This is a genomic window from Paenibacillus sp., from assembly GCF_048976745.1.
Taxonomy (GTDB): Bacteria; Bacillota; Bacilli; order Paenibacillales; family Paenibacillaceae; genus Paenibacillus.
Map to the genome: position 1 here is coordinate 1 of NZ_JBHGUU010000007.1, position 57,671 is coordinate 57,671.

General features: G+C 45.2%; 51 protein-coding genes, 1 rRNA gene and 1 pseudogene (1 of these 53 running past the window's edge). 12 read left to right on the plus strand and 41 right to left on the minus strand.

Annotation, left to right across the window (positions count from 1 at the left end; translation table 11 throughout):
• From ACE3K2_RS14120 to ACE3K2_RS14170, 11 genes are all read right to left on the minus strand, one after another.
• Positions 1 to 75, minus strand: a 16S ribosomal RNA gene (locus ACE3K2_RS14120); the annotation flags it as partial.
• A gap of 607 nt (positions 76 to 682) precedes the next feature.
• Complete coding sequence (locus ACE3K2_RS14125; RefSeq protein WP_421891251.1) at positions 683 to 1,858, minus strand: YhgE/Pip domain-containing protein; 1,176 nt, start codon at positions 1,856 to 1,858, stop codon at positions 683 to 685.
• An 80-nt stretch (positions 1,859 to 1,938) separates the two neighbouring features.
• Positions 1,939 to 2,370, minus strand: a complete 432-nt coding sequence (locus ACE3K2_RS14130; RefSeq protein ID WP_421891253.1) for a MarR family winged helix-turn-helix transcriptional regulator — start codon at positions 2,368 to 2,370, stop codon at positions 1,939 to 1,941.
• 166 nt (positions 2,371 to 2,536) lie between these two features.
• Positions 2,537 to 2,704 carry a DUF3934 family protein gene (locus tag ACE3K2_RS14135; protein ID WP_074093608.1) on the minus strand — a complete coding sequence of 56 codons (168 nt, stop codon included), beginning with the start codon at positions 2,702 to 2,704 and terminating at the stop codon, positions 2,537 to 2,539.
• 137 nt (positions 2,705 to 2,841) lie between these two features.
• The gene (locus ACE3K2_RS14140) at positions 2,842 to 4,062 is read right to left on the minus strand and encodes an MFS transporter (RefSeq protein WP_421891257.1); all 1,221 of its coding nucleotides are present in this window, start codon (positions 4,060 to 4,062) and stop codon (positions 2,842 to 2,844) included.
• A 32-nt stretch (positions 4,063 to 4,094) separates the two neighbouring features.
• Positions 4,095 to 4,694, minus strand: a complete 600-nt coding sequence (locus tag ACE3K2_RS14145; protein WP_421891558.1) for a TetR family transcriptional regulator C-terminal domain-containing protein — start codon at positions 4,692 to 4,694, stop codon at positions 4,095 to 4,097.
• Between the two features lie 125 nt (positions 4,695 to 4,819).
• The gene (locus ACE3K2_RS14150; protein ID WP_421891260.1) at positions 4,820 to 5,968 is read right to left on the minus strand and encodes a S1C family serine protease; all 1,149 of its coding nucleotides are present in this window, start codon (positions 5,966 to 5,968) and stop codon (positions 4,820 to 4,822) included.
• Positions 5,969 to 5,982: 14 nt separating this feature from the next.
• On the minus strand, positions 5,983 to 7,227 hold the full coding sequence (locus ACE3K2_RS14155; RefSeq protein WP_421891263.1) for an FxLYD domain-containing protein: 1,245 nt from the start codon (positions 7,225 to 7,227) through the stop codon (positions 5,983 to 5,985).
• Positions 7,228 to 7,440: 213 nt separating this feature from the next.
• Entirely contained in the window at positions 7,441 to 7,620 is a 180-nt protein-coding gene (locus tag ACE3K2_RS14160; protein WP_310342688.1) for a hypothetical protein, read from the minus strand.
• Between the two features lie 36 nt (positions 7,621 to 7,656).
• Complete coding sequence (locus ACE3K2_RS14165) at positions 7,657 to 7,833, minus strand: hypothetical protein (RefSeq protein WP_421891266.1); 177 nt, start codon at positions 7,831 to 7,833, stop codon at positions 7,657 to 7,659.
• A 152-nt stretch (positions 7,834 to 7,985) separates the two neighbouring features.
• Complete coding sequence (locus ACE3K2_RS14170; RefSeq protein WP_421891268.1) at positions 7,986 to 8,402, minus strand: VOC family protein; 417 nt, start codon at positions 8,400 to 8,402, stop codon at positions 7,986 to 7,988.
• 279 nt (positions 8,403 to 8,681) lie between these two features.
• On the opposite strand from ACE3K2_RS14170, the gene ACE3K2_RS14175 reads away from it, so the two are divergent.
• The gene (locus tag ACE3K2_RS14175; protein ID WP_421891271.1) at positions 8,682 to 9,452 is read left to right on the plus strand and encodes a class I SAM-dependent methyltransferase; all 771 of its coding nucleotides are present in this window, start codon (positions 8,682 to 8,684) and stop codon (positions 9,450 to 9,452) included.
• A 72-nt stretch (positions 9,453 to 9,524) separates the two neighbouring features.
• Here ACE3K2_RS14175 and ACE3K2_RS14180 read toward each other — a convergent pair whose 3' ends face one another.
• The 3 genes from ACE3K2_RS14180 to ACE3K2_RS14190 all read right to left on the minus strand — a co-directional run bounded on the left by ACE3K2_RS14180 (position 9,525) and on the right by ACE3K2_RS14190 (position 13,178).
• Positions 9,525 to 10,151, minus strand: a complete 627-nt coding sequence (locus ACE3K2_RS14180; protein ID WP_421891273.1) for an HXXEE domain-containing protein — start codon at positions 10,149 to 10,151, stop codon at positions 9,525 to 9,527.
• 24 nt (positions 10,152 to 10,175) lie between these two features.
• Complete coding sequence (locus ACE3K2_RS14185) at positions 10,176 to 10,757, minus strand: TetR/AcrR family transcriptional regulator (protein ID WP_421891275.1); 582 nt, start codon at positions 10,755 to 10,757, stop codon at positions 10,176 to 10,178.
• Positions 10,758 to 11,087: 330 nt separating this feature from the next.
• On the minus strand, positions 11,088 to 13,178 hold the full coding sequence (locus ACE3K2_RS14190) for a penicillin-binding transpeptidase domain-containing protein (RefSeq protein WP_421891279.1): 2,091 nt from the start codon (positions 13,176 to 13,178) through the stop codon (positions 11,088 to 11,090).
• A 176-nt stretch (positions 13,179 to 13,354) separates the two neighbouring features.
• Between ACE3K2_RS14190 and ACE3K2_RS14195 the strand changes: the two genes are divergently transcribed.
• Positions 13,355 to 13,759: a CBS domain-containing protein gene (locus tag ACE3K2_RS14195; RefSeq protein WP_047840578.1), complete on the plus strand. Its 405-nt coding sequence runs from the start codon at positions 13,355 to 13,357 to the stop codon at positions 13,757 to 13,759.
• Positions 13,760 to 13,859: 100 nt separating this feature from the next.
• On the opposite strand, the gene ACE3K2_RS14200 is transcribed toward ACE3K2_RS14195, so the two are convergent.
• The 4 genes from ACE3K2_RS14200 to ACE3K2_RS14215 are packed head-to-tail and all read right to left on the minus strand — an operon-like array spanning position 13,860 to position 15,753.
• Complete coding sequence (locus ACE3K2_RS14200; protein ID WP_421891282.1) at positions 13,860 to 14,300, minus strand: hypothetical protein; 441 nt, start codon at positions 14,298 to 14,300, stop codon at positions 13,860 to 13,862.
• A complete protein-coding gene (locus ACE3K2_RS14205) occupies positions 14,297 to 14,746 on the minus strand; it encodes a hypothetical protein (protein ID WP_421891284.1) in 450 nt (149 codons plus the stop codon). The genes ACE3K2_RS14200 and ACE3K2_RS14205 overlap by 4 nt, the downstream gene beginning before the upstream one ends.
• Before the next feature lie 25 nt (positions 14,747 to 14,771).
• The gene (locus ACE3K2_RS14210; RefSeq protein ID WP_421891287.1) at positions 14,772 to 15,230 is read right to left on the minus strand and encodes a GyrI-like domain-containing protein; all 459 of its coding nucleotides are present in this window, start codon (positions 15,228 to 15,230) and stop codon (positions 14,772 to 14,774) included.
• Positions 15,231 to 15,237: 7 nt separating this feature from the next.
• Positions 15,238 to 15,753 (minus strand): hypothetical protein, encoded by a 516-nt coding sequence (locus ACE3K2_RS14215; RefSeq protein WP_421891291.1) that lies wholly within the window; start codon positions 15,751 to 15,753, stop codon positions 15,238 to 15,240.
• A gap of 190 nt (positions 15,754 to 15,943) precedes the next feature.
• On the opposite strand from ACE3K2_RS14215, the gene ACE3K2_RS14220 reads away from it, so the two are divergent.
• Entirely contained in the window at positions 15,944 to 16,546 is a 603-nt protein-coding gene (locus tag ACE3K2_RS14220) for a hypothetical protein (protein ID WP_421891294.1), read from the plus strand.
• 203 nt (positions 16,547 to 16,749) lie between these two features.
• On the opposite strand, the gene ACE3K2_RS14225 is transcribed toward ACE3K2_RS14220, so the two are convergent.
• The 4 genes from ACE3K2_RS14225 to ACE3K2_RS14240 form a co-directional block, all read right to left on the minus strand.
• The gene (locus tag ACE3K2_RS14225; protein WP_421891297.1) at positions 16,750 to 17,739 is read right to left on the minus strand and encodes a phosphotransferase enzyme family protein; all 990 of its coding nucleotides are present in this window, start codon (positions 17,737 to 17,739) and stop codon (positions 16,750 to 16,752) included.
• A gap of 403 nt (positions 17,740 to 18,142) precedes the next feature.
• On the minus strand, positions 18,143 to 18,691 hold the full coding sequence (locus ACE3K2_RS14230) for a hypothetical protein (RefSeq protein WP_421891300.1): 549 nt from the start codon (positions 18,689 to 18,691) through the stop codon (positions 18,143 to 18,145).
• Positions 18,692 to 18,695: 4 nt separating this feature from the next.
• Entirely contained in the window at positions 18,696 to 20,279 is a 1,584-nt protein-coding gene (locus tag ACE3K2_RS14235; protein WP_421891303.1) for an ArnT family glycosyltransferase, read from the minus strand.
• Between the two features lie 199 nt (positions 20,280 to 20,478).
• On the minus strand, positions 20,479 to 20,688 hold the full coding sequence (locus tag ACE3K2_RS14240; protein ID WP_339304021.1) for a helix-turn-helix transcriptional regulator: 210 nt from the start codon (positions 20,686 to 20,688) through the stop codon (positions 20,479 to 20,481).
• 143 nt (positions 20,689 to 20,831) lie between these two features.
• Here ACE3K2_RS14240 and ACE3K2_RS14245 point away from each other — a divergent pair, with 143 nt between their 5' ends.
• Together ACE3K2_RS14245 and ACE3K2_RS14250 are read left to right on the plus strand one after the other, a co-directional pair.
• The gene (locus ACE3K2_RS14245) at positions 20,832 to 21,119 is read left to right on the plus strand and encodes a DUF6809 family protein (protein ID WP_339304023.1); all 288 of its coding nucleotides are present in this window, start codon (positions 20,832 to 20,834) and stop codon (positions 21,117 to 21,119) included.
• Between the two features lie 96 nt (positions 21,120 to 21,215).
• Entirely contained in the window at positions 21,216 to 21,296 is an 81-nt protein-coding gene (locus ACE3K2_RS14250) for a putative holin-like toxin (protein ID WP_373888078.1), read from the plus strand.
• 184 nt (positions 21,297 to 21,480) lie between these two features.
• Here ACE3K2_RS14250 and ACE3K2_RS14255 read toward each other — a convergent pair.
• From ACE3K2_RS14255 to ACE3K2_RS14265, 3 genes and pseudogenes are all read right to left on the minus strand, one after another.
• Positions 21,481 to 21,624, minus strand: a pseudogene (locus tag ACE3K2_RS14255) (cysteine hydrolase); the annotation flags it as partial.
• 19 nt (positions 21,625 to 21,643) lie between these two features.
• The gene (locus ACE3K2_RS14260; RefSeq protein ID WP_421891306.1) at positions 21,644 to 22,030 is read right to left on the minus strand and encodes an iron chaperone; all 387 of its coding nucleotides are present in this window, start codon (positions 22,028 to 22,030) and stop codon (positions 21,644 to 21,646) included.
• Positions 22,031 to 22,168: 138 nt separating this feature from the next.
• Positions 22,169 to 22,831, minus strand: a complete 663-nt coding sequence (locus ACE3K2_RS14265) for a M48 family metallopeptidase (protein ID WP_421891309.1) — start codon at positions 22,829 to 22,831, stop codon at positions 22,169 to 22,171.
• A 153-nt stretch (positions 22,832 to 22,984) separates the two neighbouring features.
• Between ACE3K2_RS14265 and ACE3K2_RS14270 the strand changes: the two genes are divergently transcribed.
• Positions 22,985 to 23,752 carry a GNAT family N-acetyltransferase gene (locus ACE3K2_RS14270; protein WP_421891312.1) on the plus strand — a complete coding sequence of 256 codons (768 nt, stop codon included), beginning with the start codon at positions 22,985 to 22,987 and terminating at the stop codon, positions 23,750 to 23,752.
• A gap of 113 nt (positions 23,753 to 23,865) precedes the next feature.
• On the opposite strand, the gene ACE3K2_RS14275 is transcribed toward ACE3K2_RS14270, so the two are convergent.
• Together ACE3K2_RS14275 and ACE3K2_RS14280 are read right to left on the minus strand one after the other, a co-directional pair.
• Positions 23,866 to 26,244 carry a GH36-type glycosyl hydrolase domain-containing protein gene (locus ACE3K2_RS14275; RefSeq protein WP_421891314.1) on the minus strand — a complete coding sequence of 793 codons (2,379 nt, stop codon included), beginning with the start codon at positions 26,242 to 26,244 and terminating at the stop codon, positions 23,866 to 23,868.
• 129 nt (positions 26,245 to 26,373) lie between these two features.
• The gene (locus ACE3K2_RS14280; protein WP_421891317.1) at positions 26,374 to 26,793 is read right to left on the minus strand and encodes an ester cyclase; all 420 of its coding nucleotides are present in this window, start codon (positions 26,791 to 26,793) and stop codon (positions 26,374 to 26,376) included.
• Between the two features lie 303 nt (positions 26,794 to 27,096).
• On the opposite strand from ACE3K2_RS14280, the gene ACE3K2_RS14285 reads away from it, so the two are divergent.
• Entirely contained in the window at positions 27,097 to 29,577 is a 2,481-nt protein-coding gene (locus ACE3K2_RS14285; protein ID WP_421891320.1) for a transglutaminase domain-containing protein, read from the plus strand.
• Between the two features lie 104 nt (positions 29,578 to 29,681).
• Here the strand turns inward: ACE3K2_RS14285 and ACE3K2_RS14290 are convergent, their stop codons facing one another.
• The 3 genes from ACE3K2_RS14290 to ACE3K2_RS14300 form a co-directional block, all read right to left on the minus strand.
• Complete coding sequence (locus tag ACE3K2_RS14290; protein WP_421891323.1) at positions 29,682 to 30,584, minus strand: SDR family oxidoreductase; 903 nt, start codon at positions 30,582 to 30,584, stop codon at positions 29,682 to 29,684.
• Positions 30,585 to 31,040: 456 nt separating this feature from the next.
• Entirely contained in the window at positions 31,041 to 32,420 is a 1,380-nt protein-coding gene (locus ACE3K2_RS14295; protein ID WP_421891326.1) for an amino acid permease, read from the minus strand.
• Between the two features lie 226 nt (positions 32,421 to 32,646).
• Entirely contained in the window at positions 32,647 to 36,063 is a 3,417-nt protein-coding gene (locus ACE3K2_RS14300; protein WP_421891329.1) for an S-layer homology domain-containing protein, read from the minus strand.
• A 394-nt stretch (positions 36,064 to 36,457) separates the two neighbouring features.
• Here ACE3K2_RS14300 and ACE3K2_RS14305 point away from each other — a divergent pair, with 394 nt between their 5' ends.
• Together ACE3K2_RS14305 and ACE3K2_RS14310 are read left to right on the plus strand one after the other, a co-directional pair.
• Positions 36,458 to 36,823, plus strand: coding sequence for a DUF6713 family protein (locus ACE3K2_RS14305; protein ID WP_421891332.1), 366 nt, complete (start codon positions 36,458 to 36,460; stop codon positions 36,821 to 36,823).
• A 72-nt stretch (positions 36,824 to 36,895) separates the two neighbouring features.
• Positions 36,896 to 37,885 (plus strand): DUF4003 family protein, encoded by a 990-nt coding sequence (locus ACE3K2_RS14310; RefSeq protein ID WP_421891335.1) that lies wholly within the window; start codon positions 36,896 to 36,898, stop codon positions 37,883 to 37,885.
• Between the two features lie 113 nt (positions 37,886 to 37,998).
• Here the strand turns inward: ACE3K2_RS14310 and ACE3K2_RS14315 are convergent, their stop codons facing one another.
• From ACE3K2_RS14315 to ACE3K2_RS14325, 3 genes are all read right to left on the minus strand, one after another.
• The gene (locus ACE3K2_RS14315) at positions 37,999 to 38,988 is read right to left on the minus strand and encodes a phosphotransferase (protein WP_421891338.1); all 990 of its coding nucleotides are present in this window, start codon (positions 38,986 to 38,988) and stop codon (positions 37,999 to 38,001) included.
• 169 nt (positions 38,989 to 39,157) lie between these two features.
• Positions 39,158 to 40,933: a SulP family inorganic anion transporter gene (locus ACE3K2_RS14320; RefSeq protein WP_421891341.1), complete on the minus strand. Its 1,776-nt coding sequence runs from the start codon at positions 40,931 to 40,933 to the stop codon at positions 39,158 to 39,160.
• A gap of 166 nt (positions 40,934 to 41,099) precedes the next feature.
• Entirely contained in the window at positions 41,100 to 41,429 is a 330-nt protein-coding gene (locus ACE3K2_RS14325) for an ArsR/SmtB family transcription factor (RefSeq protein ID WP_421891344.1), read from the minus strand.
• A 194-nt stretch (positions 41,430 to 41,623) separates the two neighbouring features.
• Between ACE3K2_RS14325 and ACE3K2_RS14330 the strand changes: the two genes are divergently transcribed.
• Positions 41,624 to 42,568 (plus strand): alpha/beta hydrolase fold domain-containing protein, encoded by a 945-nt coding sequence (locus ACE3K2_RS14330; RefSeq protein ID WP_421891347.1) that lies wholly within the window; start codon positions 41,624 to 41,626, stop codon positions 42,566 to 42,568.
• Between the two features lie 114 nt (positions 42,569 to 42,682).
• On the opposite strand, the gene ACE3K2_RS14335 is transcribed toward ACE3K2_RS14330, so the two are convergent.
• From ACE3K2_RS14335 to ACE3K2_RS14370, 8 genes are all read right to left on the minus strand, one after another.
• The gene (locus ACE3K2_RS14335) at positions 42,683 to 44,263 is read right to left on the minus strand and encodes a glycoside hydrolase family 43 protein (RefSeq protein ID WP_421891350.1); all 1,581 of its coding nucleotides are present in this window, start codon (positions 44,261 to 44,263) and stop codon (positions 42,683 to 42,685) included.
• A complete protein-coding gene (locus tag ACE3K2_RS14340; RefSeq protein WP_421891353.1) occupies positions 44,260 to 45,159 on the minus strand; it encodes a carbohydrate ABC transporter permease in 900 nt (299 codons plus the stop codon). The genes ACE3K2_RS14335 and ACE3K2_RS14340 overlap by 4 nt, the downstream gene beginning before the upstream one ends.
• A 15-nt stretch (positions 45,160 to 45,174) precedes the next feature.
• Positions 45,175 to 46,149 carry an ABC transporter permease gene (locus ACE3K2_RS14345; protein ID WP_347399839.1) on the minus strand — a complete coding sequence of 325 codons (975 nt, stop codon included), beginning with the start codon at positions 46,147 to 46,149 and terminating at the stop codon, positions 45,175 to 45,177.
• 365 nt (positions 46,150 to 46,514) lie between these two features.
• Positions 46,515 to 48,188 (minus strand): extracellular solute-binding protein, encoded by a 1,674-nt coding sequence (locus ACE3K2_RS14350; protein ID WP_206537064.1) that lies wholly within the window; start codon positions 48,186 to 48,188, stop codon positions 46,515 to 46,517.
• A gap of 159 nt (positions 48,189 to 48,347) precedes the next feature.
• Complete coding sequence (locus tag ACE3K2_RS14355; RefSeq protein ID WP_421891357.1) at positions 48,348 to 49,940, minus strand: response regulator transcription factor; 1,593 nt, start codon at positions 49,938 to 49,940, stop codon at positions 48,348 to 48,350.
• Positions 49,941 to 49,951: 11 nt separating this feature from the next.
• A complete protein-coding gene (locus ACE3K2_RS14360; RefSeq protein WP_421891360.1) occupies positions 49,952 to 51,754 on the minus strand; it encodes a cache domain-containing sensor histidine kinase in 1,803 nt (600 codons plus the stop codon).
• Positions 51,755 to 52,465: 711 nt separating this feature from the next.
• Positions 52,466 to 54,652, minus strand: coding sequence for a 1,3-beta-galactosyl-N-acetylhexosamine phosphorylase (gnpA, locus tag ACE3K2_RS14365; protein WP_421891363.1), 2,187 nt, complete (start codon positions 54,650 to 54,652; stop codon positions 52,466 to 52,468).
• A gap of 13 nt (positions 54,653 to 54,665) precedes the next feature.
• Positions 54,666 to 55,685, minus strand: a complete 1,020-nt coding sequence (locus ACE3K2_RS14370) for a glycoside hydrolase family 88/105 protein (protein ID WP_421891366.1) — start codon at positions 55,683 to 55,685, stop codon at positions 54,666 to 54,668.
• 171 nt (positions 55,686 to 55,856) lie between these two features.
• On the opposite strand from ACE3K2_RS14370, the gene ACE3K2_RS14375 reads away from it, so the two are divergent.
• A complete protein-coding gene (locus ACE3K2_RS14375) occupies positions 55,857 to 56,798 on the plus strand; it encodes a helix-turn-helix domain-containing protein (RefSeq protein WP_421891368.1) in 942 nt (313 codons plus the stop codon).
• Positions 56,799 to 56,943: 145 nt separating this feature from the next.
• On the plus strand, positions 56,944 to 57,671 hold the beginning of the coding sequence (locus ACE3K2_RS14380) for an ATP-binding protein (protein ID WP_421891371.1). The gene runs 2,425 nt beyond the window's last position; the window shows 728 of its 3,153 coding nt (coding positions 1-728); the start codon lies at positions 56,944 to 56,946; its stop codon lies off the right edge, out of view.

Here is a 57,671-nt window from a genome sequence, read left to right on the forward strand (position 1 = left end):
TCAACTCCGCTCGACTTGCATGTATTAGGCATGCCGCCAGCGTTCGTCCTGAGCCAGGATCAAACTCTCCAATAAAGTATTGAAAAGAGCGATAAGCTCATTTTGAATCTGACGAGATTAAAAATCTCATTTGTGCTCCAGCCGATTCAAGCCAAGGCTTGTTTCGAACTTTTGCGTTCATTCTGCAAGCAGAATGTTTACTCACTCGTTGTTCAGTTTTCAAAGATCAAACTTGTTTCGCCACCGAATGTCATTCTCTTCAGCAACTCTTATATAATATCATGTCCGAACCAACTTTGCAAGTTCTTTTTTAAGTTTCTTTCGAAGCTTATTTTTGATTTGCTTGCCTCACCAGTATTCAACTGTGTTTTCTTGGCCGGACTAATAATATATCACGCATAGATATTAATTACAATACTTAATTTAATAAAATTCATTTACTACAAATCAACTCCCCTCACTGCGTTGCTCTCATCTATGGTTTTTATTTTAACTTCATTAATATGCTCAATTATGCTTATACCTCATATCAACGTCTTTCAAGATTACCGAGGTGCACTGCGAGTCACTACGAGTATAAGTAGGAGTACTATAGAAGATAAACAAAAAAAGTGATGCACGCATATCACTATACGTGAACCACTTTCTTCGGTGTTATTACATTATATATAGAAGGAAACTCTTAATGTTGTGCCTGTGCTGATGCTGGAGGCGTTATCGTCATTTGTCCATTACCTGCTTTTTGCATGCCAACTCGTAGCACCGTAATCCCCCACGTAATAATCGAGATCAACAGAAGATGAACCATGTATCCCCCCACTGCTTCTCCACTATAGATCAAACGCATAAATCCCTGTACCCCATTGGAAGCGGGCAGAAAGTTACCGATATAACGGTAGAATGGCGCCAGCATCTCGGCTGGAATGATATTTCCTGCTGTCATCAACTGGAGTGGAACCATCGCTACATTAAATAGAGGGCCTGCATTGCCAAACAGGGCAAAACTCATTTGTGTAAAACAGATACACGCCAAACTCACCAGCACATGATACAGATACAACGTGCCGAAGGAGCTCGCCACATCCGTGAACAGAAGAGCAACTGTATCCACAATTAGAGGAACAATCACTGCTATACACAGTAACAACATTTGCCGTCCCCAGAAGATTTCCCATTTGGAATGGGTACGCTTCATCATATTCGACGTAATATTGAACTGAATGTTCATGGTCATTGAAGCAATGTAGGTGATAAAACCCAAAATCATCGGCAGCATTGATGTAGCAAAATCACTTACACTGTTTGTTTTATTAATCTCAGCCTTCACAGGCCCTTCATTCATCTTTGCCATTGCTTGTCCAATAGCTGCACTCAGCTCATCATTGTTAGTACCATTCTGGTTAAGTTTCACTTGAACCTTGGACTCCAAAATCCCTTCACCCATCTGTGTAGTCATTCCAGTCGCCGCGTGTTCCACAATGGATTTGGCTACATCAGCATTCCCCTGATTAATATAGAAGGACAAACTCGCCTCGGTACCTGCTTCAATCTGGTCAGTGAATCCTTCAGGAATAACAATAACCATCGCATAGTTACCTGCATTCATCTGCTGATCAGCTTCCTCGGCAGAATCCAGTACATTGACATGAAAAGGCGCGAGCTTTTCAATCTGCTTCTGCACCTCTGTCCCCTGTGTCCCGTCTTCGTTCACCAGAGCAACTTGAAGTTGATCCACTCTCTCCGTGGCTTGATGATAACCCGTCATCCAGATCACAACAAATAACAGTGGAACAATCAATGCAAAAACTAACCCTATTTTTGTCTGTGGCACCTTAAGAAAATCTTTGAAGCTTTTCATTCTTTCACGACTCCCATTAGTTAAAATTAAAATAAATGCACTACATATATATGCACATGCATATATATGACCAAAAAAATTTATTTCATCTTTTCATAGATCCGATTCATTACATTCATGAATGCTTCAAGCTCTTCAGGGGAACATTCGGCGAGTGCCTCTTGCTCTTGCTGTTTTGCCTTAGGTGTCAGAACGTTATTCATGTCCAGTCCTTCCGCCGTTAAACAAAGCAAAACCGCTCTGCGATCCTGTGGATCTTCTTCTCTTGTCACCAGACCCTTGCGAATCAACTTGTCTATAATTTTGCCTACCGTTGTCTGGTCCCGAACTGTTAATTCAGCCAGCTTTTTCTGTGATATAGGGCTTCCAGCCTTGCTCAATTCATTCAGAACTGCAAATTGTTCCGGCGTAATATCCTGTTCGCTCAGATTTCTGGTTGTTGTTTTTTTGTATGCCAGATAAGTCCGTGACAGAATCAGTCCAAGTGGATTTTCATCCATATTAACGGGCATGCTGATGCTCCTTTCTCTATATAGTAGCACTACCATCTAATTTGCGTAAGCACTATTTTATTATCAGATCTACACTACTGTCAATTTATTTTTTTTATCTTTTCAAACAAAAAGAGACCCACCCGATAGTCAGGCAGCTCTCTCCTCTGGCATCGTCAAGCCATACTTACTCGGGCTTGCCACTTGAAGTTTCGGTATCGTCCTTCTTCTTTGTACCTTTACTTTTATAAGGCTTCGGGGCACTTTTCGCCCGGTTAGCAGCGGCTTGCCAACGGTTCCAGCCTTTTTTTCCCGTACCACGGCCGGTGCCGCCTTTTCCCTTTGCATTGCTCATGTTATCACTCCAATAATCCTGTATATGCTTAAAAATGACCGTCCTCGGTAACTTATTATGCAACCCAGCCCATCTAATTCACTTCCAGCATTTCTTATTATACCAAAAATCAATGCTCTTACGTCTTTTCCGAACAATTACATTTCAGTCTTCGGTTGTTTCACCGCTTTGGTCCCTCTGAGTACCCGTAGGGATAACAGGAAACAGATTGCCAGAACGGCAGCTGCCGAAACGTAAGGATAGTTAATATTCACATCGAACAGTGCTCCAGCCACAATTGGACCTGCAATATTCCCCAAACTGGTATACGCCGAGTTCAATCCGGCCACAAAGCCCTGTTGTTCTTCTGCCAGTTTGGACATCTGTGTACTGATCGCCGGACGTAAAATATCCATCCCCAGAAAGACGATAAACGTTACGACAAGAATGAGCCAGTACGTGTGCACAAACAAGGTCAGCAGTACAAATACGGCCACAAATAACAGACAGACTGAAATGACCATCTTTTCACCAAACCGATTGAGCAACCAACCGATCAGGGATACTTGCACAACCGCACCCGCGATGGAACCAAATGTAATGATAAATGCAATGTCTTTGGTCGTGAAGCCAAACTTGTGATCCACAAACAGTGAAAATACCGTCTCATAGTTCGCCAGACCAAATGCCATAACAAACACGATAATCAAGCTGAAAAAGTACGGTTCACGGTACGAATTCAGTAATTGGGATACCATACCCGGAGCTTTGACCTTCTCTGTACCTGCCACAGGTTTACTCTGCTCACCTGTGCTTCGCGTGGATTCCGGCAAAATAATCAATGTAATGATGGATGCCAGCAAACCGGCAACCCCAGCGGCGTAGAACGGAATTCGAATGCCAAAGTCGGCAATGTATCCACCAATTCCCGGACCGATGATAAACCCGGTTGTAATCGCTGCATTAATCAATCCCATACCTTTGCCGCGTTCTTCCTCTGTTGTAATATCTGCGGTGTAAGCCATAACCGCCGGGAAGATCATCGCCGCACCAATACCACCAAGCATCCGGGCTGCGAAGAGCAAGGCTGGCGCATTGACCGCACCAAACATAAACTCCGATACGGCAAAGATCAGCATACCGCCAACGATAATTTTTTTACGTCCCCACGTATCCGACCATCGACCCGCAAGCGGGGAGAACAGAAACTGGGTGAAGGAAAATGCCGCTACCAGCAATCCAACCGTAAATCCGGTGATATGCAGGAGATCCATATACGCAGGCATGATCGGCACAACCAGACCAATACCCGTAAAAACAAGAAAAATATTAAACATTAACAGCAGCAATGCGCCCCTGTTCCGTGTTAGTAATGCCATGATTCCATCCTCCGTAGTTGTCAAAATGTTGCTTAAGCTTTATCTTTTGCAATCCCATGTAAGAATACACTGGCAGCCTGGCGGTATAATGCGAGAGCCTGATCAGGCTCCATCCCCCGCGACATCTGGCTGAGACCAATAATGGTGCTTTCCAATATCAGTGCGAGATGCTCTACGTTACCCTCTTTGAACTCTCCGCTCAGTATGCCTTCTTCCACCAGTTGTTTGTTAAATTGGATGTGACGTTCAAACATCACAGAGATACGTTCCTCAATATCATTTTCTTTCTTCTCCCCAGTGAAGAACTCATCTGCCGCCTTCGTTAGCGGGTGATTCATATCATCCAGTACCAATTGCTCTGCCAAGCCATAAATCTTCTCCGTAGAGGTGCGGTAGAGATGTTCTTTGGCCGCCCAGCTCGCTTCCCACTCCCGGTCCCACTCATCGATTAGATAGAGGAATAGACCTTCCTTACTTTTAAAATGGTAATAGATATTACCTTTACTGCTGCCTGTCGCAGCTACAATATCTTCAATTGACGTTGCTTTATAGCCTTTTTGTACAAAAAGGGCTTTGGAAGCATCCGCAAGTTTCTTCTTGGTCTGCTCGGTTTGAAGTTGCTTTTTATTCATATTCATTCCATTTCACTCCGTCCCATGCATACTGAACATTCGTTCTGTATTTTAACAGATGCATCGAATATAAGCAATCTAAAAGGAGAGTGGTACATCAGCCCACTCTCCTTTGATGATATATTTTATGTTATTTTCTTACCTTTACCATGCAGTATTTTCAATTGACCATTCTCAGAAGCAACCTGATATGTAACCTTATACTTCGTCGTTACATATTCGCCATCCCTGCGTTCATCGGCTGTAATCACTGCAGTCACTTCCATTCCATCATTGCCCTTGTCTACAGAAGAGACCTCTCCAATCGTCACATAACTCGTATTAAGGTAACCCTCACGAAATTTGGCATAACTTGTGCCGCTCTGCCATTCACTGCCGAGCAAAGCATAAGCTGTAACATAGTCACCTAGATTCAAACTGTTGTAAAACTCGGTCACCACCCCTTCTGCTTTTGTAGAAGCAGAGGTCGATCCCGATCCATTACCACCAGCCGTCTGAACCGCCGTTGTGCTGGATGGTTTCTTGGACCAGGCTTGCACTTGCTTCAGTACGGTAGTGATAGGAATACTGAACCCAATCCCGCCCTCCTGCTCCACAACGGCTGAGTTAATACCAAGTACTTCGCCCGTCTCTGCGTTGATTAGTGGTCCGCCACTGTTGCCATGGGTAATTGGCGCCGAGATCTGATACAGATTGCTGTAAATGTAAGGCGGAATCTCGAAACTGCGTCCAACACCGCTGATAATGCCTGTAGTTACCGTGTTTTCCAACCCCAGCGGGCTCCCCAGAGCCAGAATTTCATCTCCAGTCTCGGCTTTAGATTTGGCGATTGCCAGCGGTTTCACCTTTTTCAGATCAGGTACTCGGACGACGGCAATATCTGTTTCTTCCCCGATTCCGATTACGGTTCCTTTATATTCCTCATGATTCAGGGTACGTATCGTCACTTCCTTCGATCCTTCTACCACATGAGCATTGGTTACAACATCTCCCAGATCATTATAGAGAAAACCGGAGCCTAGTCCGCTGCTGCTCTCGATCGTAACCACTTTCTTCTGACTCTCTTCAATAATCTGTTTACGTGTTTTCTTCACGACGGTCTTGGAGGAGGGGGTGGATGCAGCGTTTTCTGTTTCCTTTGCATTAAAAACAGCCAATCTCGGCTCAGCCTGCAACTGATCTGCTGTATAACTGTGAATCCAGAACACGCCTCCTGCTCCGATTCCTATAATGATTGCACTCGATATAATGCTGCTCCATATTCGTTTGCTCATTCCAACCTGTCCTCCTATTCCAGATACCACGTTGCATTCACAACAGATACTTCTGCTTCTTCGTATACACCATAGTAATACGTCTCAAAAAATCCTTCTTCACCCACTTCAAGCCAGCTTGGATACACATCCACATAGGTTTGACCCAGATAAGTGCCGTCTGTACCATATATATCAACCATGACGGTGACGGAAGAGATCGGCCGGGTCGCATTGTTTATGATTGAACCGCTAATATACAGGTCACCATACATATCCAACGTTGCTTCGACATTCACAATGCTCACTGCCGACGTTCGATTCTTCAGATCTTCTTCTGCTGCCTGTTGTTCTGCAAGTTGAATCCGTTCGGCTTCCGCTTTCTCGAAATTCTTCTTCTCCCTTAGCACCCGATCACGATACGCTGTCAGTTTGTCATCCTCCGGCGCATAAGACAGCCCTTGATCGACCGTTTGCAATGCCGCTGTAAAATCCTTTGTCTTGACTTGCTGCTCAGCCTGCTTGTAGCTAATCCCTGCCAGCTTATCAACAATTTGCTTCTCTACTGCTTCGGCTTCCTTGCCCTTCAAGTTCGATATCGTATCCAGCTTCTCAGCCAGTGCCTCTACTGTCGTCAAACTATCGATTTCTTTTTTCACCTTCAGTACAGCCAGGGTAACCTTTCTATTACTTAATGTGGCACGCACTTTGGTGAAAACGGGCTCTTCTCGCTCTTTCAGTACTTTCGCTACTGCCTGAATGGATTTGTCTCCTTCTGAGAGTTTTCCGGTTTTCAGACTTGTGGCAGCCTCATTCAACTGATTCATCAGATTGAACGCTTTCGCCGTAATTTGCCGATCCTGTATAAGTGCATCATAGTTCGGCCGTTTCGTTAGCGCGCTGTCCAGCAGTTGAAGAGCCTCTTTATATTTCCCCGCTAGTGCAGCTTGTTCCGCCTGTTGATGCAGAGATTTCACCTCCGCATTAATACCCATCTCCTGCTTGTAGTAGAACGTTAGCAACGCCCCCATCATGGCTGCCAGTAGCAGTGGAACGATCCAACTAAATACGCGGCCTTGACCGGTGTTGCCCTGTCTGGGTGCAGGCTGTTGCTGCCGAGATAATAATTCGGCTGTTTCCCCAGTTCTTTTTTCCAAACCCACAGCTGTTTCCGCCCAGATCTGTTCCTCTGTGGAGCTTGCATCTTTCAGTTTGGTGTTACACTTTCTGCACGTACTATCCCCAGGACTACTTTTGGTCCCACATATGTGACAATACATCCTAATCCCTCCATCAAAAAGAAACGTATGTATACTTACCTTCTAACTTTTTAGCACATGAGCTTATGGCATCTTTCGATACAAAACGTCAACATGAATCGACACTTATCATATAGCAAAAAGGTAAATTGCACCATATGTTAACCGGATAAATTTGGTGCGTGTTTTCCATAAACGAAAAAGGAGATACCGACACGCGGTATCTCCTCCTGTTCAGCCCTGCTGTCCTGCGCGCACCCGGATGTTGCCCAGTTCGTTGGCATTGATCGCAAATGCATTACCGCCCTGTCCAACCGAAGCTTTGGCTGACTGTCGCGCCTGGAATTTCAAACGGCTTTTGTCCACGTCCACCCGGTTAACCTGTTTTGCTTTCTTTTTGCGTGTACTCATCATTCATTCCCCTCCCCACTTCTCTTTTCTGCTGCCAGATTAACGTCTGCGAGAAGAACGGCGACTTTTCTGTTTCATAATCTGCACGTTAACTGCATTACTTGCAAGTACGTTCCCTGACTCGGCATAGCCCTTCGCCGTCTGGTGAATCTGGATTACGATATATTCCTTTTTACCTATCCGATAGCGATAACTTTTCACATTTGAACGGGTCATGGTCATCTCCCTGTGATCGTTTTTTAACAAGCTCGGGTTATCCTATTCATGTCCATGTGCATGGGGATGTGTGAATGCATACTTCCGATAATAAATGGATGCAAAAAAACCTTCCTATAAACTATAGGAAGGCTCTGGTTATTTTCATTTTGTCACTCCGAAGGAAAAGCACTTAGATCCATATAGGAGACTTCCCACAGATGATCATCCAGATCCTGAAAACTCCATCCGTACATGAATCCGTGATCCTGTGGTTCGTTGGATGGCTTCGCTCCTGCATCAAGGGCAGCTTGTACAATCACATCGACCTGCTCACGGCTATCTACAGACAGGGCAACGATGACTTCGGTTGTATCGGCAGCATTGGAGATTTTTTTCGAGATGAAGGATTGGAAACGTTCCTCCACCAGAAGCATGGCGTAAATATTTTCCCCGATGATCATACAAGTCGCGAACTCGTCCGTAAAATTGGCGTCAAACTCAAATCCCACCTTGGTAAAAAACTCAACGGATTTCTTCAAATCTTGAACAGGTAAATTGACAAAAATCTGCTTAGCACGGATAGCCACCACGGATCACCTCGAACTCCTAGAATAGATTCCACCTCAAAATAACACCTCGCGAATACGCTGTCAATTGAATATAATGAAGACATTCCAACTTGTGAGGTGACACGGATGTTGCTCCGTATTATTCGAAGTACATAGTGGTCGGGCTGGGTCAAAACGCGTACCAGCTATCAAGGGATACGTCTGTCCATTTGAGATCCCATTCGACCATTTACAATAGAACGATATGGCTCAACTCTCTTGTCCTGTTCAATCAAACTCACATTGGAGGAAATGAAAATGAAAAACAACATAGATTACGCTGACTTTTATGAACGCGTAGGCCGGACGAATGGCTGGAACTTCAGCTCCATGAACGTTGTCTCGGAGAAAATCGGATGGAACTTCTATGAGGAAGTTGTACGCCATACGCGATCGGCCGATCTGTTACTGGATATTGGAACAGGCGGTGGAGAAGCTGTTCTGTCCATTGCGGGAGAAGCCTTGTTATTGGTGGGAATCGACCTGGCCCAAGGAATGATTGAGACCGCACAGCAGAATCTTCTGGCTGCGAGAGCTCATTGTACGAGAACTCATTCCAATGTACGCTTTCTGCAAATGGACGCAGAAAAACTGGCTTTTCCTGAATCTTTCTTTAATGTGGTATCCTCCAGGCACTCCCGCTTCTCTGCATCAGAAGTATTCAGGGTACTTGATACGGGTGGGATTTTTCTAACTCAGCAGGTCAGCGAGCACGATAAATCCAACATTTCAGAAGCTTTCGGCCGTGGGCAAAGCCTCGGCATTCAATCTGGTACTTTAATGGAACGTTATAAACATGAACTTCACGAAGCTGGATTCCATGACATTCAGGCTCGTGAATATGATGCGACTGAGTACTACGCCAAACCGGATGATTTGCTGTTTCTGCTCACCCATACACCGATCATTCCCGGTTTTGGAGAAACTGCCTCTGACCTTGAGCGATTCCAGCAGTTTGTGGAAACAAATCGATGCGATCAAGGCATTCGCACCAACTCGGCCCGCTTTATGCTAACTGCCCGAAAATAAGCAGAATTCCAAAAAAATAAATAATGGCCAGGGCTATCCCGTCATTTGAACTGGGGATAGCCCTTTATACCGTTATTTTTTATTACGGGGAGCTAATTCGTTTGGTAAAAAAATATGGATCGAGTTTTTATTTTTTAGCCACGTGTTTCCTTTTACAATGAAGATATAGACTGCGATGAAAAAATAAATTACACCCACGAACCAGTCCGTTAAGGTTATTAACGGATACTCATACACGTAGCGGATATACCAGATCCCAATTGGCAAATGTAGAAATATCGCGGTAAATAGTCCTGGATTATAGAGAGTTTTTGCTTTTACGTTCAAGACAAGCCCATGGAAAATAATCTGGAAAAAGCCCATCAAAACAGGTGCCAGCCCCAGCCACACTATCGATGGGAACACAACAGGGATCAAGTAAAAGAGATAAGCAATAAAGACATTAATTATCATTGCAGACTGTTTATTTAATGGATATCTCTCAGGTGAATCACTTTTAAATAAGACCGTATTAAATACGCCTGGAAAGTACCCCGGCCAACGATACTCTTCAAACTGATGAAGGAGGATCGCTACAAAGCTGAACCATAAAATACTATTGATCCGCGGAATCGTTTCCCAATCCACTGCAACATAAATACATACAAGAAGTCCAATGACCAATCCTAAGTCCTGCCAATATTTTCGGAACACATTCATTCCAATCGCCTCAATTCAAGGTTTTTAATGAAAGTATCTTTCAAAGAGCAAGTCAATTTGTTCCTCTATAGGTGCAATCTTCACAGAAGCTCCGGATTCCAGAATCGGGCTCATAAGTGCCGGGAGAAAAAGCGCTCCAAAAATCTGTACGGTCATTGTCATCAGTTTCTCGGGCTGTTGTTCGTCCGTTATCTCTTTTAGAACACTCTTAATCTTGGGGAAACCGAGCAAGTTTAAAAAGGCCCCATATTCATGTTGGGATGCGAAAACAGTCTTACCCATAAGAATAATTCTGGAGAGCAACTCCGGATATTCGAGGATAACCTGCAAATAATCCAGTAAAAAACGCTTTAATCTAACTCGTGCTGGTAATGAATAGTCATCCAGTATACCAAAGGTATGCTCAAAGCTGTTCAATATCAACTTCACGGAATCGTTAATTAAGTTTTCTTTGGAGCCAAAATAATAATTAACTAACGCAACATTTGTGCTTGAGGCTTCTGCAATTTTTTTTATGGTTATACCTTCAAAACCTTCTCTCTTGGTTAACTCCAGTGTGGCACGCAAAATCTTCTCTTTGGTCTCCACTTTTTTGTCAGTTTCCATAGTATCCTCCCCGAATCCTTTGTCTGGAATAAAATAAACGATGAGTAAGTATTTGAGTGTCAATTTAATTTTTAAACAACGATTTAAACGTCATTTAAAATGTTATTTAACCTTATTATATCTGTTATTTCTCGTATTGCAAGTTGGTTTTGACGTCAATGGCGGAATAAGCGCAGATGTATTACTGGAAAACAAAAAAACTCATACCCTGACTCTGTAGAATGATAGTTGCTACACTATCACTCACACAAGGAGAATCAGTCCATGAGTTAACACATCTTAGTATAATGAATTCTTCAACCCGCTTTTAAATAAATGTACACCGTTCTTCTACTGTTCCGTCAATTTAAGCTTCTCCAAGAACGGCTTCAAGCGATCCACCACATAATGGCTGCCGCCGCGGCCGTTGACTTCCTCGATCACTGCTGCCACCAGAAAAGACGGTGATTCAGTATCAAAGGTGACAAAAAAGCCATTCTCCAGTCCTTGCTCTCCCTTCTTCGCTTTCAGTTCCGCTGTTCCCGTCTTGCCCGCGAGTCCTCCAGGGATTGAATTCAAGGTATGGGCGGTGCCTCCCTGCCGGGAAACCACTTCTCCCAAAGCATTCTTAACCGTATTTGCGGCTTCCGGAGTAATAATTACCTCAGGGTCAGTGCTTTCTTTTCCCTCGATCAGAACAGGTTTCACCAGCTTCCCTTCATTAATAAAAGGTGTAAATGACGCTGCCAGATGAATCGGGGACATTAACATCTCCCCTTGCCCGTAGGACGTATCCGCGAGTAACACCTCGGAAGATAAATCCAGATGTGCTTCATTGGCATATTGGCTTGGCTTCAGATACAGTTCATCCAGTCCAAAGTTATCACCAAAACCAAACTTCTGGATCCCTTCAATAAACTTGGCGCTACCCATCTCGATTGCTTCCATGGCAAAGTAAATATTGTCCGAGTACACCAGTGCGTCGACCATGTTAACCGGAGATAAACTCTTCACACGTTTGACATAATAACCGCCCCAGCTATCGTCTTTACGCCATTGCAAGCCAGAGATATCATGGGTTTTGTCCGCTGTCGTCACCTTCTCCATCAGTCCCGCTGCGGCTGTAATCGCTTTGAAAGTTGATCCTGGTGCATATCGGGTCGTAACTCTGTTGATAAAAGGAAGCTTCTCATTCGCCGAATAAGCATCCCACTCTGCCTGTGTAAGTCCTGTAACCATCTTGTTCGGGTTATAGGAAGGCGAACTGACCAACGCCAGCAGATTGCCGTCTGTCGGATTCATTAGAACCATTGCACCAGCGTCTCCACCACTGGATAATGTCTGATACAATTTCTTCTGTTGTGTGGAGCTAATTGTCAGTTGAATATTCTGTCCATCCACAGCATCCTTGCGAATAAGCTCAGAACGGGAGTTACCGGATTCATCAGTGATTTCAATGAGACCACCACGTTCACCGCGCAGCTGTTTCTCCATGGACTGCTCCAAACCCGCTTTGCCGATCCAATCCTCTGCACGATAATACCCTTCCGTATCTTTATCCAGATCTTCCTTGGTGGCTTTGCGTACGTAACCAATCAGGTGGGCAGCCGCCTCGCCGAGTGGATAATAACGGATTTCCTTACTTTGCATCGTAACCCCGCTTAAAGATTCTGGCACGTCAAATTCCTCCGTTGAACCAATCGGGACAAAATACTCCGGCTTCACCCATGTCTGCGCAAGTGCTTTGTGAATGGCATCTTCCGAAACCTGATAATGACTTGCGATTCGCGTGATCATCTGGTCCGGGTTATCACCAAGTTTCTCCGGTACAATACCCCATTCATTCATCGTGCCCTTGGTAGCGAGCGGCAAACCATCACGATCTACAATGTCTCCCCGATCCGGGAACAGTGTCCTCACGCGTACCTTACTTCCCTTAACCATGTCATTCAGGATCAGCGAAGGCTGCCAGTTAATTTTCCAGTTTTTGCTGCCGTCCTCCAGCTCCTGCCGGATAAGTTTCAATGTATGTGTCTCATTTACTTCTCCCAAAAACGTTGTCAGTTGCAGATCATAATCCACTTCATACGTATCCGGGTTTTGTTTCTCTGTGTCGGTCTTATTGTCATCGGAAGCCGTTTCCGTTACATCCACAGGTTTAACCTCAGCCTTGACGGTGGATACTTCCATACCCGAATAGATCGCATTGTATTTCTCAACAAATTGTTCCTTGTTCATGCCCGACTCTTGCAGCGAAGCAGGTGTCATCAAGGTATACAGTTGGTCAAACTCTTTTTTCTGCAGATGCTCTATGTACTGATTCACGGTGGTCTGGGGTTTGGCCTCTGCTTCTTTGTTATTCTGCATGTATAGATACATTCCGATTCCACCTGCAAATAAGATGGGCAGCAGTCCGTACATTAATTTACGTTTGGATTTCATGGTTACATCACCTCAATATACACTATAGATTTCCAGAGCCATTTAAACAATGAAACAAATCTGACGAATTTATCATTAAAAATAGCCGAAAGCTCACATAATATGTTTAAATAAGAAGAGTGGAATTACATACTAAAGCTTTTTTGCTATGCAAAAGGCTGAAAAGGAGCCCGATGATGGAAATCAGCTATTTTTTACTCCCCAAAGCCGAAGTGGCCTATATCAAGTCTACCGCTTCCATGAAAGATGCTATTGAGCAATTGGAATCGCAACACTACACCGCCATTCCCGTGATTGACCAGGATGGAAAATATGTTGCTACCCTGTCCGAAGGCGATTTGTTATGGAAAATGCGAAATACACCCGGATTGACTTTTGACACGATGGATCAGGTTCAAGTCCATGAGATTAACAATCGGGTATATAATGAATGTGTATTCATTGAGGCTGAAATGGAGGATATGCTGACACTTGCAGCAGACCAAAATTTTGTGCCCGTGGTGGATGTCGATCGTGTCTTCCTCGGTATTATCCGTCGTAAGGATATTATTGAATACTATACGCGTAACATTTCGGATTAGATGAAGTCGAACATCCCGTAATAATCGAAAAGGTACTCCTGTGGTCAAGTTTTGGCCAAACCGGGGTACCTTTTTGTTTCATGGTATGGTCGGGAACACTCTACTCTCGTTTGGCGCACTCTTCCTTATAATAGTTCAACACGTCCCCTGGGCTTCCCAGAAATGCACGCTCTCTGCCAAACTCATACGCCTGATGCAGATACGAATAGGCCTCGTCATGCTGTCCAAGTCTCATGCAGATCATGCCGAGATCGATCAACGGACTCGTATTGCTATCCGTACCCCGCGTTTGCAATGATATCTCAGCCCACGGCTTCGCCAGTTCATATTGCTTCAGATCCATATGTGCATTCCCGTGGCAGGATGCGATCCAGCTTGCAATCTCCCATTCCATCTTTGGCTCCGGCAACATGCCCCATGCCTGATCATAATAGATAAGTGCTTGTTCATGCTGCTGCGTCTCATCCAGCACATTGCCGGCTTCTACCGTTTCTATAATGTGTCGCTCCAGTTCGGCATGTTCCGGTGTCAGCTCTTTCATGTCACCGTCTCCTCCTCCAGGACGAAATACCACTCCAGAAAAGCATTGAAATCAGTCCATTGCGGGTTACTCTCGCCATTAAGAAACCGTTCGATGGACTCCCCCAATTCCACCAGCACCACTTCTCCCGTCTGACGGTTGTAGAAAAATCCACCTTCACCTTCAAAACTGTCCAGTGGAATATACGCCTCGGGAAGTCCCAGTGTAAGCTGTGCTACATTCATGTCTTCCATATATACGGTGTTCTCCATAACCCAGCAGATCTGATACAACTCCTGATGCCTGCTGTAAAAAGTCGGTCCATCCTCTGCATGTAAATAAAATTGTGCAAAATCGGATTGAAGATCAATCTCAAGCTTGCGTAACGCTTCTTCGTAGGCTGCTGGAACATCTTCATGCCACCAGCCTTGCTCCTGGCAATGATCAATCACTTTATTGGATAACATCGTAGACCTCCAAATTCAATTTTGCTTACACCGATTTTACAGGTATCCAGACTTGGGGAGGTGTGCCGTGACCTCTGTACACTTCAAGTTCCGGAATCCCTGCATGCTGATATGAAGTGGAGGGAAACCACTCTGTCATAATATGGTGCCACAACCGTTGTATCGCCTCGGGCTCTAATTCATCGGCCTCAAATACAGCCCAATGGGACGCAGGAAGTTCGATGGACACCAAACCTTCAGGCACTTCACCTGAGTGAGAGGTGGCAATCCAGTACTCCATTTGATTGTCCTGCAGCTCTCTCTGATCTACACAGATGCCCACCAGACCGGGAATATCTCCGTTATTGAATCCGTTTAAACGTTCATCCATTCCGTCTGCCAATGTATCCTGCCACATCTTAGGAATTTCTCTTAAATTCTCACCATCCACACAAGAGAACGTTCGTTTAATTCCCACAAAAGTAAGCGACTGGTGTTCGATCACATTTTCATTAGATGGACTCCTCTTCGTTCAAAACAATTCGATATGTCCCATCTTCCTCTCGGAAGCCAAGGGCGTGTACATTCGTATGTTGTTTATAGTAGCCCAGCTGCAGAACAGCTGGTTGCTCTTCTGCCATTTTGCCTGTGAAGGCTGGATTGGGAAACTCCTCATCGAAACAGGCTTCATCTGGTGCGATACCTTGATAGAAACCGTTAACTACATTGCCTAGCAGATTCACAATCTGATGTGCGTAGACATATGGAAACTGTTCAATCTCATACACATCACGATCCAACTGGAGCCAATGCAGATGCTCCATGATTTTGGAATAGGTAAAGCTGATGGCACTGGAAAGTTCTCGATCCAAAGGCTGATTGGCAGTAAGACGAGTCAGTTCCACTATACTGTTTACGTATTCCCAGAATCGTTCCTGATCGAAACGTGCCTCCTCATGCAGCATGTACAACAAGGTATTCTCTTCTGCTCGTGCATTTCGCATCAGGATCTGAAGTGCCTGTTCCATATATGATATATACCTCCAATATGTCCTACAGTTACTTTATCAAAAGAGCCGCTAGATTGGAAATGTGCCCGTACTCCTATTCATACGGAACACGCCGGATTCACGTCCATCTTTCATTTCCTTATTCTGGTGCAACTTTCTTCTTACTCGTTCGTCTAACTACTGACCAACAACAACGAAGGAGATGACTATGCGAATAACTTGCTGCCCCGGTTTCCCAGGAAGCATGATTGGATCGATTGATCTTCAGCCATCGAAGTATTACAGCCCACCTTCCATGAATAGTAAGATCACAGATTATATTGCCCCCGAACTCATTACCATTCCCTATGTGGAAGATCCGGAATTCGGATCACACTTTGACGCCATGAAGGTCATGAACGGAACGTATAAAGATGAAATGCATGTGAGTTATGATGTGGAATTTACGATTGATGTGGACAAAAAAGGCTACATTACGCAATTTGAACACACATTTCAGCTAGAACGTTATCTGGATCTGGTTCGCACACAGTCCTATAAAGTAATCAAGACAAACTGGCGAGGACAAACCTTTCACGTGATGACCTACAGTTACCTGGAGGAGGTCATTCATCCGGACAATGTTCTGTTTAAATGTAATCGCGCGGAGGATGTATTTGTGGTAGCTGAACTTGTCTCCAATCACGCCGATGGAAGCGCAACTGAGCACGGTATCAGGGATCTGCATTTCCGTGCATTAATCTCGGCGCGAGATGATCTGTACCCCTTAGATTATATGTGTGAGCCTGATTTCGACATGAGTCTTGACTAGAAAAGTAGATACATATGTAGAAAGAGCATAAGATCATGAATCAACGGGGTAGCCTGCACTAAGTAAAAGCAGCAAACCAGCTTGGGGATGCTACAATCGATTTTCCAAGCTGGTTTGTTTGTTATGAGGACTGCTCCTGGTATGGGACGAGACAACGTTCAATGTTTAATGTACTGGGGGATATAACTGTTTACGTGCAGACTTTACATCGGATGACCAAATTGATTTGCTTGTTCCGTCATTTTCCGACTACATCTTGCTCTTAGTCCGCTCATCCATTCCGGCTCATGTAACCACTGCTCTTCAGCAGACCGAAGCACTCGAACATATCCATATAGATTGGCAAACCGGCGACATGCGGGGTACATGCTCTCCAGATCATAACGTTCTCCCGCCTTGGACCAGTACCCGTTCAGGAACCATTGCTTCTTCTGCTCCCAGTGCTCAGGCTCAATTTCCTCACGCAGACTATCCAGACTTTGCTCCACATCCATCGCGTACCAGTGATACATCGAGTCATCAAAATCAATGACATAACAAGACTGGCTACCCTCGTCATAGAACACATTGTCCAGTTCAAAATCATAGTGGATGAGTCCGAAATTCTGCTGGGTCATAGGCCAAGTCGCAAAATATGTTCGGAGAAGCTCTACCTCGTTCAGAGCCACCTTCTCCGCAGGAAAATCCTCCAGAATCTCCTGCATCCAATCCAAAACATCTGTATAGGTCCAGCGCTGCTGCTGCTTTTGCTCAGGTATGAATGATCGCGATAGATGATGTAACTCTCCCAAAGCCTGACCATAGCTGTACAAGATGGAGTTATTCAGATCAATGCTTCCTAACGGTGAACCGGGCACTCTCTTGAATACGGAAGCGTAGTACGTCCCCCATGGCGTGTGAGCCTCTACAAGTTCTGTTCCTGAATGGGCAGGTACAACCTCCATGGCTCCATAATGATTCGTTCGAAGATAACGGAGGAACTCCAGTTCAGCGCTAAGGTTGATTTGATTTTTCTCCTCTACCGGGGCAAAACGAAGCAATCGAACTTCCCTCTGCTCTCTGAACGGGTACACGGCATTGGAGGATATGCGATAATACTGAAACATGTCCAGCGATTCGGGATCATAGCTCCAATTCTTCAGAATCATCTCGGCAAGGTCGTTATTTTGAAATAAATATTTGAATGTTAACATGGGCGGTTCTCCTTTTGGATCGTTTCATATGCATTGCTTACAACCATCGAATACCTGTTTTTGCGCGCAAAAAGCCGCAGGCTATGCCTGCGGCTTTAAAAAATTCTGAGTGTATGAGAAATTTGCACAAGCAAATAAACCTCGCATACGCCAGAAAACTGAGCAGTTATATCCCTATAGATCAGCAGATCTCAGACCGGAATGGGAAACAAAAGTGTTTTTCCCTTCGTCGGATGGTCTGCCGGCATTATTCAGTTCATGCTTACCTTTATTGTAGTAATCGAGCATACCATCTTAGACCGTCGTTTCATGACGCTCACTCCCTTCAAAAAACCAGTTGTTTCCATAATAGCCGATAAGCCAAATGTAAGCAATTACAAAATGACGATAATCCCGTCATCTTTTACTGCACAACCATCATCCGTTCCACCGTCTCGGTGTTGTCCTTATACCATACCATCACGATGTTTTCTTTTTGTAGATCAGACACTTGAATGGACGAATTCGCACTTGGGCTGGAATTGCCCGAGCGTGGCGTACCCATGCCTTCCGTGATAATGACCTCATCACTTATATTCAATTGCATCTCCATTCCGGTATCCTTCCATTCCATGCTTGGAGATGCGCTGTCCTGCCCCTCAAGTAACGCCAGCGTAACTGTGTTTCCCTTCACGGAGATGACTCTACCCGTAATGTCTGCATTCATCATCCTCTGCGTCATATCCGGACTGCCTGTTTGGTCATTCATGCCCGGGGTGCCTCTTCCACCTCTCGGTGCTCCTCCGTTCATGCCCAGACCACCACCATTCGGCATGCCGCCACCGTTCATGCTTTGCATGAAATCGGTGTTGGTAATATTCTGGGCAGTTATAACATCACAGGCCGTAAGCATAACCGAGCAACCCAACAACAGGAGTATTGTAACCGATGTGAAATATTTATTTTTTCGCATATGATCACCTATTTCTCAGAGAATATTGCTCCAGGGTACCTTTACGATGGAATATGAAATCAAACGTATCTTTGAATCCCATATAGGACAGCACAACCAAGAGTGGATATACGGGGTAGATGTATCTGGACTTAATCTCCCAGAGAATATAAAATCCGATGAATCCGAGAACGACCAGGATCAATGAAACTTCGTCATACCGTTTACGACGAATTCCACCGACCAACCGGATGAGAATAAAACAGTACATCAGGAAATTCATCACATATACGATCCAGAGTAACCCCGTCCGATACGCCGAATCCCCTTGCAACAGCTCTGTTATTGCATTGGTATAACTATAGGAGCCTGCGATTCCGCCTCCCCTTCCTCTTCCGGCACCGATGGAACTTTCATTGCCGATACCGTACCGGTCCATCTGGTATGTGCCTTCGGTCCAGGTCCATATGATCTTTTTGTAATACATCTGCACCAGGTCACTCGTACTTGCTTCAGACAGCTTGTTGGCAATCTCCTGTTTGAACAATGTTGTGCTCTCGGCCTTATTGTAGTTGGCCTGCCTCTGATAGATCTGATAACTCTCCATATTGTCCCAGAAACCAAAACGCTCCAGATTGATCCCCATATTCAGCCACATATAGACCGGTGCGGCATTCTCTCCAACAGGTTCGCTCACGGCACCGGAGGATTGAAGAACCGCATTCTGAGTCCAGGTTGGTACATTAAACAGCATACCCAGCACAGCGATGGAAAGGACAACTCTCTTCGTTCCGAGGCTCCGCATATTTAGCAGAATAGAGATGATGGCCGCGATCAGCACGATCACACCGATGCTTCGAAAGTAGTTTCCCATCGCAAGAAAAACAGCGGCAATGACGATGGTTTTCCATGACTTTTCACGCACAAAACGAATGATAAAGTATAAACACGATGTCAGAAATGCTGTGGCAATCACATCGTTATAGATCAGGTTGTTCAGGAACAAGGACGGCAGGTACGTTGCTGCAAAGATCAACACACCGTAATCACGTTCTGTGGATCTGTCATTCACTTGTTTATAAATAAGATAAATCATGAACGTTGTTAACGTTGAAAACAAAATATTAAATAGTTTGATGACCAGATAGTTGTCCGGGAACAGGTACAGCAACGTCTTCAGGTACAGTACGATCGAGTAGTTAAACGGGAACATGTGCAAATAACCACCCGTTTCAAACGAGGAGTAATCCTGGTCATATAGCATGTTCATGGCCAGTGAAAGAACGGTCTGCGAATCATCGGTCGGCACTCTCGGAAATACGAAAATGATAATGATCTGAATGACCAGAGAACATAACAGCACAATCGGAATAACAACCTTCGGGCTGTATTTGTTCAGTTTCAGACACAGAGCGTATAACCCCACACCTGAACCAAGAAGCAAAAGAATGACCGGGAGAAAAATACTCCACTGCTGCATGCCCAAAATGGGATTGTCCCCATACAAGGCGTAGTTATACTGTGCCCGAACCACCAAGGACGAAGCAATAAACACCGCAACAAACACGAGCAAAATGAGATAAAACGACTTATGCAGCATCTTAGACATGCCAAAACTCCTTTTCGATTACAGGATTCCGTGAGTATTATAATCGCTCTGGCTGAAAAATCGCTGAAAGGGAGTAACGCTTGCAATCGGTGCAGATCAGCATTTGTATACAAACAGAAAAAGACCGTCCCTTCGAAAAGGTAACCGGTCTATATGTCCAATTTTTTTAAAGTATAGGGCCTTAAGCTAATTTTGAAGATCACTTCTCTTCCTTAATAAACTCAATGATATCCTGAATCTCACAATCCAAAGCCTCACATATTCGATTCAGCGTATCAAACTTCACACCATCGGTTTCTTCATTATATAATTTGGCAATCCCATTTCTATGTAATCCGGTTAGTCGGGATAAATCAGCAATATTAATTCTTTTCTCACCCATAATACGAGATAAATGAATCTTGATCATACGATTTCTCCTCCAAACTAAAATGCACACTGTGATGTTGACAAAGCACACTACAAGTTGTATATTCTAATAAACATAATGCACACTGTAGTGTTCGAATGGGAATTTAATACCTACACAATACTCAAAAAGAGGTGTACATAGTGAAAGAATCCTTGGAATCTTTAGCAGAACCGTTAATCCGAACGCGCTTAGAGTTATTATACAACAATTTGTCTCACACGCAGCCTGATTATACCCAACTATCTAAAGAATCTGAGCATTACTTTCAGAATATCCGTCAAGCTTTACCGGAACAACTGAATCAAACCCTTTTTCTATATGAAGATTCACAACTCTCTATGCAAACACTTTTGGAAAGAGAGATTTATTTACAAGGGTTTCGGGATGCCCTTCAGCTAATGAACGAATTACATATAAACAGCTTCTAACAACTGGCTTCTTACAAAATATGCTATAATCAACAAAGCAATAGAATAGGCTTAAAGGGTCGGTCGGCTACCTCGCCATGAAGGGAGGGATGCCCTGTGACAGTTTTTGAAGCAATCTTGCTGATGCTTACCTTTGGTACGCTCATCGTTGCCATTCTGTCCGATAAACGCAAATAGACCGCCCCCGTAGCAAAGGAATGCGGTCTATTTCATCGTGCCCTTATGTTACCGAAGCCCACCGCCCTTAAAAGCGGCTATTGCTCGGAGGAGTCGTGTTACCAGCACGGCTCTCTTTGCATTTTACGTCTAATCTGCTCTTATTATACCATACTCAAATCTCAGGCGTCACATGTAAACCACGCTAGATACGATACATTTCTTTATACTCATCCACATATAAAACTTCAATACAATTCGACCAATTCAGAATCGAACCGACTAAATCCTGAATGTCCAGCCCCGGCATCTCATACGTTTCCGCTGTGTTCACCGAACCTGTTGCGTCAGGTTATATCCATCTTTTCCTACTTCTTCTGTTTCTTCTCCAGGGCTTTTTCCACATTTTCTTTCACCCGAAACTCCACAATCCGGCGAATCAGATCCTCCGGCAATGGCTGATCCAGCGGAAACTGTACAGATCCCTTGGCACCTTTATACGTGGAGAGTTCCTCCTTGAATGCTAGAATCCCACTGGGCGCAGGGTAAAACCCAATATGATGCTGGTATGCGGCAAAATGAACCAGATTCCCATGCTGAGCATACGTGGGCATCTTGTAACTAATCTTCTCTTCGGCGTGTGGAGCCGACTCACGAATAATCTGTCTTAACGCCTGTAATCTCACCTGTACATCGGGTGCAAACTCCGAGATATATTCATCTACCAGCACCGAATAATGGTTGCTCTCAGCCATCGGGGACTCCTTCCACCACGGATACATCAATGGATTCGTGGTACGGATATTTGTTTATATTGTACTTCAAATGGACAAACAGAACAGCTATTTTACTGCAACTAGGGATGTATCGTTTGTGCAAGCTTAAGCCTGAAATTATAGCGTCATGGCCCGACCATTACGCATCAGATAATCTTCTTTCACTTTGTAATCCGGCATAATGCTGCCGATCCGCCGCCAGAAAGAGCGATCATGATTCATGTGGTGAATATGGCAAAGTTCATGAATGATGACATAATCGATTACTTCGATTGGCGCCATCGCCAGGCGATAATTGAACGTCAGCTTTTTGTCCCAACTGCAACTGCCCCACTTGGTGGGAGAATCTACGATTTCTACCGACTTCGGCTTCACCTTCAACTCCTGCTGATAACTTCCAATGCGCTCTCCAATCATGCGTTTACACTCGGTAAAATAAAACTTCTTCAGATTCGCTCGCAGCTCTTCTTCTGTCAGACCCTCTACAGGAATTAATTCATGCAATGCGTGCTCCTTGCCAAAAAGCAAAAACTTCCCCTTGCCCTCATCTTCGTATTCCTTGGCTTGAGGACCGTCGAGCGCCCGCTGCATCAGAGCGGATTTCTTCAAGATCACATCCCCATGCTGCTCCACAAGTTGCCGGATCATATCTTCACTGGTACCATTGGGTGCTTTGATCGTTACCATATAAGGCAAGTCCATCGTGATGGAAACTTTCTTGCGTTTGCCGTATTCAATATGACAGTTAATGTTGTGATTATTTAATTCTATAGTTAACATAATGCGCTCCGCTTCTGAAGTTATTCATTCAATCAAATCAAATTGTATACCATCTCCGACCATAATGCATGCCGTGGGGCGATATATCTATTTTTATTGTATTTTTATACATTATTATGTATTATTATTTAATCATAAAATCGGAGGTTGGATATGACGCATACAACGGATACAGAACACAAAACCATTGAAGAACTATCGCTTAACCACTGGCAGCCCTTGTCTACCTTGTTATATGACGGTTGGGTACTGCGTTTTGCCAAAGGGTATACCAAACGTGCCAATTCCATTCAACCCATCTACTACTCCACACTGGATGTGCATGAAAAAATTGAGGAATGTGAGCGTATCTATGCTTCCAATCAGTTAAGTACTATATTCAAAATCACTCCGTTTATTCAGCCGGATCATCTTGACCAGCTTTTGCAGGACAAAGGGTATAGCGTTGTTGATCTGACCCGTATCCAAACTCGGAGTCTGGAATATATCAAAGAGCCTGTGCACCAAGCAGTACAGATTGACGAACAGTTGACCACAACATGGCTGGATCACTTTTGTCGACTGAACAAGGTGAATGATCTGCAACGGGAAACGACGGAACTTATGTTGAACAATATTCATACAAAGGCAGGTTTCATCTCACTGTTGATTGACGGGCAAGTCGTCGCGTGTGGGTTCGGTGTAATCGAGCGTGGCTATATTGGATTATTTGACATCATAACAGACGCTAATTTTCGGAATCGGGGACTTGCTGAACAGATGATCCTTCATCTCCTGCATTGGGCAAAAAAACAGGGCGCTACCTCCAGTTACCTGCAAGTGGTTGCGAATAATGCACCTGCCTTGAAGCTTTACGCCAAGCTGGGTTACTCGGAGATATACAGCTACTGGTACAGAGTCAAAGAATGGAGCGAGTCCTGATTAAGTTGAAAGCAAAAACTGCCCTCCTTCTATGAAGGAAAGGCAGTTTTTTAATATGTCTTCGTGATTGTTCGAAACACTTCACACTGTTCAGCAGTACTCCGTACTCTTTTTTACAATGGCAGCTTCACCAGCACCTCATATTTCACGCCGGCTTGGATATTCTTGATGATGTCACCTTCGATCCGTTCACCGTCAACGTACACTTCAAGCGTCTGGATAGTTGCATCCTTCTTCATGTTTACGTTCAGTTCAGCCCCGCGGAACAACCGCGTAACCGATGCCTCGTTCCAATCGGCAGGAAGTTGGGGACGAACTTGAAGCCCTTGTGCGTTACCTTGCAGGCCAAACAACCCATCGATCAGGCAACGATACACCCAAGGCACTGTGCCGGTGTTGAACAGATGACTGGAGCGCCCCGCTGTACGTGGGAATTGACGATAAGCTCCGCGATAATAATTCGGGATAAATACGGGTAGTTGCCCCCGTTGGAGGATATCCTGGACATCGGGCCCCGGAATCATTTTACGCAGCAAACGATACGCTTTCTCCTTCTCACCCACCAAGTACAATGCATAGATATAAAAAGCCGCCGCGTGGTTGTACACGGCTCCATTCTCTGCACTTCCCGGATGTTTCTGCGTGACACGGCCTACATCTTCCCGCATTGCTGTGAAAGAGGGCGCGAGCTTTTCGACACCGTATGGTGTCTCCAATTGCTCTTCTACCGCGCGAATTAACTTCTCCTGTTTCTCCTGATCCGCAGCACCGCTCATGAGTGCCCAGCTCTGAGGATTGATATAGATGCGCCCCTCCACGTCCTTGCTCACACCGAACACTACGTTATCATCCGTGATGCCTCGGGCATACCAGTCTCCATCCCACAGGTACTCATTCGCTACCGCATTCGTCTGATTGGCTTCCTGACGGAATTCCGCTGCAACCTCCGCATGCCCTGCCTGTTCAGCAAGATCTGCCCACACATGAAAAGCATATGCCGTCGCAATGGTCAGCCAACCGGATACGCCTTTGCCTTTGTATCCCACCATGTTCATCGGATCACACCAGTCACCCTGATTGATATAGTTCAACCCGCGCGCATCCCGCTCATGAATCAACCAGCGCATCGCGAGATTCATATGTTCCAGTACAGAAACCTTCTGCTCACTATCTGTAAAAGGAACCTGTTCCTCCAGAATGCTATAGTCATTGGTTTCATCCAGATAGGTCTTCAAACAGACCGGAAGCCAGATACAGTGATCGGTATGGGGAATCTGGTTGATATATTTCAATTCGGCGTCCGGGTGCAAAATAATTCCGTCTGGCATAGCTCCGCTAATATGCTGTTGTGACAATGCAGTCAGGAACGCTGCCCGCGCAACCTGCGGCTGAATGTAACTCATCCCCATATTATCCTGCAGATAATTCCGGGTCTGTGGATCGGTCGACAGACGGTTGGTTTTCCCGTGATAATACATCTGACGAGGCAGCCAGTGATTCACGATATTGTCCAGCCAAGCGTCCGGTGTCTGAATCTGAATGTTCCCCTGCCCTTCGGCAACATAAGCCGTATACTCCTGCTCGGCTGCGGTGAAACCATCTTGCCCTCTCTCATTCTGTTTCACAAAATAATGCTGACGGATGCCCTCAATCTCTGTCTCATCATGCGCCGGGCCAAAGATAAATCGATACGCCTGCTCAGCGCCAGCCTCCAGCTCTGCTCTGTATTGCATTACAGCCACAGGGGTCTCATAGCGCGCATCTCCACCTGCAAGGATCTCCGACTGAAGCGCGGAGGGATTATGAAGTCCGCCTTCGCCTTCAAAGCTCTCCTGATTCACTTCCCAGGCGGTTGGTTGGTGATCTGCAAGCAGATAGGTTTTGTCGCTGTAGTTTTTGATTTTGCTATAATCCTGATATTTCTGATACGGCGTAATCGCCGAGCAGACAATGCCCTGTACATCTTCCACATATGAACCGGACTGGTTCATCCAGGACATATAACCGACCGTATAATACGGGTAGATGCTAAGCTTGCGTTTTCTCGAAGACAGATTGGTCACCTTCACACGCCACAGCTCCATCACATCCTCCTTCGGGAGACGCAGGGACATCTCGACGCAGATGTCGTCCTGAATCACTTTCCAGTGAATATCATGTTTACCCACAGCGAACGTATAGCTATCCGCCTGCTTGCGAACCGGTTCATACGGCGCGGAGAAGATCTCCCCACTTTCTTCATCCTTAATGTAGACAAACCGTCCCGGATGATGGGCATAGTATGGTTGCTCCGGTTGCATAAACGTCTTTGCTTCCAGGTTGGGCGCATACGAATATTTGGCAGGTTCGGGCTGCATGAATTGGGCCACAGCATATCCTCGGCAATTCACATGAATCATCATCTTCTCATTCCAAAGAAATCCGGATGCCTTCGGTAAACTTGTCGGGCTTGTTAGTTCAACATACTGATTATCTTCCGTTGCTTTAATCATCACTGAACCTCGCTTTCAGAATATGAAGTCAAAAGACAGAAAACGTTTTAGGTAACTTGTATACAACTTGGACCATTATAACACGAGAACGCTTACAGAAAATGAAAAACTAAAAAAGAGCTGAAAAAATCAGCTCCGATTCCGTTCCAATTGTTTCTCGATGCCCAACCTGTCGATCTGAATCCAATATTCTGCAATGCGCTCGTTTGCCACCCGGTATACCGCACTCGCAATCTCGATCACTGGCAAGTTCGTTGGTGTATATCCGTCCACTTCGCCAACAAGGGTTCCCGTTTGTCTCCAGCGCACATAGACTTTGTCCCCTTGCGTCAGCAACTCCTGGATCTCAAGTGAGAACTCCCCGTAAGCTTCGATCATCTCTCGCACATGATCCGCATAATCGGAAGGCGTTCGGGTCACCGTGACATCTTCTTCGGATATCACTTGATGGGCCAGTACCTGTTCCGCCATTACACTGCTCGCATAATCAGGATTCCGACCTGATCGGACCTCTTCAAAAAAGGATCTGACAATCTGTTCTGCTGTCATCTGAGCCACTCCAGTCTATTCAAATGTTCCGCAAATTTATAAATATATAGTAATTCTTGTATTTTAACATGAAACATACGCGACGGAATTACATCTGTTCTATTGTTCTACAGGACTTAAACCCTATCCCATTACCTTGACAATGCGTCAATATAACCATAAACTAGCAAAGGATATTAGGGAATTAATAGGAGATTTGGCCGATAAGAGGTTTGAGTATGGATTTTAACCATATCTGATAATCTTTTGGTGTGTAGAAATGTAGCTTTAGAGCAATTCAGAAAAACGAGAAAGCGGTGTATCATGAAACGTCTATTTTTCATTATGTTTGCCCTCACCCTGTTACTGGCTGGATGTCAGAGTAATGATCAGGAGAGCAGTCCGTCCGAGAATAATCCTACAGAAGTCGTAGAAGGTTCTACCATTTTAAGTTTGAAGCAGAAATACGGCTCTGAATCGGAACAAGCGATCATGCCGATGTACAACGTAGCTCAGGATGAAGAATTCACGTTCAAGTTTAAAGCAGATTTACGTAAAAGTAACCTGTCAGCTAGTGACATTATTAGTGTACATACCGATATCAAAGCACTCAAAGCAAGCGATGTATATGCCATTCCAGAAACAAACGACAATAGTGTTTCCATTAAACCTCTTGGATGGGGCGTCTTAAGTTCAGAATCCATGATGAACAAAGATCAGAGTTCTTGGGGCGGTGCCCCAATCTACTACATTCGTCTGAACTATGATCCAGATGCGGAAAATCTAACACTGCTCGATCAACCCATCATCATTCCGTTTACCGTGAAATCGGAGTTACCTGTGCCCAACCTAAGATATGAGATTGACAAAGACAGACGGTTCAAGCTGGTCTGGGACAAGGTTGAAGGTGCCACCGAATACAAAATTTATAAACGTTCTGATCTAACCAACTTCGAAACCAATGTACCTCTAACTGGCGCAGAGGATGCTTTCAGCAATAGTCTGCCTTTAGATGTTGCCGTAACGACAGAGACGTCTTTCAATGATTTTCTGAGAGACGGGAAAGGTGGACTCGGCACATATAATGAACTGATAAATACGCATCAGAACCATGGTATACGAGGAGAATATTACGTCACTGCCATCGGTGGAGGCAAAGAATCCAATTTTAGCAGAGGTGTCCCTACAGCTCCGCTTGCTTCCCAGCTACCAACAGCTTTGAAAGAACAATTGTATATGGAGAAATTAAAGAATACAGATCTACTTCCTCAGAAAACAACAGTTGAGTACAATGACGGTTCTCTAGCCCGTGAAACTATTGTCTATGATACCGCTAACGTAGAGATTTCAGAGTTCAATGAAACGAATATTCCTTTTCACGTTAAAGGAACCGCTCTGAAAAGCTACGTGCGCGTAGAGAATGTGACCCAAGCAGACCTGGACAGACTTGCTCAGCAAACCGTAGCCGATTCCAGTAACGGCCTGGTGGAACCGAAGAATGATACACCTTACGTCCCTGCACCTGACGTGCCAACAATCATCAACAATCATGATGCACCTGAGTCTGCAACGGAAACAGAAGAAGCACCCGCTTCGGAAACTCCAACTACAGAGTCTACAACCGATACTGGAACGTCAGAAGAAACAACTGATCCTCTATCTACTGAGACTTCCGATGATACTTCTGATAATTCTTCAGATATGGCTTCTGAAGAAGACAACCTGGTCGATGAGCAGAAGTCCAATACACAGCAAAATGTAGAACAAGGTAATCAGGAAACCGTGCCTCAGCCTGCTACAGGTAATGCAATGATCAATGCAGATTCCGCATTGGAAGAAGTTTTAGCCAAGAATATGATTGCGGCGCAAAATAACATTTCGTTGAAAGCTTTTCCCGAGGCTCAAAATTTCACGACACTCTCGGATGTAGTTCTGAAAGTGATGTACCAGAATCCATTAATTCTTGGTGTGGAAGGTTTCGAATATAACTATGGTACGCTTACCCTTTCGATTCATTACAATGAATCGGCTAGTGGTATTCAGAAGAAGCAAAATGAGATTATTGCCAAAGCGAACGAAGTTGTCGCTTCCATCATCAAGGATGGCATGAACGAAGACGAGAAACGAAAAGCCATCTACGATTATCTGAACGATAACGCGAAGTATGATGATGCAGCGCTGGAGAATGCAGAGCAGAACAACTTCAAAAATGTCGATCCGCAGTTCAATGACTCGTTTACCACATACGGTATTCTGGTCAAAGGTGTTGGGGTATGCGCCAGCTATGCCTCCGTCTACAAATTGCTATCCGATCTCTCGGGACTGGAAAGTATCGTTGTAACAGGAGCTTCCAGCGGCGTTCCACATGCATGGAACAAGGTCAAAATCGGGAACGAATGGTTCCATGTCGATGCCACCAACAACCTGACGAACTCCGGTATCCCTTACTTCCTGTACAATGCCAACGATGAGACTGCTGCAAGTCAGAAAACGATAGCAGATAAGGATTACTGGCTTGATTCCGAACTTGCGATGTTTGATGGCGAGAGCGATGCCAATGATTATTATGTGCAGAATGATCTCGAAGTCGCATCCCTTAATGAGTACAAAACCAAGGCTGAGAGTGAACTCAAAAAAGGAGAGAACCGGGTCATTCTCCGTTTCGCCTCACCTGTTGACTCTGATGAGCTGATGACAGCTGCCGGCGAAGCCCTCGCAGCAGTGGATGAAGCCCTTCTGAATACGGCACAATTGGCGACGCTGGGCAGTTATGCCATCCTCGACCCGAAACCAGATCAGAAGTAACATAACAATAAAAGACTCCATTCACCTTCATCGGGAATGGAGTCTTTTGCTTAAATTTCCTATGATTACTGACCTATAGCCCCTAGGCCTTTTATATCCAACGTTTACGGACTAACCGTACCGCCATTCGCATTCAATGTTTCGCCGCTCACATAGCTGGATTCCTGGCTTGCCAGGAACACAAATGCCGGCGCCATCTCGGCAGGCTGTCCTGCACGACCCAGCGGTGTGTTGGAACCAAACTCGGCCAATTTCTCGACGGGTTGTCCACCCACGACTTGCAGCGGTGTCCATACCGGTCCTGGTGCAACAACATTAACACGAATCCCTTTGCTACCCACCTGTTGCGCCAGCGCTTTGCTGAACGTGTTAATCGATGCCTTTGTTGTGGCATAATCCAGCAGGATTGGCGAAGGTTTGTACGCCTGAATCGATGATGTGTTGATAATGGAGCTGCCCGGTTTCATGTGTTTCACAGCTGCTTTGCAGAGCCAAAACATGGAATAGACATTTGTTTTGAACGTTGCATCAAATTGCTCGGTGGTCAGATCTGCAATCTGCTCGACATACTGCTGTTTACCTGCCACGTTAGCAAGGATATCAATCCCGCCAAGCTCTTTTACCGCAGATTCAATGAGTTCTTCACAATATTTTTCATCCTTCAAGTCACCTGGCATTGTGATTGCTTTGCGACCGGCTTCCTCAATCAGCTTCACAACTTCCTGCGCATCTGCTTCCTCTTCCGGCAGATAGGCCAGAACAACATCTGCACCTTCACGGGCAAACGCAATCGCAGCCGCCCGACCAATTCCGCTATCGGCTCCGGTCACAACCGCTTTGCGTCCTGTTAAACGTCCGCTACCTTTATAACTTTTCTCACCCGCATCAGGAACAGGAGTCATCTCACGCTGAAGTCCCGGCTCATCCTGCTGCTGTTTCCACTCTGGTGTAGCCTTTGGATATTGTGTCGTTGGATCTTGCATGGTGTGCTGATCTTGATTAGCCATGTTCAATTCCTCCTTGGATTAATTTACACCCTATAAATAGAACGCGATGATTCTACACTGGTCACTACGCGGTCAGAGTAACCTTCCGATCGTTGTTATCCCCAGATTTTTTCTATCCCTAATTAACGGGAAATCCGGTGATAAAGGCGAACGTTTCACTTCTCCAGGTTTTCTCTGCCCTCTACGTTATTGTGTAGAAAATAAGTTCAATTTAAATCGAGTGTGTAAATTTAAAGTTTATTTTTTAATATTGTTTTCATAAAAGTTTCACTCTTTTCTTTGTAACCGAGATTGGAAGAATTTAAACTGGTCCCGCCCCATTTTCGTTGGCCACTGTGATTTTGCGGATCAAAAAATGCACTCCCTGAATGACGCTGAATCACCCGCAGGTTCTCCAATCGTTTCAAGGAATGCATGTATGAAATTACTTTATAAAATTAACTCTGGAATATAAGACTAGCGCTCTTCGCCGCCATCTATCCGTTGTCTTTTTCCAATACCAAATGCGAAATATCCAGCCACCACGATGGCCATGAACGCAGCTCCAACAATCAGGGGCAAGCGTGTATCCGGGTTAAACGCCATACCAATAATGACGAGGATTAGATACACAATAATGATGTAATTGCTGATCGGGAACCATTTGGACTTGAAGTTATGATCCGCCATTTCGTTACCCCAACGCTTTCTGAATCGGAACTGGCTGAACGCCAGTGCGAACCATGGAACCATACCCGGAAGAACACTTGCACTGTAGATGTACAGGAACAACTTGGAGTCCGGCATCAGGTAGTTCAGCACAACTCCAATCAGCAGCAAGGAGATTGTGATGACGATACTGTTGCGGGGAACCCCTCCTTTGGACAGCTTTTTGAAAAAGGCAGGTGCCTGCCCATTCTCAGCCAGCGTGTATAACATCCGTCCCGCACTGTAGATCCCGCTGTTACATCCCGACATGGCCGCCGTAAGCACCACAAAGTTAATGATTCCCGCTGCAGCAACAATGCCGACCTTGGCAAAGGTGAGCACAAACGGGCTGCCTGTCTCCCCTACCTCGTTCCAAGGATACAGCGTTACGATAACGAATATGGCACCTACGTAAAAAATAAGAATACGCCACACGATATTTTTGATCGCTTTACGCAAAGTGTATTTCGGATTCTCCGCTTCACCTGCTGTAATACCGACCATTTCAACTCCCTGATACGCTGCCGTTACAATACACAGCGCAAAGAGGAAACCTTTGATGCCTCCAGGGAAGAAGCCGCCATGACTGAACAGATTCGACAGACCAATCGCTTGCCCCCCATTCCCCCATCCGAAGAAAATGAGTCCCGTTCCAATCACAATCATGGCTACAATAGCCGTCACTTTGATCATCGCAAACCAGAATTCAAATTCCCCATAAAACTTCACGGCCGCCAGATTTGCTGCCGCAATGATGAGCACCCCAGCAAGCGCTGGTAGCCACTGTGGAATATCCGGGAACCAATACCCGACATAGATACCAATCGCCGTAACTTCCGCCATCCCAACCGTAACCCACAGGAACCAATAACTCCAGGCGGTCAGGAATCCGGCAAGCGGACTAATATATTTGTGAGCAAATGTAGCAAACGAACCGGTTACCGGCTCCTGAATCAACATTTCCCCCATAATGCGCATGACAAAAAAGATAACGATACCGGCCAATAAATAGGCCAGCAGCACAGATGGTCCTGCCCATTTGATTGTACTCGCCGATCCCATGAACAAACCAACGCCGATTGTACCTCCGAGTGCAATCAGCTCTACATGGCGGGGCTTTAGCCCTCTAGATAGTTGCTTCGATTCCAAACGATTCTCCCCTTTTCTGGTGTACAGCTTCCTGATGTAATTTTAAATTTTATATTCACATTAACGCAATGCAGAATTGCTTCACCAAATTGTACGAGATGTGCCGTAGAAATACAACAAGGAATGTGAGGAAGGCCCGCTAAACAGAATTTTCACATGAAAAAGGGGCCTCCTCCTCATGCCGTCACCTGACATGATTAGGATAACCCCCGATGATTTATTGCAATCAGATTAATCCTGATTTTTGGAGAAGCCGCTCAACAATTGTAGCCACCTCAGCCCTTGTAATATGTGCCTTGGGTGCGAGCTTACTATCACTTCTACCTGAAAAAATACCCGCTTGTACACTTTCAGCTATGCCTTTATTAGCCCAAACAGACGAGTCTGATATATCGATATACTTTTGCAGCCCGGTTGATCCAGCTTGAACGGGAAGCTTTCCTTTTAGCCCTGTAATGTCCATAGCTCTTGCCATAATATTCATGGCCTGCTCGCGTGTGATTGTTTCATCAGGACGGAAAGTTCCATCTCTGAAGCCATCTATTAATTGATATTCATAGGCCGTATTGATTGCGTGACTGTACCATGCGTCGGTAGCTACATCCGAGAATACGTTGTTGGATGAATCCAATTTCAATCCCAGGCCACGAACCAATACCATTGCAAATTCTGCCCGGGTAATATCTCGATCTGGGTTGAACATACCCTCGCCTGTCCCTTCCATCACCATGCGAGACCCCATATCATTCACTTCGGCTTTAGCCCAGTGAGTTCGGACATCCTGGAATTCAATCGGATTCCATACAATGGAGTACGTACTGTTGGATAGACTGTTTACCTTCGCATAATAATTCGCACCATTAACAACGACTTGAGTCGGTACGTGACGAACTGATCCATCCGTGTCAATGACTATACCTGTCGTGATTCGGTTGGGATCTACTCCCTCGGGAATCGCAATCGTTCGTTCAACATATGCATTGTAATGGGTAATGTTAATCGTACGATTAAGATAAATGCCGCGTACTTCAAAATTATATGTTGGGGCAACAAGCGTAAATCTGTTTTTTTCAGTCGCATCTGTTACTACCCTCAACATCTCTGCTCCAGGAGTCGAAATCTCAATCTGGATCTGAATATCTTTGAGATTAATCGACTGCCCCAGTTGATTGGACAGCGCTTGGATATTAATTTGCTGAGAAGGTAGTGTGTAGGTTGCAGAAGGCGTTTGAATTTTCAGAGTTGCTTTTTTATCCTCCATGTTCTTGATCATCTGACCATTAAGTTCCCCAATGACAACATCAGATTGTGTATTTAGCAGAATGGTGACCGTAGCCCCATTACCTTCAGATGAGAGCTTTTCATCCAGTTTCACGGAATCTACCGTTATTGTGGTTACACTTTGGCTATTTCGCTCACTTGAAGTTGCTGATCCGATGTTTTCCACTTTCCCATTGACCAGAACATCCACACCTGAAATTCCTGGATTCGGAACTTGAGTTCCGGATGCAGGTGGCTGGCTTGAAGTCGTATTGCCTCCACTACCGCCAGTACTTCCTCCGCTACCGGTATTGCCACCATTACCAGTTGGTGCCAACGGGATGATCGCATTGGATAGTAACGAAGACTCGCTAGCTCCTGCTTGGTTTATTGCCTTCACTGTAAATGTATAGCTCATCCCATTGGTTAATCCCGTGATGATTATTGGGCTACGTGTTCCAGACACGACTCTATTGTCTGGTAAAACATTCACCTCATATGCCGTTACAGCACTTCCTCCATTGTCTGCTGGAGGATTGAAGCTAAGGGTAGCCTGTCCGTTACCAGCGACTGCTATCAAGGATGATGGTGCTTCTGGAACTGTTAATGGAGCTGCACTCGCCACATTAGACTCCGCACTCAAGCCACCTAATCCGCCTGCTTTCACCATAAAAAAATAAGTGGTTCCATTAATCAGATTATCGACACGATATTTCCCATCCGTCACGATGGTGATAGCGTTACTGCTAAATTGACCGGATACTGTTGATAAATAAACTTCGTAATATGTGGCTCCCGGCACGTTACTCCAATTCAGCTGAGCCTGACGATCTCCAGGGGTCACTACCAGATCCTGAGGATTGGCGGGTGCATTTGGCAAGTTGATCGCTTGAACAACTTGGAATGCCTTGTCCAGCATATTGTCCGCAGATACAAGAACCGTCGCAGTATAGGTGCCTGCTGGCAAACCATTCTTAACCTTCACCTCGAAACTGGTTTCATCCCCATGGTTAAGGGTCGACACTGTAGGTTGTGTTACTTCAAAATCCAACCCATTTGTTCCAACAGAAGTCACTTCCAAGTCAGTCAATGTACCCGTTCCGATATTTTTCACGGTAATGGATAATGTTTCTTGACTACCCGAGACATAGCCCTGAATCAGTGCTGCTGGGGTTTGATCCGCAATATTCTCAATGATATACGTTAGTGCTGGTTGAATGGCAACTACAGCAATATTGCTTGTCGTTGTTGCCGTTTTGTTTCCGTTTACACCATTGTTAGTGTTAGTCACGATCGCATAATAGTAGGTCGTTCCTGCATTCGTAATTGGCGCATCATACGTTGAGCTTGTTGCCCCATTGATCAACGTCCCATCCGTGGTGCTGTTGGTAGCGTTACTATACCATTGATAACTTAACGTTCCTCCATCACTGACTGTAGCACCTACGCTCAGCGTTGGACTATTTGCTCCCTCGTTAACTGTGGCACCCGCTGGCTGTGTGTTAATCGTCGGGGCTACTGCATGAACCAGCGCATTCACGGTGACTTGTGCCGCATTACTCGTCGTCGTTGCGGTCTGTGTTCCGTTTACACCATTGTTGGTGTTGGTCACGATCGCATAATAGTAGGTCGTTCCTGCATTCGTAATTGGCGCATCATACGTTGAGCTTGTTGCCCCATTGATCAACGTCCCATCCGTGGTGCTGTTAGTAGCATTGCTATACCATTGATAGCTTAACGTTCCTCCATCACTGACTGTTGCGCTTACGCTCAGCGTTGGACTATTTGCTCCCTCGTTAACTGTAGCACCCGCTGGCTGTGTGTTAATCGTTGGCACTGAAGCAGAAACGATGGCATCATCAAGCACAATGTCATTAATACCATGCCAACTATTTTTATCAGTTGAATATAAAAGAACCATATCCACATTATCGAAATCTTCATTTAATGAAACATGTTTAGAATGATAATCTGCAATTACTTCGTCATTTATGAATGAGTGGGTTGCAACCTTTTCTCCGTCGCGATACCCTTCAACCCTAAGATTTATTGGCCCCTCACCCCAGTTCGAATAGAAGAATCCATCAATTTGAAACTCAGATGCATCGCTCGTTCTAATCCCCATTCCTTTCCAACCAATATTGATATCCGTTTCATAAGTGGTCAGAAAAGGAAACCAACCATCTACCTCAGTATTTGCATAGATGAGAGTTCCAGGCATCATAGTCCCACTAACATCACTAATATTGTAAAATTGAAAAACCTTTTCAGGGATATTTATTGAGCCACCATCACCATCTTCAGCAATTCCATCAGCCCAGACATTACTATCCGTTGTAGAAAACGTTACTGTTGTTGGGGCAGCTGCTGATGCAGCTTCCAACCATCGACTCCCGATAAATCCATTGGCTACAACTAATGTAAGGCATAAAAACAGGATTAAAACTCTCTTATACATGATCACTGAACTGTTAATGGTCATCAGTTCCTTCCTCATTCTGGAGTGAGCTACTGTCTGAAGCAACGCTTATATGATCAGCCTCCCATGATTCAAAATACCTATCAATTGACATTATTCGACACTTCACACTAAAATCCTTTAGCACATTAAATAATGAAAATATTTATTTTTTTGAAACAGCCCCTGAAACTGCGATCATCCAATTATTAATTCTCCCCGGGATTTTCTCTGTCAATAGATATGCCTGAAACCATCAAAAGGCTATTTCGTATTGATTATCTTGATCATAGTACATTGATAAATGGGGAGGCTTCACATGCCAGACTTCTTACTGGTCTTATTTGTATTCAACCTGTCTCTCTTCCTGCTTCACGAAATGGATGCCATCCGGCGATCCGAGTGGAAATTGTTTATCGTGTTAAAAGATATGGAAGATGATAAAGCGTATAGGTATTTCACTTGGATCCACCTGCCAATGTATACCATCATCCTCTCTCTTCTTTTTAGCTCGTATCAGACCATTACATTCTGGGTGCTGGATATCTTTTTCATCATACATACCGTATTACACTTCTGTTTCGAAAAACATCCTCGAAATGAGTTTAAAAATGGGTTCTCCAGATCAATGATCTACCCTATGGGAATAATCGCTTTAATTCATTTGACATTCCTAATCATCTAATCTGTTTACACCGACGGAATGAAGGAAGCTGGAAGGGTATTGTTGAATAACAGTGAATATGGAGGTGTGTTTATGCAACAACATCATGCAGAACGAGTTGAATTATTCGTTTCCAACACTCAAATCATCAAGAAGTCGTTCAAATGGCAACATGGGATGATTCACCGTCTGGCCGCCTTGCTCTATGCAGCGGAGAATAAAGTTACTGATGCGGAAGCCATTCGCCAAAGCCAAGAGTTGATTAAGCAAAACACAAAACTCTTCTCTGCATTCAGAGGTAATTCTGCCATTAGCATTGCTACCATGCTCTCCCTTACAACGGATGAGAACACAAAGCTGGCAGATACCCTGCATGTCTACGACCTGATGAAAGAGATCAGATTCCGCACCTCCGATTATCTCGTTATTGCCGCCTATCAGATCGCTACTCAGGTATCACCTGAGCAGTTTCAACCTACGGTGGAGCGAGCCAAATCATTCTATGACAGTATGAGAGCAGAGCATCGCTTCCTTACTGGTCAGGATGACTACATTTTCGCTGCTATGTTAGCCCTTTCCGATCTCGACGTGGATACTGGTGTGGCAAGGATGGAACAACTCTATAGGGAATTAAAACCAGAGTTCTCTTCCAGAAACAGTGTGCAGGCGTTAACACAGGTACTGGTTCTTGGAGAGGATACCCCGGATGCAGGTGCTCGTGTGATTGCCTTAAATGAAGCTTTCCGCAAAAGAGATCTCCGAATGGATAAAACGTATACATTACCTTCTCTCGGGATACTTTCTCTACTGCCTTCGGACAGAGACGCGTTAGTGGATGAAGTCGCGGAAACTAATGACTGGTTACGGACTCAAAAAGGCTTCGGTGCTTGGTCAATCGATAAACAGGAGTTGCTCCTGTTCTCATCTGCGTTGATAGCCATTCAACATGTGGAGAATCTGCGAAACGGTGTGCTTACGACAACGATCTCAACCAGTATCACGAATATTATCATCGCTCAACAAGCAGCCATGGCCGCAGCGGCCGCAGCTTCGGCTGCAGCTGCTTCATCATCATCGAACTAACAAATGACCATGTTACCTTCAATATGAGTTGAAAAAGACCCTCTCGAGTTCAGTTCACTCGGAAGGGTCTTAAAGCATTCAAGCCTATATCTAAAAAAATGTTCATCACTCGCCTACGATACAATCCCCGTATCCCGGAACTCTTCCAGAAAGTCATTCAGCCAATCCTCGCCATAATCCAGCGCACCCATATCACTCTCGATAAAAGCAACATCCAGACCCATCACCCAGAACCTTCGAGCGATAATAAAGAGATCAAGCGCCTGTTCATCTTCGGCAGAGAAACTTCTGACTGAACGATAACCTGCCATGAGCGCTTTCCATAATACAGCCTTTCGATCTTCAGACTGTCTCTTTCTCACCTTCACTTGGGCCAGATCGTAAGCACGCCAGCTTTTGGCTGCCCACTCGAAGTCATAATGGATGAACTGATGCTCCTGTTGAAACGCATTGTTATTCCCATGCATATCGCCATGGCACAGACCAAAGTCCAGATCTTGTCTTGAAGCGGCAACGATGCGTTCTTTTATCGTTGTGGCAAACGTATGGAGAAATGCGACTGCTTCATGGTGCTCACCGATATAGTGAATGATTCGCTTAAGGGGTTCATCGATAAGAAATTTCAAATCAAGCTCATATCGTGGCAGCTCCACGTTCACCTGATCCATAGCCTTATGCAATTCAGCGGCAGATTGACCAAAGGCGTAACAAGACTCCTCATCCTCCAGATTGTTCTCCGTACCCTCAATATACCGAAACATCACAGCAACCCGCTTGCCTTCCGCAGCCTCCAACACCGTATATCCCGTGTGATCTTTCTTCTCGATGTATTCTCCAATGTCGGTGTGTTCCGCAGAACCTAGAACATTCTTCAGTTGAGACAATAACGATAGTTCGTAGTGAACATCTTCCTCCGAAATTTCAGTGCGGTAGATACGGAGAATATACATGCCACTGGATGTGCGAACCCGGTAGGTATCATTCAATCCTCTCAGCCAAAACAAACATTCTTCCCATGTTCCAATGTTATACTGATCCCTCAATGCAGACTCCAGATACCTGGGGTTAAGCACTGAACGTAAAGCAGTCGGTTGAATGGACATATGGTTGCTCCTTCGGTTTTAATATGATTATTTCTCATCTGATGAACGATATAATCCTTTTCACCTATCAACCTATAACATAGTATATTTTTTATTTATTTTCCAGAATATATATTTTGATGAGTAAATACTCTTTAGACTCCTATAGTTTCATCTCATCTCCGCGGGATTATATAAGGTTATTTGCATTGGCCCGCTTTCCAGATTTCAGTAGATTATTGCGTTCTGAATCGGTACCAGTGCTCGACAATGCAGCACATTCACGAAAGGCAAAATGTTTGCACCCCCTACATTTCTGAACATCCAGATGCTGCAATGCATAATTGATAGCTTCACCCGTGTGCTCAAACATATGATCCAAACCAATCCGTTCAATCAAACCTGTTTTTTTCAGCATCTCCAACGGTTGCGCCTGTATGCCTGAAAGTAAAACCCTGCCCCCGGATCTCTCCATATGTTTAACAACACGGGCCAGATTGGATTCACCTGTCGTATCCATAAACGGCACCTTGCCCATGCGCAACAGCAGAGTGCCTGGTCGCCGATGAATGGAATCCATGACCGACTTCTCGAACATATCCGCTGCGCCGAAAAAAAGTGGCCCTTCAATTGTATACAGGCTTATTTGCGGACAGTCATGTCCTTCCCGAACCATGTGGGCCATGACTTTCTCATGTTTATGCTCGGGATCGGGCAGTACTTTGGCAACCTTCAACATCTCACTCATCCGCTTCACAAATAAAAGAACAGCCAGAATCAACCCCACCTCTACAGCCGTTGTTAAACTTGTAAATACGGTAAGCAAAAAGGTAATAAGCAGAACGAGTGAATCGCTCGTTTTGGTTTTCATAACATGTACGAAGGATCTCCGTTCACTCATATTCCAGGCAACCAGCATGAGAACGGGAGCCATACTGGCAAGAGGAATATGGGATGCATATGGCGCAAAGAGAACAAGTACCAGCAAAACCACCACACCGTGAATCACGCCAGACCATGGCGATACTGCGCCGGATTTGATATTCGTTGCCGTACGTGCAATCGCTCCTGTTGCAGGAATACCCCCAAATAACGGCGTCACCATATTAGCGATCCCCTGCCCAATCAACTCCCGATTACTGTTATGCCGACTTCCGGTCATGCCATCGGCAACAACAGCCGACAGCAGCGATTCAATTCCCCCCAGCATGGCGATGACAAAAGCGGGTTGCAGCAAGTTCAGGATACGCTCCCAAGTGATCTCTGGTACATGAAACTGAGGCAAAGCGTTAGGAATTGCGCCAAAGGACGAACCGATCGTAGCCACCTGTCCTTCAAAAAAGAGCGCTGCGACCAGCGTCGAAAGAACAAGCCCCACCAGTGATGCAGGCACCTTTGGTGCAAACTTGGGCACAAGCAGAAGAACAGCCAGACAGATTCCAGCTGTAAGCACACTGTATATATTAATTGTCGAGATATGCATCCCGATTTCTTTCATATTGGACCAGAAATCCTCGTGTTTCTCGATGCCCCGAAGTCCCAGGAAGTTTGTAATTTGTCCGCTAAAAATAATGACGGCAATCCCTGCCGTGAACCCGATCGTCACCGGCCTAGGAATAAACTTAATGAATGCCCCAAGCTTGAATAAGCCCATAAGTACAAGCATCAAACCGGCCATCATTCCGGCGATCAGCAGATTCTCATATCCATACTGCATCACAATGGCGAAGAGGATCGGAATGAATGCCCCCGTTGGCCCGCCAATCTGGAACCTGGACCCACCCAGCAAGGAAATGAGAATCCCTGCGATTACTGTGGTATACAATCCATACTCCGGTTTGACCCCTGAAGCAATGGCAAAGGCCATACCGAGTGGAATCGCAATAATACCTACAATCAGCCCTGATAACAGATCCTTGCGAAAAGCCGCAGCATTGTAACCTGCATATCTCCCCATCCATCTCATGTACAAAAACCTTCTTTTCTTCATATATTTAAATATTTGAATATATACCAAAGACTACTCCCCTGCACACGTCCTGTCAATCGGATTACACACAATTCCAGCAGGAAACCAACACAAAAAAACAAGAACCGCCGGTCATTACACCCCGTTGCTCTTGTTTATTGTGTCAGGACTCTTTACGAATGTCTTCCAACATGGAAATGGTATCAACCAGGTGATTGTCAAAAATCTGTTTGGTGACTGCCAGCAGGTCCTTAATCAGCGGATCACGCAGCGAATAGGTGACGGTTGTCCCTTCTTTAATTCCCTGAACCACATTTTTGCTGCGCAGTACAGCCAGTTGTTGTGAAACAGCAGAGCCTTCCGATCCCAGAATGCTTTGCAATTCATTCACGTTCTTGGCTCCTTCACTCAGCAGTTCCAGAATCTGAATCCGCATCGGGTGTGCCAACGCTTTGAAAAAATCCGCTTTAAACTGTTGTATGCTCTGATTCATACGCTATGCCCCTTCAATCGAACTTTTGAAGATGCAAATATCATAACATAGAACGGGTACTATGCTTTACTCTAACCGTAAACGGTTTGAAGGAAAAATTAAGATTGACCTTGAAGTACACTTCAACCTTTATACTTGCCTTATAGTCTCCACAGATCGTATATCTGAACTCCATCAGGAAGGGTGATTCCTCAATGAACATGTATATCCATAATCACAAACGCTCGTTGACGAGCTTTCTATTTGAGAAATATATCGGAACGTTAGATACCAAGAAATTTTTTTCAACACGCGAGCTTACCCGCAAACACCTGGATCATATGGGCTTGGAAAACATTAAACCTTATACCTTGGGTAAAACCAAACTGTCATGTTCCATCAAAGAACGTTCCTATGAAGACATGCAGGTATTTACATTAAACGATCAGCATTCCCGTGAACAGAAGGTCATTCTCTACATTCATGGCGGGGCGCATACACACCAGCCGCTGTCTTTACACTGGAAATTCATGGACCGCATGGCTCAGGCTCTGAATGCCAAAGTTATTGCTCCCATCTATCCAAAGGTTCCGCATTTCAACTATCAGCACACGTATCCGAAATTGCTCAATCTATACCGGGATCTGCTTGCCTCCGTTGAAGACCCGACACAACTCACCATAATGGGGGATTCCGCAGGCGGGAACATATCCCTTGCCTTGGCCCATTATCTGAAGATGCATGATCTCCCGCAGCCCAAAGATATCATCTTGTTATCCCCTTGTGTGGATATGGTGCTGGACAATCCGGTCATATTCGATTACGAGACCCGTGACCCTATGCTCGCTGTGGAAGGGTATGATGTCATCCGGCGGATCTGGGCAGCTGACAAACCGTTGAACGATCCGTTAATCAGTCCAATTTACGGAGATTTCGCCGGTTTGGGCAAAATCAGCATCTTTATCGGAACCCACGAAGGCTTGTTTCCTGATAATATGAAGCTCGACAAACTGCTTACCGATCAAAGAATCAATCACCAGACGTACGTTTATCCCAAAATGAACCATGTCTTTGTCCTTTATCCGATTCCGGAAGCCAGGGATGCTCAGCATAAAATAGTTAACATCATTAATCACTCAACATATGAAACTAATCAATAAGCTGTAACGCGTCCCGCAATCCACCACAGTGTTCCCTTTGGCAAAAAGAACAAAAAAAGCTCAATCCTTGGACTACAACCACCGGATTGAGCTTTCTTGCTGCTATTCTATCATCTAATTATGATATGAACCATATTCAAACCAGTCAAAGTCTGCCACCTGATCAGATGAAGTACCGTTGCTACTGCTAAACATTCCGATACAGCAGCCAACAAAACCGCCAGCCACTTCGGTGCTCAAGCTGCTTGTATCCACCTGTTCCGCAACCGGATGATACTGACTTCCATCCGTGCTGTAGTAGAAGCTTAGTTGCTGACCTATTGCGGCCAGTTTGATATACAATCGTGATACTTCACTATCCAGCGCGGTTTGGGCAATTTGGGTATCTTGACCATCTATAACGGTCACCACACGCAGCACCTGCTGATTCTCGGACAGAGCACGCTCAATCCGTACGTGATACTGATCGTTCTGAATAACAACGAGACCAACCGTTTCGTGTGCATTCCTGGGCACAAATTCCATGGCTGTAGCCGCCACGTAATCCATATGCCTCTGCCGTAGGCAGACAAAGCTGGAATTCTCTTTTTCCTTCAATGTTTGCGGTTTCAGCTTCAATCGCAAATATCCTTTGCGCTCAGTTAATGAATACAAGTCTTCCTGTGGATTACGCAGGAACATCCATTGCAGACCCAGACGTTCATGGTCGAAATGATCACATCGGAGCGGCGGCGGTGTGTGTACAGGTGGCAGTTGCAGGGTTCCTTGTTCTTCCAGTGTACCTCTCCCCTGATTCACCACAGGCCAGCCATCCTCCCAGTCTACGGAAGCCAGGAAGGTCTCTCTGCCCAGGTTGCTATAACTCCCTCCATACGGGCGGGAAGCCAACATAACCATGAACCATTGACCATTCGCAGCCTGCACCAGATCGGCATGGCCTACATTGATTACCGGATAATGCTTGCCCAGATGGCGATGTGTAATGATTGGATTATTCGGATTTCCCACGTAACCTTCGGTCAGACTACTGCTGCGTGCAATCGTTACCGCATGGTTTAATCCCGTCCCGCCTTCTGCAATCAACAGATAATAATATTCACCGATTTTGTACAAATGCGGCCCTTCCGGCCAGATGACGTCCACCATCGCCCCACGCCACAGAACGTAGCTGTCTCCCACCAGCTTCATATTCGTCAGATCAAGCTCTCTCAACCAAACTTCCCAATTGCCATTATAACGAACTCCCTCAGAACAAGGACGTGTACCAAGGTAATATGCTTTGCCACCATCGAAGAAAATCGTCGGATCGATGCCTTCTGCACCTTCGATAAAATAAGGATCAGACCATGGCCCAGCCGGATCGGTAGCGGTTACAACAAAATTGCCGCCATGAGATACATTGGTTGTAATCATATAGAAGGTACCTTCATGATACCGAAGTGTTGGAGCGAATATCCCCTGTGAATGGCCTGCCCCCTGAAGATTTAATTGCGAAGGGCGGTCCAGCACATTGCCAATCTGTTCCCAATGTACAAGATCACGACTCTGAAAGATTGGAACGCCAGGAAAATAGGCAAATGTCGATGTCACCAAATAGAAATCTTCCCCCACCCGACATACGGACGGATCTGGATAAAACCCAGGCATAATCGGATTGTTAAACGTGAATTGTTCGCTTTGATTTGCAGTTTTCATTCTTTTACCCCTCCAATGGTTAGTCCAGTCACAAAGTATTTTTGCAAGAACGGATACAGTAATACAATCGGCATTGCCGTTACAACGGTGATCGCTGCCCGAATGGATACAGGAGTCACCATGTTGGTTACATTTTTGTATGAATCCACGTTGACCGTTCCCCCCTGTGATGTCGCAGAGGATAACAATTTCATAAGCTCATACTGCAAGGTGGTCAAATTCCGATTTCCCGCCGTGTACAACATGGAGTCAAACCAGGAGTTCCACTGACCTACAGCTATGAACAATGCGACCGTAGCCAGCACCGGCTTGGATAGAGGAAGTATGATACGCATGAAAATCCGAAAATCTCCGGCTCCATCCATCTTCGCGGATTCAATCAATCCCTCCGACAGTCCCTGAATGTAGGTACGAATGACAATCATGTTGAATACCCCAATCAAGCCGGGAATAATGTATACCCAGAAGTTGTTCAGCAGCCCCACTTGTTTGATCAGCATGTATCCCGGAATCAAACCGCCGCTGAAATACATCGTCATGACGAACAGCGTCGTAACCAATTTGTTAAACATATACTCCTTGCGGCTCAGCACATAAGCCAGCATGGCTGTACAGAATAACTGTACCACCGTTCCAACTACGGTTCGGGCAACCGATATAAATGCAGCTTGTGTCAGATTCGGATTCTGGAATACGGAGACGTAATTTTGCAGCGTCCATTCCCTCGGCCAGAGATAGATCCCCCCGCGGATCGTATCCAGCCCATTATTGAAAGATACGGCAATAGTGTTTAAAAAAGGATATAACGTAACCACCATGACAAGTAACATAAATATGCCATTCGTGATGGAAAAAATTGAATCTCCCAAGTTTTGTTTTCTACTAAATCGTTTCACAGCTATGCCCCCTTATCATATCAATCGCTCTTCACCAAGAGACTTGGCAATCCCGTTGGCGATAAATATGAGCACCAGACTGACCACACTTTTGAAAATGCCTGCTGCGGTAGCAAGTGAGTAGTTACCAAGATTAATCCCGTATTTTAGAACAAAAATGTCGATCGTCTCGGATACATCCTGCACCAGTCCGTTCCCCAGCAAGTATTGGATCTCAAAGCCTGCGTTCAGTACGTTACCCACGTTGATGATAAGCAGGATAATGATCGTTGGTTTGATGCTTGGAAGTGTGACATTGAACATTTTGCGAAACCGCCCGGCTCCGTCGATGGAAGCTGCCTCGTACAAGCTCGGATTAATCGACGCCATGGCCGCCAGATAGATAATCGTGCCCCAGCCAATTTCCTTCCACATGCTGGAGAGACCCACAATTCCCCAGAAGTATTTGGGTTCAGCAAAAAAATTGATCGGTGCATCAATCAGGCCCAATTTCGTCAACAGTACATTCACAATTCCTGTTTCCGTTGACAATACATTCGCAACGATACCTGTTACGATGATCCACGACAGGAAATGCGGAAGATAGGAAACCGTCTGTACCACACGTTTGAACAATATCATCCGCAGTTCATTCAATAAAAGCGCCAGACCAATCGAGCCGACAAATCCCAGAAACAGACTGATCAGACTCATCGCCAGAGTGTTACGAATGACACGTAAAAATGTAGGGTCCGTGAATAACGTTCGAAAATGATCCAGCCCCACCCAATCCTGCTCCGTAAAACCAATGCCAGGTCTATAATTTTGAAACGCCATCAACCAGCCCCATAATGGTCCATACGCAAAAATAGCGATAAACGCAATAAACGGAAATGACATCCACATTAATTGCCGCTGACTTTTCATTCTGGACAGGTTGTACCCGATCCAGCTTGTTCCCGCGGGGATATGACTGGTTTTTAACGAAGGCTGCAACTCCTTTTTTGCCATGTTTTTTCTCTCCTTGCTTACGAGTTTATCTATATCACCCAGTCTGGATGAATCGATTCCATTCCTATCCAATCTCCCAATCTATATAAGTTGAACTAAAGATTATTTACACTGACACTACGATGACAGAATAACCTTCCAATCGCTGTTATCCCCAGATTTTTTTGATTCCCTTTTCCTAAAGGGAAAATCCGGTGATAGCGTATGCTTCCGATGCAGCTTTCTTTCAGAAAGCTTTTAGGCGACCGCTTCGCTTTTTCAGGTTTTTTCTGTCCTCTCCGTTATCGTGCAAATGATTAATTCAACTTATATAGTGTGTAAGAAAGGCTACGGGGTTCCCCATAGCCTTTCGGTGTGACAGGCCTTTATCCCCACAGTTCCATGCGTCTGCGGACTTCTTCCGTCAGCGCATCTTCATACGCTTTAATATCTGCACTTTCCTTGAGTGTGGCTTGATATTCTTCCCAGGCCTTATCAAATTCGGCTGGTGAAGTCATAATCACTTTTGGCAGCCACTTGCGCTTTACATCGTCCATCTTCTGTCTGGCGATGGTCTCCGGTTTATTCGGTTCGAAATTATAGGTATAGATTGGGAACCACGGTTCATTTTCCTCCGCAGGCTCAAGGAAGTCTGTAAACTTCGTATATCCATATGCTTTCAGCACTTTTTTGTCGATGTCATTCAATGTGGCAAGGTACTCCTCCGGCTGCTCCTTAGGGTCAAGGGCATTCTTCCCGTCAGCGGTCATGCCTTCATGATGCGGGAAATAGACCAACGGGCTTCCCGTATTCGCCAGCACCCAGTCCGGATCTTTGGAATTTGCACGTTGCTCTTCATTCCTGGAGAACACACCTTTGTCATCAACCTGGTAATCCACGCCTTCCTGTCCCCAGGTTCTCAATACTTCCATCTCAGGGTCCAGCAAATCATTAATATATTGAAGTGCTCCCTCGATATCCTCGCAACTCTTGGTAATAGCCAAGCCGCCATTTACGTTAAGGATGGGATTGTTCTGATAGCGTCCTTTAACGTCCTCGGAGAGTGTAATGGATAACGGTACATAGGTTTTGTCATACAATTTTTGCTTCACGAGTGATGCCTCTGCGTCAAGGAACTGCCATCCTTGATCCACCATGCCCAGCACACGTCCGGTTGAAATTTTGGAGATATATTGATCATAGTTTGCTGTAAAGGTTTCGTTATCGACCAGGCCTTGATGATATACCTCATTGATCTTCTTGAAGTATGCTTTCGCTTCAGGAATCGTATTATAGTTTTTGGCCGTCAGCGTTTCTTTATCAACGATGGCTGCGCCTTCGTTAGGATAACCAGCCATGAAGAGCGGTGGGTTCTCCAGTGCGAAATAACGCCAGTCATAGGAGATAATTTCAAATCCAATTGTTGGCTGACCATCAACGGTTGGGTGAGCTGCTTTATACCGTTCAATCAAGTCGAAGTATTGGTCAAGCGTTTTGATTGTCGGATAATTATCCCACTCCAGTACGGCCTTCTGAATCCAGAATGCTTCTCCGTCATGGGATACTTTCATCGACTTCTCTTGTATATTGCCGAATTGAGGAATGAAGTAGATATGTCCATCCGTCGTATTTTTCATCTTCTTCCAGTCTTCGCCCAGGTAATTTTTGATGTTTGGATATTTATCGATGTAATCCTCAAGTGGTACTAATGCCCCTGCTGCTACCAGTTGTTGAGTACCATCACTCCCATCGATAAAATCGGGATATTCGCCGCCTGCAATGAGTACACCAATTCGCTCTTTGGCTGTTTGGCCCGTAAGCCAGTCCATCGTAACTCGGACGCCTGTTTTCTCCTCAATAGCTTTTAACACCCGATTATCGTCAGGCGCAATTTTTCCCGGTACGGCAAAAAATGCGGAAAATTGTTTCAATTCCCTTCCATCTGCTGTCTTTTCCCCTTTCGAGGACGATCCCGGTGTACATCCAGTGAGTGCGATGACCAGTATTAAAGCGAGCAGAGCACTATACTTGATTCTTTTTCTAACATCCTTTTTCATCATGACCCCTCCATCGATTATATTGACAGAAGCTTTTTGGAAAGCGCTTTCCGAAGGCTGACTTAAAATTATCATGCTTCCATGCCCCTCTCAACGGGATAAACTATAGATGGCATCCCACTAATTCCAGTATCTGCGAAAAAAAAATATCCCGCCACTCCGTCAAGGAGTACAGGATGTTGAATCAAGAGAGTACGCAGCATGGGCACTTTTACGATATTGTGCAGGAGTCTCCCCCATGAGTTTCTCGAACCGGCTAATAAAATAATCGGAGTCCCGATATCCCACCATTGTTGCAATTTCGTATACTCTTTGATCTGTTCTGCGCAACAGCCGGGCGGCTTCCTCAATACGCAATTGATTCAAATAATCACTGAAGCTGATTGAGTAATGCTTTTTGAAAATCTGTCCCAGATATGCACTGTTCATGTAAAACTGCTCTCCCAGTAATTTTAGGCTGATATTCTCTCTGTAATGCTCGTGAATGAAGGCCTCGATTTTGGCTAATACGCCCATTGCATTCGACTTTTGCTGCTCCTTCAGTTTCTCAGCGCACATGAGCGAGAACTCGCATAAATGATCAATGTTTTCCTCCATAGATAACATCGCGAAGTTCACCTTCAGAAATGTCGATTCCATCAACCCGGAATCTGGAGTGGCCGTATCGCTATTCACGAGATCCAACAAAGTGTATGCCAAATAATGCAAGTGGATTCGAACCATACCAGGCTCGATTCTCTCATCCAGAAAAAATTGAAAAATCGCCTTTGCATGGCTGTAAAGCTCATCCGTCTGCTGTTCCTCAATAGACTTAATTAGCCCATCGAACAATTGTTTTTCGGACTGTCCCGGCCGATTAATAAATAGGTTCGTATCCATAAACTCAAAGTAATATATGGGCCCAGAAGTGGTGAAGAAACGTAAGCTTTTCATTATGCCGCAGGATTGATAAGACTCATGCAGCGCCTCCAAACTATGTACTTCCTTCCCAACATAACAAGCAATAGCCGCCTCTTGGCCTTGGCTCAGCTCGGCATGTAATCGGGTCAAATATGGTTCCAAGGCCACTCCCTCACGATTCACCATCAGGTCCGTAACAATGAGCAAAACCGCATTTTTATCACCTGTAAACGGCTTCAAAACTTGTCCCGGAAAGGGCTTGCCCATCCATGCCTCAACCTTGGCGCACCAATCCGCTCCCTGTTCTGGACCGCACTCCGCCTCAACCAAGATACAACGCAGTATGCCGGCATCTTGATAGTGGGGCTGCAGACTTGTAATAGCCTCCTCCTCGGCCACCCCAAGCAAGATCGACTGCATATGCTGGGCCATAATCATTCGATCCTTTTTTTGCTGATATCGCTTCTCTTCCAACCGCGCATGAAATGCGTCCCTGAACTCCTCAAGCACCTGAACCAGTTCGGTCTTCACAATAGGCTTGAGAATATAATCATCCACTTGATATTTGATTGCCTGCTTGGCGTATCCAAACTCATAGAATCCACTAAGAAGGATCAGCTTGATGTCACCGCTATATTGCTCGTACAAGGTTTTGGCAAGCTGCATTCCGTCCATTTCCGGCATCTTGATGTCGGAAATAACCAGATCAGGCTGTACAGCGCGTATGCACTCCAATGCCTGTATGCCATTGGAAGCCTGACCGCAAATCTGAAATCCGTAAGACTCCCAATCAATTAACAAGAGAAGTCCTTGGCGAATAAATGGCTCATCGTCCACAATCAGCACGTTGATCATATCCTCGCTCCTTATTCTTGAGATGCCTGCATAAGAGGAATTTGAATACCAATCGTTGTTCCCTTCCCCTTCTCACTGAATATGTGCACCTGAACGAAATCATCAAAATACATCCGCAACCGAATATATGCATTCATCATGCCAATGCTGCTAAGCTCGCTCATCCGATCCATACTCGGGTCTTGCATCATTTTGCGGAGCGAGGCGAGCTTGTCCTGCTCCATACCGACTCCGGTGTCTCGAATGGAAATGTACAGTTCATTACTTCGAATTTCGAATAATACCTCCACGACCCCATCATTTGAAGTCCCCTCGATGCCATGGATGCAAGCATTCTCCACAAAGGTGAGAATGGTTAGCTTGGGTATCATCATCGCAGCAATGGATTCGTCTGTCATCCTGATTGCGAATTGCAGCTTTTCGCCAAAGCGATACTGCTGGATACTCAGATAACTCTCCACGAAATTGATCTCTTCTGCGATTGTAATCAAATCGTCGCCCCAATTGATCGTCTGACGCAGCAGCAGTGCCAGTCTATGAATGACATCGGAGGTTTCAAGTTCATCCTTGATCAAGCTCCGCATACGGATCGTTTCCAGCGTGTTGAACATGAAATGGGGATTCACCTGACTCTGAAGGGCTTTCAGCTCCGCCTGCTTCTTAGAGAGTTCAAGGGCTTGCCGCTCCACCTGACCCTTAAACACAATCTCAATCAGATTCTTGATCTTGATGACCATCATGTTATAACTATGGGTCAGGCTGCCGATCTCGTCCTTGCCGACAGGTCCCGATATGACCTCAAATTTCTCATGCTTCACTTGATCCAGGTGCTTCGCTATCCGATCCACTCTGCTGACCAGTGATCTGGATATCAACCAGATCAGCAGTGTAGGCAACAACAGATTAAGAATGATCAGCAACGTCAAATTAAACTTGGAATTAACAATCTCCGATAGAACGTCCACTTTCTCCGTGCTGACAATAATCTGCCAATCCTCGGATACAACAGGAATCGATTGCATGGATTGAACAGGGTCAATTGGACTGTCCGCAATCAAATGAAATGGCTTGCGAGTCTGATTCATTTTTGAATCGTTCGAGAAAATGACCCTGCCATCCGAAACGACATACACCTTCCCATTTGCTCCCTCATTTTTAAGCGATTTGTTGATGAAGGCGTAGTCCAGATCAACTTTTAACACCTTTTCAACCTGCTGCTCCCCAAAGTAATCCAGCTTACGAATAATGCTGACTTTGCGTCCTCCCTGACTTTGCGACATCTCTGCCTGCTGTTTGTCAAAATACGAATAGATCATGATATGGTCACTCGTGTTCATCAGCGCTTGATACCATTCACTTTTCTTCACCTCGTCATCCAGCTTAATGAAGTTTCCTCCATTGACGAAGGTATCATTGCCAACATAGAACGTAATTTGGTTCACCTGCTGGTAACTGTAATAGTACCTGACCAGATTGTTGTTGCTAAGCATCTCATAATAGGCAGAGTAATAGTCTTCCTGATCGCGATACTTGGACTCCATGAAACGGTTCAGTGTTCCATCGGTATAGAGAAAATTGGACACATACAGGCTATTGTCTATACTATTCCGCAGGTTGAACTTGATCCTTTGCTGCATCTCATTGAACCGGCTGTGCTCCTTCTCCTCAATGTTACCTTTGATGCTTTGGTAAAACACGGTATTGGTGACCAGGACCGGAACCAGCACACAAAAAATGAACAATATGTACAACTTCGTTTTGAGACTCCAATCATCCAGAAACTGAATGCGCTTACAGTATCTCTTGCGGCTCATGTCTTATCGTTGTCTCCTCTTACATTGACATCCATATTATTATAACGAGTAGGAGAACAATTGCACATATTTTCGTTTGAAGCCAATCTGATCCTACATCGAAACGGCGAGCACGTTATAATTTCAAGAGCATTTCGTACTGGCCAACATGATATGCAAAACCTGATTTGACCAGGAGGAAATCTTCCATCGGTTTCAGATGAGATTCCACATTGAGGACACTGATTCTAGGCGATTCTGTGCGTTGGACCATCTCTGTCAGGATGCTGTTTGCAACACCTATGCCGTTGGCTTTCCATTCCAGCTTCGAAGTCCATTGATAACAAATCCGACCAGTCTCCCATCCTTTAAGGCTCCCATAGAGATTTCGGGTTGATACCCCCTTCGTTGGAACATTTGCTGAAACTTCCAAAAAGGGAAATCCATTTTAACCTGGTAGTCAGAAAACGCGTCCAAAAACGCTTGGTGGAGTGTTTCCATGCTGATCTTGTCCAACATTTTATAACTGTACATTAGGGTGCTCTCTCCTTTGAACAGATAAAACAATAATATATTAGGGCTCATAATCCCTATCTTTATATACATATTCTACCAGATAGTGTTAACACTATACAGTAAGATCCGCAATATATACGTTAATGAAATTGATTCAACTCATAAATAAAATAGACCGCTTCCTGGTTAAGGAATACGGTCTATCGAGTCATTATTCTATGGGGATACCGATTTTGTTAAACCAATTTTGGTGATCATTGTATCATACGGGTTCAATTCCATGCTCTGTTTTCCATGCTCCGTATCAATCGTCGTGGACTGAACCTGATCGCTGTTATTGATCACTACCAATATGTTGCTCTCGGGGTAGTAGGCACATTCGGTATACAAGTTATCCGGAATATACTTCGTGTCCTCCATCTCATTCCCGGCAAAACGAATCAGATTCTGCAGTAATCTCGTATTTTCCCAGTTAAATATGAATGAAGACAGATAGATTCCTTGGCCTTTCCCGAAGGCATGCGTAGTCAACGTGATGTTGCCATCTGTCTCGTGCAATACTTTAGCTGTCCCATCCGTTAGATAAATGTTACCTTTACCTTTTGACGTGATATTTGCAGCTTCCGGCACCAAACCATGCTCATCTTGAACCTCAACCGACCACTTTCCATGAACAACTCTTGCACCTGTATCTTCATCTACCCCAAGCACATGCGCCATTCTGAAAAAGCTGTCGTACCCTTCAGCCGCTGAAGGCTGGTTGATACCCATAAAGGTACCGCCTTCGTACACCCACTGGGTCAGGATGTCTACACATCGGTGGTCATTCCAGTGTGCTCCACCACTCCAGGCTGAACCTGCAGAGCCGGCATTGATGACAACATCCACATCGTTCAATACGCCCTGACGAATATCCTCAAAATCAATGAATTTGACCTCGATCGGCAACCCGGATAAGGCCTCATTCACATGAATCAGATCATGCATATGCGTTTCATGAAAATGACCGGACAAGGTCCACGATCTTAACTTGCCCCAGCTGTGCAGCACGGCTACCTTTGTCTTGATCTGATATGGTTTTCCCTCTTGATGCAGCTCTTTCATTCCCCTGAATTCATGGGCAATCTTCTCGATGTAATCCACAAAGTCCGGGTAAGGCTCAACCAGATGTAAGTATCCACCCAGTCCAATCCGGTCAATCGGTTCCCGAAGCAGTGCACGCCGGATATTAATCCAATATTTCTTCGCATCCAGGGTAGGATCTCCGCCCTCCTTGAAGGTAGGAAGCCCGCCTAAGCCAACTGGGAACAAATAGGGATGCAGGCGAATCTCATGGGTATCAACCTTAACGCCTGAGCACATTCTTGCTTCATAACCAGAGAACACACATTTGATCATGCCGTCGAATCCAAACTCTTGAAAGCGATCATTGTACGGCTCCATGCCTACCCAACTGTCATCATAAAAGACATACGCCAGCTTGTCATGCTTGTGCACAATATCAATTAATTTCTTACCGAATTCAATCACAAAATCATTGATAAATGCCATCCAATCCAGCTTTCGCTGATCCGCAGGCATATGAGTGACCTGATATTTACCGCCATTTACAAAGTCTTCGGCTAAGAGGGAATACCCATATTTCTCAGCAAACAGATCCAGCGCTCTCGAACTTACCGTGAAATCGTATGAACCCCAATCCGAGAACAGATGGCGATTTCGCTCGTCGCTGCCCCAGATCCAGGCGAAGTTATAAAATAGGGATGTAAAACGTACAACCGTTGTTTCCGGATGATTTTGGCACCACTTTTCCATCCAATCCAGCAAATAGGTTTGTGTGTCCGTATAGATCGGGTCTATCTGCATCAGATGCTCTTTGTCCCAGTTATTCGTCGTATGATTGTACATGGAGATCTCTTCCCAGATCCGATAGACCATGAAACTCACCGTGTATTTATGCCAGGGAGCAACGCCAGTAATGACCACATTGCCCGATTCCCTCTCATAATTCCACTGTCCTCTAGGAACTTCTTCTCCAGTCGTACGATCATACACTTGCCAGTATTTAAATGCTTCTTTGGAATCATTCACCCTGAATTGTTCTGCAAAAAAATCCTCCATCAGATAGATGGATACATAATCTTGCACAGCAACCTTTGGATTCGTAATGAGAAAACATTGCTGCAGCTTATCCAAATTACGGGACGCCCACTCATTATGATCCCGAATAATACAAATGGTTGAATAGATGCCATATCCGGCATTAATAATCTCATCAGATAATTTCGTACCGTCACTGTCACGGATCACATCGGCACCCCAGCGATCGGCAAGTTCCAGCGTCAATGCCTCATACCCGGATTCTCCCGGTAGTGTAAAGGAGCCTTTGGTTGGTTTGGACAATTGGGTTCCCTCCCTATCTCAACATATCGGACAGAAAAGCAAGTGCCAGGCCCTGACCCCAGCCCTGAATCCAGTCTTTTGGAATATTACGATAGCCATCCCGATCCTTCATCACTGCCGTACCGCCAGATACACCAAGCACGCGTCCATCTTCACTAATGTTGTTCAGGATGCCCTCCAGTGCCTTTTGCACGTATTTGGTATGCAGTGGATTGCCGTTATTGATCATGGCAGCTGCAATACCCGCGGAAGCCGACACCTCTTCATACGATTCCTCGTCATTCAAAACCGTACGCCACAAGCCATTCTCGGTCTGCACCAGCTTGAGAGCCGCCAATTGATCGCGAAGTGCACATTCTACATCCATACACTGCGGATACAAATACCAGTCGTTCAATTGCGGCTTCACTTGAGACATCGTATAGGCTCCCCAAGCGTTCGCTCTTCCCCAGTAAAATCCGGACATGTGGTCCTTGTTGATATGATTATAACCGTGATACCACAGACTGCTGCTCGGATCTTGGAGGTATTTGATATGCCAGTAATACTGATTCAGCGCATCCTGAATCATAGCCTCATCTTTTAATTTGCTACCTACACGGAGCAGGAAAAATGCCGCCATAAACAAGGTGTCCGCCCAAGCCTGTTCCGGAAAGTCATTGGAAACGGATACCGTATGTTGAAGCACATTGTCTCCAAAGCGAAGGGCATGATTCTGGAGATAATCGACCTTACTGAGGACAATATCCCAATATTTCTGATCCCCGGTCTCTTCATATAAAGTGATGAGCACATGGCCCATCGCACATGTATTGACCGTCCAACTTGGAAGACCCAGCTCGATGTATTCGTCTGCCCACTTCACCAGCCTGTCCAGAATCTCTTGGTTGCCTGTCGTCTGATAGGCTCTGGATACACCATAATAAGCCACACCACCGGGCCAATCCCATGTCAGATCCATATCCAGTGTTTTCTTGGTAACGTTCTCGATTACGTTTAGAATCTGTTCCCTGTCATATTTCACTTGAAGCATTGTTATTCCCCTCTCCCTGCACACACGCCCCCAAGTGCGCCCTGAGAGGTGTCCGTCCATTTTTGTAAACGCTTTACTTATTCCATTGTACGCAGTAAAATAGTCTCAATCTAAGCATATTCACAACAAAACTGCGCAATTTCAATCATTTATACATGGGAGTCCTTGAAAATGCCCAAACCGAAGAAACCGGTCATTGAATATCGTCACTATAGCCTGCCCATTGATTTCCCAGTCCTGTTACTTAGTGGAGACCGCTGGAGAATCTCCGATATCAAGAGTGAGCATCTTCATTTCCATAACCACATGGAGATTGGCATCTGTTATTCAGATGAGGGAATCATGGAGATTAAGGGGGAATCTGTGCCTTTTCGAGCAGGAGACATCACCTTCATTCCCCGTTATCTTCCGCACACCACATACAGTTCACCTAATAACGCCAGCCTGTGGGCTTATATCTTTTTTTCACCTGAAGAACTCTTCCGTCATTCACTCAAAACAGCACAAAGTCACATTGAACCGAATTTATGGGCGATCCAGGGAAGTAATTGCATTCTGAATAAGGAACAATATCCCAAACTTCACACACTCGCAACATCAGTGGTAGAAGAGATCAAGCAGCAGTCCCCCTATTATCGGGAGAGCGCATACGGCTTGTTGATGTCTCTATATATCGAACTTCTTCGACTTCATGCGAACAATGAGAGCTGGTCAGATCAGGAACGGGAACGTGACCTCCAAGGCGACTTGGTCATCTCACCCGTGCTTGAGTTTATCACCCAAAATTACATGATGCCCGTAACCATCGGTTACCTCGCGGATCTGTGTCATCTGAGTACAACGCATTTTCGCCGCAAGTTCCATGAGATCATGGGAACCACACCGCTCGATTTTCTGAACAGTACCCGGATTGAAGAGGCATGCAAGCGATTGAAAAGCACGGAGTCCTCCATTCTGTCCATCTCCGAGCAAGTTGGCTTCCGATCCATCTCCAGCTTTAACCGCTGCTTTGCCAAACTGATGGGAGAATCACCCAAAACCTGGCGCAAAGCGGCTCATACGGAAGCACAGTCTGCAAAAGCGTCGATATTGGAATTCACGGGTTGGGTATGAACTCACGCACGCAACAATAAACAGAAAAAAATGTCGAAATTTGATTGCACCCCCTAGCGTTATTCGCTACAATGCCGATAGAATACAAGAGATTTGGTTCGAAGCTACCAAAAGGATCAAACAACCTCTAAAGGAGCAGCATTTTGTGTTATTAAAAATTTCAGGCATTGTCCTGACTGTTGTACTCGCTATTACTGTTCTGCTCCTGTCAACGATCAGAGAACCCCAGTCTGCGGCGCTTCATGCCCGTCAAGGTGTTATGGACCTATCGGACTGGAACCCGGAACAGGACGAGCGGATCAAGCTGGACGGGGAGTGGGAATTTTACTGGAACCAGCTGCTTCCTGTGGAATCTGCAACTCCGAATCAGGTTGGTCCAACAAAAGCACCCGATACATATGCAAAAGTTCCCGGTTCCTGGAATCGACTTAAAATAGACGGCGAACGACTGCCAACCCACGGCTTTGCCACGTATCGACTGGTGCTCCGAAATGTACCTGCCCTGGGAACGCTGGCGATCAAAAAAATGAACATTCGTTTTGCCAGCGAAATCTATATCAATGGCAACAAGCTGCTGGAAGACGGACATGCCATGGAGAAATCAGCGGGATACCGACCGGGTAACTCCCCCCAGATTGGCTTTTTCCCTTATCATGGCGGTGACATTGAAATTTTGATCCGGGTGGCTAATTACGATTACACGGACTCTGGCATTCCGGGGCCACTCTTTTTCGGCGAACAAGCAGCCATGCTGAATAAACATCAAATTAGCACAGCTGTCGAATTCGGCACGCTTGCTGTACTGGCTACCATTGCAATCATATTCCTCATCAGTTACCTGGGGTCCGCACTCTACCGAAACAGGGACGATTC

Bases quoted from the DNA above. Each gene is read 5' to 3' on its own strand.
- ACE3K2_RS14125 (WP_421891251.1), bottom strand. From the start codon at position 1,858: ATGAAAAGCTTCAAAGATTTTCTTAAGGTGCCACAGACAAAAATAGGG.
- ACE3K2_RS14130 (WP_421891253.1), bottom strand. From the start codon at position 2,370: ATGCCCGTTAATATGGATGAAAATCCACTTGGACTGATTCTGTCACGG.
- ACE3K2_RS14135 (WP_074093608.1), bottom strand. From the start codon at position 2,704: ATGAGCAATGCAAAGGGAAAAGGCGGCACCGGCCGTGGTACGGGAAAA.
- ACE3K2_RS14140 (WP_421891257.1), bottom strand. From the start codon at position 4,062: ATGGCATTACTAACACGGAACAGGGGCGCATTGCTGCTGTTAATGTTT.
- ACE3K2_RS14145 (WP_421891558.1), bottom strand. From the start codon at position 4,694: ATGAATAAAAAGCAACTTCAAACCGAGCAGACCAAGAAGAAACTTGCG.
- ACE3K2_RS14150 (WP_421891260.1), bottom strand. From the start codon at position 5,968: ATGAGCAAACGAATATGGAGCAGCATTATATCGAGTGCAATCATTATA.
- ACE3K2_RS14155 (WP_421891263.1), bottom strand. From the start codon at position 7,227: ATGTATTGTCACATATGTGGGACCAAAAGTAGTCCTGGGGATAGTACG.
- ACE3K2_RS14160 (WP_310342688.1), bottom strand. From the start codon at position 7,620: ATGATGAGTACACGCAAAAAGAAAGCAAAACAGGTTAACCGGGTGGAC.
- ACE3K2_RS14165 (WP_421891266.1), bottom strand. From the start codon at position 7,833: ATGACCCGTTCAAATGTGAAAAGTTATCGCTATCGGATAGGTAAAAAG.
- ACE3K2_RS14175 (WP_421891271.1), top strand. From the start codon at position 8,682: ATGAAAAACAACATAGATTACGCTGACTTTTATGAACGCGTAGGCCGG.
- ACE3K2_RS14180 (WP_421891273.1), bottom strand. From the start codon at position 10,151: ATGAATGTGTTCCGAAAATATTGGCAGGACTTAGGATTGGTCATTGGA.
- ACE3K2_RS14185 (WP_421891275.1), bottom strand. From the start codon at position 10,757: ATGGAAACTGACAAAAAAGTGGAGACCAAAGAGAAGATTTTGCGTGCC.
- ACE3K2_RS14190 (WP_421891279.1), bottom strand. From the start codon at position 13,178: ATGAAATCCAAACGTAAATTAATGTACGGACTGCTGCCCATCTTATTT.
- ACE3K2_RS14195 (WP_047840578.1), top strand. From the start codon at position 13,355: ATGGAAATCAGCTATTTTTTACTCCCCAAAGCCGAAGTGGCCTATATC.
- ACE3K2_RS14200 (WP_421891282.1), bottom strand. From the start codon at position 14,300: ATGAAAGAGCTGACACCGGAACATGCCGAACTGGAGCGACACATTATA.
- ACE3K2_RS14205 (WP_421891284.1), bottom strand. From the start codon at position 14,746: ATGTTATCCAATAAAGTGATTGATCATTGCCAGGAGCAAGGCTGGTGG.
- ACE3K2_RS14215 (WP_421891291.1), bottom strand. From the start codon at position 15,753: ATGGAACAGGCACTTCAGATCCTGATGCGAAATGCACGAGCAGAAGAG.
- ACE3K2_RS14220 (WP_421891294.1), top strand. From the start codon at position 15,944: ATGCGAATAACTTGCTGCCCCGGTTTCCCAGGAAGCATGATTGGATCG.
- ACE3K2_RS14225 (WP_421891297.1), bottom strand. From the start codon at position 17,739: ATGTTAACATTCAAATATTTATTTCAAAATAACGACCTTGCCGAGATG.
- ACE3K2_RS14230 (WP_421891300.1), bottom strand. From the start codon at position 18,691: ATGCGAAAAAATAAATATTTCACATCGGTTACAATACTCCTGTTGTTG.
- ACE3K2_RS14235 (WP_421891303.1), bottom strand. From the start codon at position 20,279: ATGTCTAAGATGCTGCATAAGTCGTTTTATCTCATTTTGCTCGTGTTT.
- ACE3K2_RS14240 (WP_339304021.1), bottom strand. From the start codon at position 20,688: ATGATCAAGATTCATTTATCTCGTATTATGGGTGAGAAAAGAATTAAT.
- ACE3K2_RS14260 (WP_421891306.1), bottom strand. From the start codon at position 22,030: ATGGCTGAGAGCAACCATTATTCGGTGCTGGTAGATGAATATATCTCG.
- ACE3K2_RS14265 (WP_421891309.1), bottom strand. From the start codon at position 22,831: ATGTTAACTATAGAATTAAATAATCACAACATTAACTGTCATATTGAA.
- ACE3K2_RS14270 (WP_421891312.1), top strand. From the start codon at position 22,985: ATGACGCATACAACGGATACAGAACACAAAACCATTGAAGAACTATCG.
- ACE3K2_RS14275 (WP_421891314.1), bottom strand. From the start codon at position 26,244: ATGATTAAAGCAACGGAAGATAATCAGTATGTTGAACTAACAAGCCCG.
- ACE3K2_RS14280 (WP_421891317.1), bottom strand. From the start codon at position 26,793: ATGACAGCAGAACAGATTGTCAGATCCTTTTTTGAAGAGGTCCGATCA.
- ACE3K2_RS14285 (WP_421891320.1), top strand. From the start codon at position 27,097: ATGAAACGTCTATTTTTCATTATGTTTGCCCTCACCCTGTTACTGGCT.
- ACE3K2_RS14290 (WP_421891323.1), bottom strand. From the start codon at position 30,584: ATGGCTAATCAAGATCAGCACACCATGCAAGATCCAACGACACAATAT.
- ACE3K2_RS14305 (WP_421891332.1), top strand. From the start codon at position 36,458: ATGCCAGACTTCTTACTGGTCTTATTTGTATTCAACCTGTCTCTCTTC.
- ACE3K2_RS14310 (WP_421891335.1), top strand. From the start codon at position 36,896: ATGCAACAACATCATGCAGAACGAGTTGAATTATTCGTTTCCAACACT.
- ACE3K2_RS14315 (WP_421891338.1), bottom strand. From the start codon at position 38,988: ATGTCCATTCAACCGACTGCTTTACGTTCAGTGCTTAACCCCAGGTAT.
- ACE3K2_RS14320 (WP_421891341.1), bottom strand. From the start codon at position 40,933: ATGAGATGGATGGGGAGATATGCAGGTTACAATGCTGCGGCTTTTCGC.
- ACE3K2_RS14325 (WP_421891344.1), bottom strand. From the start codon at position 41,429: ATGAATCAGAGCATACAACAGTTTAAAGCGGATTTTTTCAAAGCGTTG.
- ACE3K2_RS14330 (WP_421891347.1), top strand. From the start codon at position 41,624: ATGAACATGTATATCCATAATCACAAACGCTCGTTGACGAGCTTTCTA.
- ACE3K2_RS14335 (WP_421891350.1), bottom strand. From the start codon at position 44,263: ATGAAAACTGCAAATCAAAGCGAACAATTCACGTTTAACAATCCGATT.
- ACE3K2_RS14345 (WP_347399839.1), bottom strand. From the start codon at position 46,149: ATGGCAAAAAAGGAGTTGCAGCCTTCGTTAAAAACCAGTCATATCCCC.
- ACE3K2_RS14350 (WP_206537064.1), bottom strand. From the start codon at position 48,188: ATGATGAAAAAGGATGTTAGAAAAAGAATCAAGTATAGTGCTCTGCTC.
- ACE3K2_RS14355 (WP_421891357.1), bottom strand. From the start codon at position 49,940: ATGATCAACGTGCTGATTGTGGACGATGAGCCATTTATTCGCCAAGGA.
- ACE3K2_RS14360 (WP_421891360.1), bottom strand. From the start codon at position 51,754: ATGAGCCGCAAGAGATACTGTAAGCGCATTCAGTTTCTGGATGATTGG.
- ACE3K2_RS14370 (WP_421891366.1), bottom strand. From the start codon at position 55,685: ATGCTTCAAGTGAAATATGACAGGGAACAGATTCTAAACGTAATCGAG.
- ACE3K2_RS14375 (WP_421891368.1), top strand. From the start codon at position 55,857: ATGCCCAAACCGAAGAAACCGGTCATTGAATATCGTCACTATAGCCTG.